Here is a 57671-nt window from a genome sequence, read left to right as displayed (position 1 = left end):
TATGGAAAACTCGATGGATTCGACCAGTACCGATCAGACACTATTAAAAAACATTCAATATACGACGATAGTTGTAGCATTGATACCAGTTATGATTGTTTATCCATTCCTACAAAAATATTTTGTAAAAGGTGTACTGATTGGCTCTGTAAAGGGTTAATACAAAAATAAAAATCAGAGGTGCAGCAAAAATGAAAAAAGTGACAACTACTCTCGCAATACTTTTAACCAGTACAATGGTATTAGGTGCCTGCGGTTCCAAAAGCCCGGCCGAGAAGCCTGAAGCAGAAGGGTCAGCTAAAGATGGAGATCTATCCTCCATCACGTACCTAAGTAAGGATTATTACAATAATCCCGATGTCGCACAAATGCTATCCGATCAGTTTAAGAGCAAAACAAACATTGATTTGGAAATTAAGCATATTCCGCAAAATAACTGGGAGGACAAGGTCACTGCCTCTTTCGTTTCAGGCGACATGCCGGATCTAGCTCGTTTACCTGCTAATCCATATCCTTTTGTGAAACAAGATTTTCTAGTTCCTCTGGATGATTATATTAATAGCAATGAGAAAGTAAAAAAAATTCTCGATGCTAACCCGAGTGTTGTGGAACCATTTAAGTTTTTCGGAAAAACTTACGGTATATCTGTTACGAACCAAAAGTATATGACGATGTGGTTGCGTACAGATTGGTTAGCCAAGCTTGGAGTAGAGCAGCCGAAAACGATCGATGAACTTGTCAATGTGCTGACATTATTTCGTGACAGCGATCTAGACAACAACGGAGAAAACGATACAATCCCATTGACTCTCTCTGCAGTGCTGAAGGATCAAGATTTGTTCGCTGCTTATTTCAACACTCGCAACCAGATTTATATGAAGGATAACAAAGCTGTTGTACCATTCCTGACGCCGGAATATAAAGAATATCTTGATTTTATGAAGAAGCTCTACAGCGAGAAATTAATTGATCTTGAAATGCCAACAAACACAAGCTATGGTGCAGTAAGAACGAAATTTATGAATGGTGAAGCTGGAGCGATCATTATGTGGGATGATGTTTATGACACGCTAAAGGCTGGCTTGGATGAAAACTTCAAGGATGCGGACCTGGCTTTTGTAAAGCCGTTTGAAGGTGAAAAAGGTGTATTCGGGCTATCATACTATGAAGCCGACTCCCCTATCGGCATTACAAGCGCAAGCAAACACCCTAAGGAAACGTTTGACGCCTTCTTCACTTGGCTGCTAACAGATCCCGAAGCAGTTATTGCAACTAGCCGCGGTATCGAAGGTTATCATTATGATTTAGTTGATGGCGCACTTGTTGCGAATGTGGATAATGGCGGAGTCGGCTTCCGCGGGCAGTCATTCCCGCCGCTTGATCGCGACTTTAAATATCCGTTCAACTTCGATCATGACACTCAAGGTGAATATGACAATATTATCGAAATTGCGAAGATTGGTGAAACCTATAAAGAGAAAGTAGTGACAGACCTGCCATCCAGCGAGTTTTCTCTCTATAGCAACGTTGAAGGCGATCTTAAAGCTAAAGTAACAGATCTATTCCATAATTATGTCATGGGCAAGCTTGATTACGACGGTTACGTAAACAACTTTACGAATTATGCCAAAGAAATCGACCTTCAAGCTGTCGTTGACGAAATCAATAAATAAAACGAAATGGGGAGAGTGGCCTTGTACAACCAAGCTATTCTTCCCATATTCTTTCTAATAATGGAGGTACCTCATGCTAAGAGAGCTAGTGTATGAAACAACCGCATCTGGACAAGTAAGAACAAGGCCTTTCCCAGTTCTTCCCTTAAAGCAGTTTACCCCCTTTCCAAGCTATGAGCAGCGAGATCTATGGGCTTCAATCGATGATCAGATCAGAAATTTAATTATTGAGCAAGCAGAGACATACAAAAACTTTGCCTATCCGATGCTTAAAGCGACTGACTTTATGGAATACTTCAAAAGCGGTGACCGAGCCATTTTTGAATCCCCTTATTTTGCTCGCAGACACGCCCTTTCCACATTGACGCTAGCGGAGTGCTTAACAGGCGACGGCTCCTATTTGGCGGACATCATTAATGGTATTTGGTGCGTCTGCGAGGAAAGCTCATGGGTCGTTTCGGCTCATAACTTTATTTATGAGCCGGATCCCATTAATGGCGAGAGAACTCTTCCCGATATCGATATTGCAGCACTTGATATATTTGCTGGCGAGACCGGAATGACGCTAGCGATCATCTACTATCTTCTTAAAGACAAGTTAGATGAGATCGAACCACTCGTTAGTCGTCGAATAAAACGAGAGCTCAAACGCAGAATTATAGACCCGTTTCTGACGAGATATGATTATTGGTGGATGGGATACGGCGATCGGCGAGATATGAATAACTGGAATCCATGGTGTGTAGTCAACTGCTTAACCAGTATTCTATTCTGTGAGGAAGATGATGATCTTCGGAGAAGAGGAATTGTCCGCGCGATGGATATGCTGGATTATTACTTGCAAGGAATAGACGAGGACGGCGGCATCGATGAAGGAGCGACCTATTGGGGAAGATCCTGCGGCATGCTGTTAGAAGGATTAGCTTTGGTCGATTATGCGACAAACGGTTCGATTCAAATTTATCAAGAACCAAAGCTTCGCCATTTTACCGACTATATTCGAAAGCTGTACATTGGCAAGGATTATGTCGTAAACTTTGCGGATGGCAGTGCAAAATGCAATCCTGCTGCAGAGATTATTTATTCCGCAGGTATTCAGATGAATGATTCGCGGCTAGTGGACTTTGGAGCATATTGCTTTAAGTACCAACTGGATAACAAAATATTCCCTACGCTCTCCCTCTCAAGAGCCATGTCCTCGATCGATCAGTCCCATAGCATGCTGCAGAAAGCACGGTCCGTTAAATTTGAAACCGAATCCTATATTGAAAGTCTAGGGATTATGGTAGCACGGGAGACCGAGGAGGCGGATAAAGGCCTATTCCTCTGTGTCAAAGGCGGAAGTAATGGGGACAGTCATAATCATAATGATGTTGGAAATTATGTCGTCTTTTATAATGCTCGTCCCATACTCATTGATATCGGGGTAGAGGTTTATCGCCGAGAGTTTTTCGGTCCAAACCGCTACGATATTTGGACAATGCAGTCCCAGTACCACAATTTGCCAACCATCAATGGAGTAATGCAGCACGAGGGGGCTGAATACAACGCAGAACAGGTTTACTATCGTGCGTCTGAGCAAATAGCCAGCCTGTCGATGGACATTAGCAAATCCTATGGGGCAGAAGCCATGATCAAACACTATACGCGTCAAGCTTCACTTGACCGGGTTGCACAACAGATCATCATCCATGATTGTTATGAGCTGGAACAGAATAAAAGCTTGTCGTATCACTTTATAACTCCTTGTGATGTCAAACTGACTGAAGATGGTATTGAATTCATATCCGATCGTGATGTGATACAAATGAAATTTGATTCAAACGGTTTTAACATTCAAATCGAAGAAATCCCGTTGACCGACAGCAAGCTTGTATCCAGCTGGGGCAATAAAATCTATCGAATTGTACTGGAACAGAAGGTAGTTCCACAAAGCGGAGATACCTTGTTTATTATATCGAAGACAAGAAGCTCGAATTGATAGATCATTATACTTGGTAATACGAAGTCCATTCTTCCACTCCCGGTACGTTCGTCTAATTGGGCTCCTCAAACAAAAAAACCACTTCAATTGAAGAGGTTTTTTTTGTTTGGTTGAACCTAGAGGCTTCCCCTGACCTCATCGCTGTTAGTGATAGCGATGGGTTAGGATCTAGTATGTTGATGTAAGAAGAATCCTTGTTAAATAAGTGTTTGTACCGACTTTCGTACGATCTAATCGGTTCGTTTATGATGCTTGGTGATGGTTTTCGTCCCCAATTCGTCCCCATAAATTCAAACCTCGAATTCATTCATTACAGGAATGGCTCCTTTATTAATCCAAAAATTTATAAGATGGCGGAAAAAATGTTTCTTTCGGTCTATTGTATTGATCGTACTCTTGATAAAGATTTAGGAACTTCTCAAAAACGACCTGTGCTTTTTTCATTAGTAAATCTTCATCAATACCTATTAGTTTTTTATTTTTCATAAGCATTTTTCCATTAATAATGGTATGTGTTACATTGCTTCCTGTACAGCTAACTATCATTGTACGAACAGGATCTTCATATGGTCCTACAGCAATATCATTGAGGTCTATTGCAATAATATCTGCTTTAGCGCCTAAAGCAAGCTTACCTATGTCCGTACGATCAAGTGCTTTTGCTCCGTTTACCGTTGCTGCGTCAAAAAAATCTGCTACAGTCATTCTTTTGTACTCAGGTTCATCTTCAAACCTATTAATTACACTGCCATCCTCTTGATAACGTCTGAATATCTGTCGGTTATGACACATTATGTCCAAATCCCGAGCAAGCCGCATATTTCTTATCATGTCAACAGGTTGAGCATCTGTTCCGATTGTTAGATTGATACCATAATGCTGATATTTAGCAAAAGAATACAGTGCTGTACCGCCTTGTATTTCGGCAAATGGGGTTGATATAACACTAATTCCATAACGCGCAAGCGTTTCCAACTCGCTGTTAGTCGCAGCAATACAATGAGGGATAAGCAGTTTTTTTGAAAGCAAACCGATACGCTCAAAATATTCAATAGATGTATTTCCGCCTAAGGCTCTTATATGTTCCCATTCTCCTAAACCTTCGCAGGCATGAAGACGCATGGGAGCATTTTTATCTTCTGCATAACGGATTGCGCGCACTAATATATCTTCTGTAGTCCAGCGTATCTGGCAAGGGTTTATAAATCCTCGGATAAGACCATTTCCTTTGCCGTCAAATTCCTCAAAGTGACGAAGTGCGTCTGAAAAGCTTTGTTCACTTCGTTTTTCGTCATAACCTTCACCAATGCCAACATAAGAACGGAAGGAAGGTCCTACATAGAGTCTCATACCCATTTCAAGGCCAACCTCTGACATAATTTCATGTTCACGGTAACTTTGGCTCCAGCCATGAAACGTTTCGCCTTCAATTGGCATTGCAGTAGTTATTCCATTGCGTATCAACTGTGCTATAGAATAAGTTTGTCTTATTTTAAAATCCTCATCTGTATAAGGATCAAGAGTACGGTATTTTTTTCCCATGACAAACCTATTTTCAGGTGAACTAGGGAAGGCTACATCAATAAGTGCATGGTCTGTGTCGATGTCTGCTTCCAAATCAATAAATCCGGGGCTGATTATGGATATGCCCGTATCAATGATCTCATCTACATGACCTTCAAAGTCCTTTCCAACAAAAATAATGGTGTCACCCTTATAAACAACTTCACCATCACGGTAAAAAACATGCTTGCTGCCATCATGTCCTATAACAAAGCGCCCTTTTATTTTTGTCGTTTTCATTAATAATGTCCTCCATCCTGCCTCTGCCATTCTATATCAAATATTTCTTCCGTTTCTGGTTTTCTGGCCATACCCCAATACTGATTATGCAGATAGGCAAAGCCGTGTAGTTTGGCTCTTTCAATTGTTTCTTCCGATTCCTTTTGTGCTTGTGTTAATACTGTTCTTTCATCCACTGTCAACACTTTATAATCACGGACCAAAAATTCCCCGTCAACTAAAACATTGTCAACATCACAGCCCTGAGCACTCATTACAAGGGAATGTAACGGATTGAAATTAGGAGTAAGACGAGGATTCATTAGGTTAACTGTGATAATATCTGCACGTTTACCGACTTCTAGCGAACCTATCATGTGGTCAAGGCCAACAACCTTAGCAGCATCAATCGTTACAAGTTCGAGCATCTTCTCATGCGGTAACAGATTTGAGTCTTGTGCTACTCCTCTATAAGCTTGCTGAAATTGCCTCATGCAAGCAAACATATCCAATCCTCCTCCGGATTTGGGACCGTCTGTCGTAGCAGCAATACTGACCCCCATATCGAGCATTCTGTGTATCGGTGCATGCGAGCCGGGGGCTGCTGTGGCATGCGTTCCTGTATCGGCAAGAACCTTAACTTCCTCATCTGAGAGGTAAGAGCAATGTTGTAAATGCACATGAGGGCCTAAAACTGCGTTGTCCAAGTCCTGCATAGCCAAATAAAGCATACCGCCAAAACAGTCGGAATGAATGCGGGTATTATATTCCTTGGCAATACGAAGCATCTCTCTTGCCTGAAGTTTATCGTGCTCTGTCAGATTTGTAAGTTGTTCCTTCGGCGTTGCTCCGGAAGGATTTATTGAAGTAATCATCCCAAACGGAGTTACATAGGCATAAGTTTTGCCGCCATTTGTATTATTCAAAGTTTTTATTACCTCTTCAAGGCTTGAGACCGCCTGTTCAAAGGATACTGAATACATGATACGCTTTCCGCCTGACCAACGGCTGAAATTATGAGGCCACGGCACATGGCTAGGGCCAGTACACACGATATCTCGAATACCGACTTCAGCATAGGCTTTAGCATTGTTTATTGCAAAGATCGGATCATCGCAGCGCGGCTGTGAGCCCATTACGCAGACACCGGTTGTCACACCAGCCTTCACGCGCTCAAGAGCGGAGACACGACCTTCTATATACCAGAAGTCGTCTGTAACATAATGTTTGTATGTATGTGTCATTGCCGGCATCCAATAACCAGTATCCTTGACAACAAACCGGAATGCAGTATGTCCCGCATGGCCGTGTGCATCAATGAACCCTGGCATTATGATATGGTTTGAGCAGTCGATTACTTCTTTAGCTGAATATTTTATCTTTATTTCCTCTGATTCACCGACGTCGATAATTTTACCTTTATCAATCGCTACAGTTCCTTTTTTTATCACATTACGTTTCTTGTCCATTGTAATTACAAACCCATCCAACAAAATACAATCGATCATTTTTTACACTCCTTTTGCAAATGAATTATTTAAAAAAGGACATGAAAGTTCTCACTCTCACCTCCTAAATTTTATCACATTTTTATTATTTTTCTTTTATTTATTTTCTCCAATAATTTAGCTGCTTTTCTTCTTGCCCGTCAGCTACGAAGCGACTTGGTTCTTACCTCAATCGAACTAGCGACACACAGCACTCCACATGTCTGGTGTACAGCAACAAAATCAATTCAATACAAAAAAACGGCATCTCTGCCGTTTTTGTTTAAGGTATTGGTGGAGAATAGAGGGCTCGAACCCCTAACTGAATTAATTCATCCTTTCGATAAAAAATAAGGGGAAGCTATTGCAACTTCCCCCCATTCGAAATTAACCCAGTATTAATTTGGCAATATCTGCCAGATCAACGATGTCTATTAAACCGTCACCGTTCATATCTGCTTTTTCATACATAGACCAGTCTGCATCTGCAGAAGTTTTTCCATAACCAGCTGCGATGAGAGCGAGATCACCGATGCTGATTTTACCGTCTCCATTTAGATCACCAGAAGCCGCTACATTCACGGAAGCTTTAAATACTTGCAACGCTGCTTCTAGTTGAACGATCGCTTGCTCCACTTGATCTTGAGTAGCCCCGCCTTGTTCCGCTACTGCCTTAGCGCGATCAATAGCCGCTTGCAATATCGCTTTCGAACCAGCAGGATATTGACCAATTCCAGCTCCTTCTACCGCTGCATCATGCGATGCTTGCGCACTTGTAATAAGTGCTTGCAATGCCGCTTTATCCACTGCGATAATTTGAATCGTGTACGGGGAACCATTGTCCACCGTCGTTTCGATTCCGCTTGCACCCGCAACAGCCACGTCAGTTAAGAAGATGGAGCTCGTTACGTTTTGGTCAGCCTCTTTGGCCTTGAAGTTCAGTTTCAATACTGGAGCCGTAGACTTTATTGCACTTCCGGACCCCGCACTTGCCATCAGAATGCGAACCTCACCTTCTCCTTCCTTCTGTCCAACAATCTTAAATCCACTTTGCAAGGCATCGACTGAAAGCAATTCTACTTGGACCCTGTCATAATGGATCGTTTGATCCAGTGCATAAACGCTATCTGCAACATTGCTCAAGACGTAGGTCACATCGAATGTCTCGCCCGCAATGACGCTAGCGTCTCCCGTAGCCGTTAGAGTGTAATCCTTTGTTATAGGCGCCGCTTCCACGATAACCTTTTGCAAAACATTACCCGGATAACCTTCAACGTTAGCAACCGCAATGATTGTACCTGCTTCCGCATACATCGCTGGATCGAATTTAGCAAACGTTAACGCTAAGTCCTTAGATTCATTTGTAAATTCGGCGCTAATCGTTTCCGCCAGTACAGGCGCTGTGCCTGCAACGGTGGTGACATCCTCAAGTTCGCCGATCGACTCAAGTCCCACGACATTTACCGTTGTGCTGACCTTACCGTTTAATCCGACTAACTTTCCTGTCGCAGTAAACGTGCCTGTAGTATTCTTATAAGCGGCTGGACTCACTCTATCCCAGCTAATCGCCGCCGTTTGATTCGTACCGTCTTCAAACGTAACATTGGTTGTCGTTGGCAAGACAGGAGCTGCTCCACGTACAGTAGATACTGGAGAAATCGCTGCAACCGACGAAATCGTGTACGTTTTATCAATATAAATGGTATAGTCTTTATTGCCCGCTGATGTAATTTCCGAAATTACCAACTTGTTTCTTCCATAATTTAGATTCGTAAGCTCGACTGCAGTTGTATAATCAGGGAAACTAGCTGTAATATCCACACCATTGAATGACACAACATGACTCACGCCCGGTAACACAGGTTTGGGTTTGATTAAAGTAACCGGCTGTGCATTATTGCTGACGGTTGCTCCATAAATAGTATAATTCGGATTATAAGTTCCCAATAACGAAACATTCCCTAGGTTGAAGTTAGAACCATAACTTACAAACGTCGGATTAGAAATTATCTTTATATCATCTAGTAAAACAGTAGCGTTGATTCCTCCAAATGCAACACCACCAGTGGAGTACGACCCGTCATTCACAGATATTATTTTGGTTCCATCTACTACAAATCCGACTTTGCCGCCATAAGTCTGAATTTGGAAATCATGCCACTCCGTTGCATCAAATCCTACTGGCACCGCAACCCTTCCTAGCGAGATGTCACTTGTTGGAGTGTGTTTATTAATTTCAAAATATGGTGTTCCAGCAGGAAAACCGGTTACTCCGCCTTTATTTCTGCGGTAGATTACCTGATAGGCTGGCGGGTTTGGTTCTTTTCCATTTGTGTTGATATAAATTGTGAAATTATCATATGCTTGATTTAATATGTTAGTTGAACCCCAGCCTGCGAATTTCCACTTCATATTGACAATATAGTTGTTCCAAGGGGCACTCGTTTGATAATAACTTTGCCCCTCTCCGATCACGGATTGCATAACTTTATTACTTGGATTTGCAGGATCCGCAATAACGCTCGAAACGGGAGCAATTGAGCCCTTAAGACTAAAACTCGGCACAACGCCGTCTTCAAAATTGAGGTCTAGTTGTATTTTGTTCTCGTTGGAGGTATCGTAATCCGGTACAGTCTGTATGGGAATTGAACCTAGCGCGGGCGCGGGCGTTCCTCCATAGACATAAACCTGATCAAACCAGCTTGCGCCTGTACCATTAGGAGAACCTAATTGCAAGTAGTCAAATGGGAGAGCAGTAGCGTCTTGATACACCTGCACGTCATCAATATACATCGTTACACCTGTTCCCGTGTAATCCCATTTCAATTCGTGCCAACCATTAGAACGCTTTACTGCTGTGGCTTGCTCTACTCCATCAATATTTAATACATAGTTATTAAAGTTTGCGCTGCCTGAATTTGCGTTTACTCCAATCCCTCTACTCTTTTCTCCGTCATCCGCACTTGCCATAGTATAAAAGTTTTTCATGTTAAAAGGTCTGCCCGAATCATAACCGGTCGGATGTATAGCAAATGGGTCAAACATTTTTACTGAAACTACTTTGTTTAAGGCTTGAGGAAACTCCCTATATAGTACAGGTTTTCCAGATCCAGAATCATCGATCATAAGCGAGCGACTATCCTGTAAAGGTGTGCCTGCCATATATAGCGTAGTAGTTTTTGGAAGCGTATTTTGATAGCTCCATTTTGCCATATCAATTTCTTTGTCCTCAAAGCTGTCTTCAAAGTAAATATCTGTAGGTTTATTGGCAGCAGCCACTGGCGTTTTATATTCCGCTGGATAATCAGCGGTTACACCGATTTTATCAAATTCCATCTTAGAAGGATCAAATGTAGGATCTTTATCGTATGCAGGTCCATAGTTTAAGTTTGTGTTGTCTGAAATAAGCGCTTTGTCACCATAAGAAGGTTGGAAATATGAACCTCCTTCAAAATTTAAGTTCTGTGAATTAGTAGACATAACATTTTTAAAGCTTAGTCCGTTTGCGCCCATGTCTGTATTGATGTTGTTAGGTGTAAAGTTTGTCATCGTAGGGTTCGAAGCGGTTTGATCTATAATAACTTGTTCAAAATAATTGCGTTTAAAATTAGGCTCAGGGTCTTTCCCCATATAAATCCAACCGACAAAGAGTGTGCCGTCATCTCCGCCGTCTTGTTGGCAATCATGTACATACACATATTCAAAACGATTGTCATGAATATATAAATCATTGTAACGGTTTAAAAATTTGTCGCCAAAACCACCCACATTGTTCGGATTTCTCGGATAACCCGCTTGCAGAAGCAATCCTCTGCGCGGGCTGTTGTAAATCTCGACATGTCTTACAGTGTTTCTGCCTGCATTGTTCATTGAAATGCCTGCTGAACAAAGCACCAATTCACCCACATCATGAATAATGGTATTTTCGATCAGATTATCTCTCGAGTAGCCTTCTCCATTGATGCCTCCATTAATAGGGTCGCCAGGATATCCACCCTCAATTTGAATCCCATCGTGACCGACATGCTCAATTAAACTATCACGAACAGTAATATTGTGGTTTGCTAAATATAATGAAATACCATTCATGCCTCCATTTTTTATGTGAGAGCGCTCAATATTGATATACGAGGCATAGTTCATTTTAATTATGCCAACCTGAAATTGCGGTCGGTCTATACCTTCGGCATACGATGGATTGGTTGAATTCATAGCTTCCGGCGGATATTTCCCCATACCCGCACCTGTATCGCCCCAGTTCCAATAAGGTGAATACCAATCAGGAAAGTTGGTATCCGCGAACTTAATTCCGTTTAACTGAATGTTGTGAACCGTATTATCCTTATCATTTCCTTTGAAAAGAACGATTGTCTCTACTTTAGGTATAATTACATCCAATTGTGTAATATCGCCTGTCGGATAATAATACAGATAGCCTGTTTTTTTGTTATAGTAAAATTCACCAGGCTGGTCAAGAAATCCTAAGTTGCCTTGAACAAAGAAAGAACTAAGGTCCCCAACCGAATAGCGGGGTCTGTTAAATTCAGGTTTTGCTGGGTCAGTTTTAAAAGTAAGCTTGCCTGTGGTATAACTGCTAAGCATAAGTGTATTGCTTTCCCAGTGTCGATCTCCGCCAACATCATCTGTAAAAACCTGCGCGTCAAAGTCACCGCGCGCCATTGCGTTTATCATTCCGTTTCTTGTGTTAGCATCCAGAATAGAGTCTTTAAAAGTCATGGATGTAACGTTTGAGCCAAGTTCCCCGCCACCAGTTGTTCTGTAATAGTCACTAAATGAGCTAGGAAATTTGGGACGTTTATTTAAGTTTGGCGAACGAGCCATAATCTGTCTTGTATCATTCACATAAAGCGTATTAAAGTCTTTGCTTGGATAATCTCCTGTGCCGACAAACGTTTTATACACCTTACCCGAAATACTGTCTGGTAAATCTCCATCCGGGTTTGTAGTTGGATCAGTTGTACCGTTAACTAAGGTCCATGAGTTAGGGTCAACCTTCTCTCCGCCGATAAAATTAACGGTATTGAGTCCATCCATTTCACGATAAATAATGTTATGACCATTTGTTCCAGAATCCGCAACACCAAATTCTACTGTATTCGTTATGTAGTAATCACCGGCTGCAAAAAAAACATAAATATCACCTGTCATATTACTGTTAATCTTTGCAACGGCCTTACGAGCGCCATCTAAAGTAGCAAGCGGCTGTTCATAGGTTCCTGGGTTTGCGTCATTACCTGTGGGTGATACAAAGATTTCTGCTTGAATATTGCCATGCTGTATTGTTTCGGCCTTCACTTTAACTGCCGCTGTTCCAAACATGGTTAAAATCATAGTCGCCGCAAGAACGATACTCAGTAATCTCTTGAGCATGAATACATCAATCCTCTCATTTTTATTGACCCATTATTTTTTTATTCCTTTTAAAATCCTTTTTTGCAAGGGCTTTCATTTCTTTGTAAAGGCTTTCATTTTTTTCGCAAGTCTTCTTCTCCTCTCCTCCTAGGATCTTCTTCATTGTAGTTTCGAAAATACGACAAAACTACCTCTTCCTTCAAAGAAACTTGTAATTTTGTTCACACTAAATATAATAAAATCAGGAGGCGCATCACCCCACATCCTCACGATGAAAGCAGGCGGCTTTATGGGCTACTATGAACATATTCCTTTTGATAAAGAACTTTTGTTGAAGAGAAGCTTTAGCAGATATGAAAATCATGACCTGCACGTGCACGAACTATTAGAAGTATGTATCATTTTAGATAATGAGGCCCGTTACTTGTTTAATGGCCGAGAATATGATGCCATTCCCGGCGATATTTTTATTTGCCGCCCTTTTGAGCCGCACTGGATCTTCTCCAAAGATAAAACGGTTGCCTGCGAATATATTCTCTTTTATTTCTCACCGACCTTTGTAAAAGGCGTTCCTTCCGGATATTCGCTGCTGGCACCATTTTACTTTTCCAGCTCTCTGCCTGCGAAAATTCCGGGTACATCCCCTCTCGCGAAAAAGGCGTTTCTTGCAGCCAACCTGGCACTTCTCGAAAGTGAAAAACAGGGCGTCGCTTGGGAAAGCAAACAGTTTATACATTTAATTCAAATGCTGATTCACATCTACGAATACACCAAAGAACATCAGCCGTTCAGCAACGAAGATGACATAGAAGAAGGCATGATCGGTGCCATCAGTGCGCTCATTGCCAATATCACAAACAAAATTGATATAAATGAAGTCATAGCATTATCCGGCTTAGGAAAAACGATGTTCTACCGGAAATTCAAGCAAATGACGCAGCTGTCTCCTAACCATTTTATCAATAAGTTTCGACTGCAACTGGCGACCCAGGCGCTTTCCAAGACTAACAAGCCGGTTATCGACATCGCTATGGAAAGTGGCTATGCTTCGCTGAGCGCCTTTAACAAACAATTCCAAGAGTATTTCGGCATGTCTCCTCGTAGCTATCGGAAGCTCTGATGAGAACATCATAGACGAAAAGAAACCTCTGATAGTGATAGGGGTCTTTTACAGAGCAAATACATAGGCAAGATTATGAAAAAAAGACGTGAGGAAAGAATCCCTCACGTCTCTTGTAATGTGTTTATCTGTTAAAAAATGTAGTCACTTATTACAACTGCTCGACCTTGACGGCACTGCCATCAATCTTGCGACACTCTTTTGTTCTTTGCCAAAGTTAAAATCATAAAGAGCACATACCGCAGCTCATTGTGGGCATGTGCTCTTTATTTCAATAATCAATCAGAGCATTGAGATGATAATCGGTAGTGCTTCCCTGCTTCCGTAGCAAAAGATATGACATCACCAGACAACTGCCAATCTATTTTCTTATGTTGTTCTCCGTCTGTCTCCATAATACAGACATCACCATTTGGCCACGGATTTAAGATGTTACATGTTCTTCCTTTTTCACTTTCAATGTGTATATACGTTATATTTCCATCTTTTAACTCACTCGAAACAAGAAAGGCTCCAACTGCTCTTAAGCTTGTAAATATAGCATTTCTATCACTAGGCCATACAGGGAACAACCTAATTACATGCTGATAACTTTGCATTAGCATCTCGTTAATCGCCGAAGGTACACCGCTGCAGCACTCGATGCCTCCTCCTCCGAAGTAGATAAACAGGTTAGGATAACTATGCTCAAGGCATTGGCGACGAAGCTCACGCAAAATGACTTCGGGATCATATCCAACTCGCGCCGCAGCAGTAAATATCGTTGGGAAGCCGTTATAATCCGTCCAGCGATTTATAACCGTAATCGTATCTTTTGCAATTTCCAGAAGATTTGGATCTGAATCCAGACCGATTGCTCCCGCTGGCCATATATGCTGAATTGCCAGTGTGTTATCATTCCACCAGTCCCGTCCTTGCTCCGTTAATCGAAATATTGTTTTTCCGTCACGTTCAAACGTTGGAAAGTCACTAATATGCTCTAGGATATGCTCCCACTGTTCATGCCTCTCCGCATCACGATGCAATTCCTTCGACATATCGAGCAATCCTTTGAATACTGCACGGACCACGCCTAAAGAGAGGAGGGGATTCATGTCCTCGAACTCCTGTATCCATTCATCATCCGGATGCGAAGCCATCCAAGTGGGAACTTCGTGAATAGCATCGCGATAAATGACGTATCGATTTTCTTCGAATACTAAATAATCCTCCCAGAAATTAGCCACTTCGATTAGAAACGGGTACGCAACCTCGCTGGCGTATTGCAAATCATAAGAATGATAATAACGCATTAGCATATTTACTGCGCTTAAGGCTGCATTACTTTTCTGCCCCAAAAACAAATGGCCGTTCTCATAAGTAACGCTTGCACTTGTCGTAGACAGTGCAGTAGGTAATCCTTTGGGACCTATACCGACATCGTAATAGATCCCATTCCGTCCTAAATATTGTTCGGCATATCTGCGTCCATTGGACATATATTTCAGAAGCGGCGTGTCGTACGGCTCACTCAATTCGATATGATTGGACGAATAGACTCCCCACCATGGGGCTTGATAATTATAATTCAAGTGATAATCTCCAGCCCAAGCGGGGGTGTCTGTCGTTATCCAGCTGCCAAACAAGCCCGGTGCAAATGCTTTATTGCGACTGCAGCAAGCCATGATATAGTGGGATCCATACCAAAATTTTTCAAGCAACTCATCTCCGATTTCTATCGATGACTTGGTCCAGAACCGGCTCCACCAGTTTTCATGTTCCAACCGGAGCGAGTCGACACGACTCTCGTCGAGAAGCTTTACTCTTCCAATCGACTCTTGTTCATAATCTTTCCGATCATGATTCGTCAACACATAGGCAACGATATAGGTCTTCTTGCCAGGCTGCAATTCGAATACATTACCCCCACTGTCTATGCTGCGCATGGCTATTACGCCTTCCGTCGGCCAGTCCAGTTCGACACCGGTAAATTTCCGCGTCACCCAAGAAACGTCGTCGTCAAGTCCAGATTCCGATTCCGATTCATGCCCCGACTGTACCCACAAGTCCACCTTAACCGGAATTGCGGTTAGCCCATCGCAAATTAGCTCTACAACCACCGCATTCTCTGTAGCCGAAACCCAAGAGGTCATTGTGACTTGTGTTGCGTCTCCACCAAAAGTCGACACCACATTTGCTTCATAAAGACATTGTTCAGCTGAATACGAAGCGTTAACCAACGCGGGAATATGAATGTCGATTCCCCCGAGGAGACATGGGCTTCCACTCTCATAGCCCCTCTTTGCTTTCCAAAAGTCAACCTTTGATATCCAGAGACGCTGTTGTTCCGGTAACCCGCTAAGAACAACACCGACATCGCCGTTTCCAATTAAAGGACCATCAACAACTTTTTTCGAAGGCACGTTAACTGGCGGTTTCGTAAAAACCCCATTATATTTCTCCATCTTCTCTTTTCCATGTTCAAATCTCATTCATTCAACCTCCTGGACACTAAGATCTCTACTCTATCGGACAAAACTCGCTATGTTCCCAATAAAGGAATATAACGAGTTTTGTTATTCCATTATTGATTCGCTGCACTTCTGTCTTGATATCTCTTGAGTGCATCATTGTAGATCTGAAGAACTTTATCAAGATCGCCAGTCTTTTTTAATTTATTTTGGAAGGCTGACCAGTTCTCGAAGCTTTCTTTACCATTGATAAACTTATTTTGCATTTCAGCTACGTACGTTTTAATTGGCGACATATTCGAAGTGATCAGTTCTTTTTCATCATCTGTAAATTCAAGGTAAGGTTCGTTGATCCAAGTCGGTGTGTACTCATTAGGGAACGGCATGTCGGAAAAAGCGGTTTCCCACGGTTTCTCAACTAGTTTCCCGTCCACAAAGCCAGTATCTTGTGGCGCAAAATCAACGAATGCCCATGTATCGATTGCCATTTGTAATCCTGGACGATAGGAACTGCTCGCCCTCATTCCATATTTATCGCCTTCCGTCCAAGGATTAGTCGCTTTCTTAATTGAATCGACAAAGGTCGGCTTGCCACTGGAATCGCGTGTAAATGTAGTGTCCTCAATTCCCCAAGTAACCAATTCAATAATCTCTGGCTTATACTGCAAATCTAAAAACTTCACCAATTCTTGCACATTCTTCGCCTTCGGATTAACGACCATTATCGCACTTGCGCTAATACCTACGGAGTTGAAGTCACTTATGCTTTGCCACGCTTTTCCGTATTTCGGGTTGTCCGGAAATAGAGAGATAACAAACTTCTCACCATTTGTTGTCGTGCGGTTCCATTCTCCAGCATTGTTAAACCAATTTTGCAACAAAATAAAGTTGGTTCCGTTCAATGCTTTCTTCTTTATTGCATCATCAGTATCCGAAAATACCTCAGGGTCTAATAGTTTTTCAGAGAATAGCTTATTTGCAAACTGCAACGACTCCTTATAGGACTCTTCTGTGGCACCATAAACATACTCTTTACCGTTCCAATAGATATTCGCCCCATTGTTGTGGTTAGCTAGGAAGAGGGAATCAAAAGAGTTCCACTGCGTATTAACCGGGAATGATTCAGGATACAGCTCTTTTAACTTTTTTGCGGCGTTGTATAGCTCATCCAATGTTGTCGGAATCTCTATACCATTCTTTTCCAATATATCATAGCGATAAGTTGCTGGAGTATACACACCCATTCCTTTATATTCAGCCTGTCTTGGCAGATCTACGTTCCATAATCCATAAAACTTCCCATCCGATCTGATCGCCTTAATATTACCATTCGTTGCCTGATTAACTAAGTTCATGTAATTTGGTAGATCTTCTTTATACGGACTTAAATCTAGAAATGAGTCTTCACCTTCATACTGATTGAAAATGTCTTTACTCATGATCATGAAAAAGTCTGTTGTGTCACCGCTGGCAAGCAATAGCTTGCTCTTATCTGGGTATTCACTAATTGGAATATAATTGTACTTGATATCAAGCTTTTTACCTGTAAGCGACTCCATTTCTTTAATCCATTGCTTATGTACGATGGAATCCTCTATTTTTGCGCCAAAAGAAGGTACCGTAACTGAAAAACTTAGCGTTCCACCTGATTGTGTCGAATCTTCGGTGTCTTTACCTTTTTCTGTTTCCGAGTCTGAACTGCATCCTGCGAGAATGTTTCCCATGATTAAAATGATAGCTAGAAAGAGTGTAGTTAATTTCAAACGCTTTTTCATTGTATCCCCTCCGGAAATTTATTCTACTTATACAATTCATCACATATGCCGAGTATCTTCTTGTCAGTCTAGAGTGATTAGAAAGGCATCTCCCCCTCTCCGTTTTCTACACTTAACCTTTAACAGCCCCTATCATGACACCCTTCACAAAATATTTTTGGAGAAATGGATATATTAACATGATGGGAAACATAGCAAGGACGACGATTGCCATTTGAATATTTTTGGGATCCATTTTCAATTGCGAAAGCATTGCTTGCATCGCCGCTGTTCCGGATCCAGATTCGAAAGATATTGTGAACAAATATTTTCTAAGAATTAACTGCAATGGGTATTTATTCTCATCATTAAGGTAGACAAGCGCCTCAAACCAACTGTTCCAGCTCCCGACGATACCAAATAGAGCGAATGTTGCTAGAAGCGGTTTTGAAAGCGGAATATATATTTTTGATAAAATTTGCACATCATTCGCACCATCAATTACAGCGGATTCTCGTAAGTCGGTTGGTATGGACTGGTAGAATGATCTGAACAATAGAACGTTAAACGCAGAAACACAACCTGGTATAATCATGATCCAGTAAGTATCAAGCAAGTGAAGACTGCGTGCCAGTAAATAGGAAGGAATCAATCCACCGCTAAAAAACATCGTAATGACTAGGAAAACCGAAAGAAATTTTTTGGCCATGAAATCCGTAACTGTAAGTGGATACGACATAAGAGACGTAAATGTCAGCATGAGAACAGTCGATCCAACCGCATAAATGATCGAATGAAGGTAACCCGAATACAGAAATGGGTCTTTTAATATAAAGCTGTAACCGCTTAAGCTAAATCCCTTCGGAAAGATCGTGATATTTCCCTTAAGAATATTTTCACTAGAGCTTAAAGAGACTGCGATTACATTTAAGAATGGATATAACATGGATACACATAGAAGCAACATGATCACAATATTTACAAGATCAAATATTCTCGAACCTAGGCTCTCTTTACCTACCAATTTCGACACCCCCTACCAGATACTTGTTTCCGATACTTTCCGACTTAACTTGTTGGCAATGACAAGAAGTATAAAGGCAACGACCGACTGAAAGAGCCCAATGGCCGTTGTATATTCAAATCGTGATCCCATAATCCCTTCTCGGTAAAGATATGTACCGATTACATCAGCAACCTCATATGTATCTGGATTATATAGAAGAAGGACCTTCTGAAAATCTGTACCTAAAATTCCGCTAATAGATAATATAAGTAAAATAATCGTCGTCGATTTGATTTGAGGCCAATTGATATTCAACACTTTTCTCCAACGGTTTGCTCCATCAATATTTGCAACGTCATAAAGAGTAGGATCAACACCGCTTAATGCTGCTAGATATAGTATGGTTCCGAACCCAATTCCCTGCCATATATTCGTACTAATGAATATTGTCCTGAACCAGTCAGGTTCAGAGAGAAACACAATGGGATCAACCCCAAACAAAGCAGCAATTTTGTTAAATAGACCCTCCCTCTCTGTAAATGTTCTAATTATACCTACAATGATTACGGTAGATATAAAGTGTGGTAAATAGGAAATGGTCTGTACTGCTTTTTTGAAGACAGAATGTTTTATTTCATTGAACAGTAAGGCAAGGATGATCGGGGCTGGAAATCCCCAAAGCAAGGAATAAATGCCGAGCAATAAGGTGTTTTTGAGAACCCTAAGTGCAGTAGGATCTTTAAAAAATAATACAAAATATTTAAACCCAACCCAATCGCTAGCCCAAATCCCTTGTGCTGCACTATATTTTTTGAATGCAATTTGAATACCGTACATTGGAAAATAACTAAACACTAATACAACTAAAAAACCGGGTAATACCATTAAGAATAAATAACGCTGACTCCAAAACTTCCCTGAAAATTTACGTAAACTTAACATATCGCATCACCTTCCCCCCAGAAAACATATGATACTTCTTTAGACTGGCACAAAAATGTTTACGCTTACATTACTAATTCAGGCACCCTCGTTGTATAAACAAATATTACACACGCTGATTATCTGTGTCAATACATCGCCACTAAATAAATTAAAATTTGATCAATTATAGATACAATTAATGATACAGATGTCCTATATTGAACCAAAAAAAAAGAACCCGTGTCGTTGTAAGTGTTGTTACACACTGACGAAACGACCCAGCTTCCTTCTTAAATCGAGCTAACTGAATCACCTATATAAATTCTCGATTTGCATACATGTCCGATATTCGATTGATCTTCTTTACCATCAATCAAGCTTAGCAATATATTGGCAGCACACTGCCCCATTTCATAAAAGGGTTGTGAAACTCCTGTTACATTAAAATTAATCTTTCGATTTAGGTTTTCAGCATCATACGTTACCAGCGATACATCCTCCGGTATATTATACTTTAATTTTTTGAATGAACGGATTGCCGCTTCCCCGATCTGATCATTTGCTGTAAATACAGCAGTAAAACTCATTTCCTTCATTTTTTGCTCAAAAACTTCACAATACGCATCAAATTCCTCGGAGAAATTTTCTAACCTGGTTGGAATAATCACATCAAATTCCTCAGAATATTCTAGATTGGAATCTATAAAAGCCTGTTTAAATCCCAACAGTCGCTCATTCATCGTACTCAGATTTGAGTTTCTTATAAATAAAATACGGCGATGCCCCTGATCAATTAACAACTTCGTCAGATTGTAAGCACTAGCCATATTGTCGCTGGTTACATAAGGAATATCGGTATTATAGACAACTCGATCTAAGAATACGATTTTGATACCATTATTTCTTAGCAAGGTGAAGAGCCGTTTGTTATTATCCTCATATCCTTGTCTCATAATCGGACATAAGATAACCCCTTCTACTTTTCTTTCCACCGCCCCTTTAACTAGCCATTCCAACTTATCGAAATTTTGTTCATCGCTTGAAGTTAAAAGATGATAGCCTTGTATATACAAGACATCCTCAATCCCTCTCAACGCAGCCGACCACAAAGGATTTTCAATGCCTATAACAAAAGCAGCAATCAGACGGGTACGGTCTTCAAGAGTAACCTTCCTATTATTCATGAAAGTCCCTCTTCGGCTATCTCTGATCAGCCACCCTTCCTCAGCTAATTCTTTAACAGCCTTCTCGACCGTATTTACACTGGAATCATAATATTGGGAAAATTCCCTGCTGGATGGAAGTCTATGGCCCTCAGTCCACTCTCCATTCATCAGTCTTCTTTTAATATCTTCTTTAATAACAATGTATTTAGCAGCCAATTCACATTCTCCTCAGCCATTGTAATTAAATTCACTTTAACTTCTCACACTATCTGTGTCAAGTTTTTTGATACACGATGATGAGTTTTGAGTGACTAGAGGAACTTTCCTCTAATCTTGTCGAATGGTGTAATTTCACAAACTACAATGACATGAGGGATGAGTACACTTTGTTTTAGCCCAGAACGATAACATAGTCAGCGAGCTTGATCAAATCCCCTTAAATGATAGAATCAACTCAATTTCTTAATCAATTTCTCCACTCGCTTTCGTTTTGTGTCTTTTTCAATATCGTCGAGTCGTGAGTAGAGCGTCTTTATAAAAAGGGCTTTGTTTTTATCGTTTACAACGGATATTGCATTCTCCGCATACATTGGAAGTTGATTTGTCGGACATCTCTTAAGCTGTTCGATGAGTAATGTGAATGCATTATCAGCATATTGTTCGACAGAACAAAGCTTAATCAGGATATTTACTCCGTGATCTTTGGTGATCACCGATCCTTTGTCAGTAATATCAACAATTTTTACAAGTACTAAATAAATGGCTTCCGGATTTTCAAGAGTTATCGCATCTAGTGCTGTCATAGCCCCCCAAACAAGTCGATTGTTCCCATGATCAAGCAATGTTACGAACTCTTTGCTGTATTCAGCAATTAAAGACGGCTTGAGACCTCCAATTTCATAGAGAACTTTAATGCAATCGCTTTGAATATTCTTATCACCGTTATACAAGCTATCAACAAGTTCTTTCACAGCTCCTCTATCATCTCGTTCGGCAATATATTTCGCCAGTTCCTGATTAGGACCTTCGTCTTTGCGGTTGAGTGAAGTTGCTAATTTGTCGATTATGGTCATCTGTTTTCTCCTTCATCGTTTAGGTATCTCACTTTATTAGATAACCTTATATGATTTAAGGTAAATGTGCTACTTCAAATCGTTCAAATCAATTCAATACAAAAAAACGGCATCTCTGCCGTTTTTGTTTAAGGTATTGGTGGAGAATAGGGGGCTCGAACTGATAAAAAAATAAGGGGAAGCTATTGCAACTTCCCCCATTCGTAATTAGCCCAGTATCAATCTAGCAATCTCTGCAAGATCAACGATATCGATTTTATCATCACCGTTCATATCCGCTTTTTCATACATAGCCCAGTCTGCATCAGCAGAAGTCTTTCCATAACTAGCTGCGATGAGACCAAGATCACCAATGCTGATTTTACCGTCTCCATTTAGATCACCAGAAGCCGCAACATTCACGGAAGCTTTAAATGCTTGCAACGCTGCTTCTAGTTGAACGATCGCTTGCTCCACTTGATCTTGAGTAGCCCCGCCTTGACCAGCTACTGCCTTGGCACGATCAATTTCAGTTTGCAATACCGCTTTCGAACCAGCAGGATACTTACCAATTCCCGCTCCTTCTACCGCTGCATCATGCGATGCTTGCGCACTTGTAATAAGTGCTTGCAATACCGCTTTATCCACTGCAATAATTTGAATCGTGTACGGGGAACCATTGTTCACCGTCGTTTCAATTCCGCTTGCACCCGCAACAACTACGTCGGTTAAGAAGATGGAGCTCGTTACGTTTTGATCAGCCTCTTTGGCCTTGAAGTTCACTTTCAATACAGGAGCCGTATGCTTTATTGCACTTCCTGGCCCTGCACTTGCCATCAGAATGCGAATCTCACCTTCTCCTTCTTTCTGTCCGACGATCGAAAATCCACTTTGCAAAGCTTCGACGGACAGGAGTTCTACTTGAGCCGGGTCAAAATGGATCGTTTGATCCAGCGCATATACGCTTTCCTTGACATTGTTCAAGACGTAAGTCACATCAAAGGATTCTCCCGCAATGACGCTGGTGTCTCCTGTTGCCGTTAGGATGTAACTGTCAACTTGGGCATGACGCTTAATTGAGGCATCATTCAATACAATGCTGTAGAAGCGTACATCATCCATTTCACCTTTAAACAAATGATCTGGGCCGCTGCCAGCATAGTTCAAGTCAGCTCCAATATACATATTGTTCGAATTGGTCAACTGATTGATCAAGGAACTCGATATCTTCTCAGCAATTTTATCGCCATTCAGATATAGGCTGAAAGTGTTCCCGTCACGTACTAAAGCTACATGACTCCACTCCTGATCGAGAACGGTAGCTGTCGCATTATCACCAACCAAAATCCTGTTTTCCTTCGTATCATCACCTAATGTAAAGTACATTTTTCCATCTTGCAGATACAAACTCCAAAGTTTATTTGGAGCGAAATCTGGTTGCTGCTGAGCGATGATCGTTTGTCGAGTAGAATCATCATTCAACACTGGTTTTATCCACGCTTCGATAGTATATTGAGGCAACTTACTATCAATGACATGATCTATAACAACGCGATTACGGATATCGATAAACGTTGTTGCCCCGTCAAACTGTACTGCATTGCCAAGCTTTCCAGGAACCCGTGATACATTTCCGCGGATCTCCCCATTCATGTTATTGATCGAATCGAATGTTGTTGTACCATCCGCTTCGTCAAAGGTAAAATGTCTTAAGTTTCCGTAGTTAAATGTCACTTTACTGTTTGCTTCAATTACATTGCCTTTATGCGAGTGATCCTTGACACCTTTAACAGTAAGTCCATAATCCACTTCTGCCTGTAAAGAAGTTACGTTCAACCACACGGTTTGTGAGTCCGCTTGCAGTCCCGCAGATTGTACCGTAATGCCCTTATCAATAGTATAATTTATGATCTGCTCTGCACTCATTTGATCCAGTGGCTCATTAAATACGACTTCAACAAACGTATTAGATAACGCACTCACCGATACAATAGATGGCGGACTCGTATCTTCTAGCGTCGTCACCGTAATAATTGGACTCTTTTCACTTTCTAGCGACCCAGATCCGCTTACGGCTGAGACCTCATAAGAATAGGTAGTTTGCTCATTCAGCCCCCGATCTGTGTAATTGGAAGTAAAACCTTTTCCAATAAACTTTCCATCCCTGTAAACATTGTATCCGCCAACGGAGGTTGAAGGAGACGCTTTCCAGGAAATCGTAACTTCATGATCTTTGACATCTATAGCGTTTACTTCCTTCGGTGCTTCCAAATCGGAACCTGGAACCGGAGCATCCTCAGCTGCATAAACAGTATACCAAGTATAACTCATAGCTGGGATCGTCACTTCTAACAACACATTGCCATTCGAATCAATAGTGTATGTCTTATTGCCCATTCCTTCATGAGAGAGGATGGCCTGTTTAATTGTTGCCTGCGCTAATGGATATTCATAAGGAGCGGGAGCTTCAGGCAAATATGGATCGGAAACCTCCATACCATAATGTTCAATCTGTTTTGGGTGTGACCCCGGCACTGGTGGTGGCGGATTTTCCAAATCTGTCAAGCCAGTGTAATATAAAGGAACCGTAATAGTTTCCGTTCTTGGCATATCGGTCTGGTTGTAAAGCATCATCAGACCTTTTTCCTCGCTTTGTGGGTTGACGTGGATGATAGCGTCAATCCCAGTTGTCCTTTGCTTGTTCTTCGTAGTATCAAATTCGGGCGCTTTAATATGAACAATGTCCGAATTGAGAATTGCTCTGTATTTCTTATAGAAATCTACCCATTTTTTAACTACTGCTTTGGTCGTATCATTATCGTACAATCTACTTCCACGGTAGGCAGACATTACCCCACTCCCGAAGTTTTGTGCCAGCACAAAATCGTAGTCCTTTAAGTTATCGCTTAGTGGCTCAAACGCCGCTGCCGCACCGCCTCCATGATAATTTTGAAGAGGGGTGTGTATCCAGCCCATGGAAGGTGTCTTTTGATAAGTACCATTGTAAATGGCCTTTCTTCCGAAAATGAGTTGTTCATGCCTAGGTTGACTCCATGCGCCCTCATCATAACCGATTCCATTTTTATTATAGCCATTCGCATAAAGCCAATCTGCGGCAAGTGCATAAATTCCTTTATCTTGGAAATATTGACCCATCTGCACGGTGCCGTTTAACCATTGCTTGGATTGGGAATTTCCTGGACCATTGAATTCGGGTCGATCTGTGGCTGAATTAATACTCATGGGATATGCGCCATCGACCTCAATCGCATCCATCCCTGTTTGTTCAATGAAGCTTTTAATATTGTTCCAATAATTGTTGAAAGTAGGTGATGAAAGATCTCTCATTCTACCAAATATTCCATTGTACGATTCTCCCGCTGGCTGATCTCCTCTGGCCGTGAGCATCGTATATCCCCCAACTTCAATTCCCTTGCTATGGGCATAATCAAAATCCGCTTTGTGCCTGTCGATGTAAGCCTGACTCGTGCTCTCAATGTTATATCCCGAACCGAAGGACTGGATGATCATCTCGAATCCGACTTCTGCGACCTGGTCAACAGTTGCTCGATAGGTGTCAGAGTTATCCGATACGAGGTGGAAAATAATCGGATTGTCTAATATATAAGGGAATAATGTCCGATACATTTTCTTGATCTCCATTTGCTTCCACTCGAACTGATCCACACTATGGATCAATTCAAAGGTTTTGAAGCTCTCGAATGTCTCTCGACTTCCCAAAATCCAAGCAGGTCCAATTTCATATTTGCTGCTCATGACACTGTACTCGTCTTCAACTTCCCACTTTGTCGTTCTACCGATATCGTTATTTCTAAATATGTTTAAATTATGGCCTTTAAAATCAGATTCTGCATATAATATGTCCTTTAACGCTGTATCAACAGCTAATACCTCGGCGGTTAACGATGTAATTACCGTGTCCGTAGAACCATTATTCGCCACTTTCACCACCTTACTAATGACAGGGATGCCTTCGTAAATCTCATAAATCACTTCAATGTTGATGTTTTGATATTTTTCCGGAAAGTTCGAAGTGGCTTTATATTTGAATGTTACTGCTCTTCCTTTCGGAGGCCATGCCGCGTTTCCATCTAAAGGGTCAGAATAAAAGCTCGGTTCCCAATTGAATGGCTTGATCGGGTTTCCTACTTCAAAGCTGTCGAACATAAAGGTATGGCTATCGGGACCATTGCCCCCCACTTCAAAATTCTGATCATCAAGTTGTATTAATGCTTCCGGCTGAGTACTTTCGAGTAAACTGATTCCTGTGTACAAGTTTGTATAGGAAACCGTTGTAAGATTATCCGCCTTTGAAAATACTCTTTCTATAATCCCGTTCGACATTATAATCTCATTATCTTTTTCTATTACTGAAGCAGGTACCGTGATTGGCTTCACAACCCAATAATCTTTGCCCTCTGTATTTCCAGATGCTGATTGTTTGAGCCGAAAACTGACTGTAAATGCTTCTTCCAACCCATTCCCATTCATATATTTCACAGCACCTGCAGGAATGATAAAAGTGTATGGAACGCCAACTGCCAAGCTGACTAACGGTGTCACAATAACCGTGTCGCCACTAATTGCAACAGATACTTGGATATCCTTCATATCTTGTAGAAGTTTAATCTGTGCAAAGTTATCCCCTTGTTGAATCATCCCGTCAAATGTCGCAGTAATGGGTATGTCAACATTATGCAAACCATGATTCATGGGGGTGCTTGAAGCAACTGCAGGTGGAGCGCTGTTATAATGAGCAGCAATAGTCGAGGCACTCAATGACTCATTATAAATTCGTACCTCATCTATTTTCCCATTAAATACATGAGCTGGCCCTGTACCCGTACCATTCCAATCTGCACCAATTGTCATGTTATTAGGGTTATTAGGTTGATTTATAAATGCATTGGATGTTTTCTGATCCACTTGCTTGCCATTCACATACATGGTAAACGTATTCACTGTTCGTGTCAGAACTACATGAGACCATGTATTTTCCGGGATTTTCCCGCCTGTTACCACCCCCAGATTATTACCTTCTCCGCTTGCACCTGCCATTGTAAAATTCAACACGCCCTCTCTTAGATACCAATTAAATTGGTATGCCCCTATTCCCGTTTTTTGTTGTGCAACAATCCCCATAGAGTCACTCGGAGTTGTAGCAGGATTAATCCACGCTTCCATGCTAAATTCTTCTTGCTGGCCTAACCTACTTTTACCAATATCAACAAATGTGTTATCGCCGTTGAAGGTAAGGGACTTTCCTTTTTTTCCTGTTTCCCAGACTCCAGTTCCATGGATTTTACCCTCTTGCAATCCGACAGAGTCAATAGCAGTTGTGCCGTTGCCATCATCGAACTTGTAATGGCGTACAGGCTCAGATCCATCACTACCCGATGATGATTTAACCACAAAAGTGACGGAGATAGGTTCCTCCATAGCAGTCCCGAAAGCGCCCTCGACAGCCCTAGCAGGTACAGTTAATGTGTATTCTGCTCCGGATGTTAAGCTATCAGATGGAGTTACAGTGAGCGTATCGCCGCTAATTGCAACAGATACTTCTACATCCGTCGTACCTTGCAAGAGTTTAATCTGGTCAAAGTTCTCCCCTTGATGAATCGTACCATCAAATGTCACAGTCATAGGCATATCAGAATCATACAAACCCTGATTCACAGGAATGATTGAAACAACCACAGGCGGAACACTATTATAATGAGCCATTATGGTCGAGGCATCCAACGCCATATTATATATTTGTACATCATCTATTTTGCCGTTAAACACATGAGCTGGTGCAGTGCCATCTTTACTCCAATCTGCACCAATTGTCATGTTGTTAGGATTATTAGGCTGATTAATAAACGCAGTGGATGTCTTTTGATCCACTTGATTACCATTCACAAACATTGTGAACGTATTCCCTTTTCGTGTCAGGACAACATGAGACCATGTATTTTCTGGGACTTTCCCACCTTTCACCACTCCCAGATTGTAACCTTCACCGCTTGCATCTGCCATTGTAAAATTTAATACCCCACCTCTGAGGTACCAATTAAATTGGTATGACCCTACTCCCGTTTTTTGTTGTGCAACAATCCCCATAGAGTCACTCGGAGTTGTTGCAGGATTAATCCATGCTTCTATGCTAAATTCCTGTTGGAGGCCGATCGTACTTTTCCCAATATCAACAAATGTGTTGTTACCGTTTAGTTTTAAAGCCTTTCCTTTTTTTCCTGTTTCCCAAACAGCAGTTCCACGGAATGTACCGTCTTGCGATCCGAAAGAGTCAGTAGCAGTTGTACCACTACCCTCATCGAACTTATAATGGTACACTGGATCCGTTTCAGAGCCATCATTAGCACTTACGAAATTTTGCGGTACTATGTAACCGACTGCCAGTAATAACGATAAATAAACGATCAGTGCTTTCTTTACTAAATTCCCCTTAAAACTCATCCTCTTAAACCTCCATTTTTTCGTTTTTTTCAACCTTTTTCCGTCCTCTTTCATCCTCCCACCAACATACCCGATACATAGTTTATTTGATTCAATTCAAATATAAAGCGCTTTCAAACAGTTAACAATGGATAATATATGCCCTTCATACTGGACTATATTTACCCACTTCTATGGTTAAAATTAAACTGTCCGGAGATTCCCTTGATAGTGAATGGCGTAACTAGATTTGTGATAGACAGTGAAAAGGTAGGGACATTATCTGCGAACACAGCTGATTGATGCATCCGTACGACAAAAAATAAGGGGATGACTTAGCGCCCTCCCCCCAATTTGTAGTTAACCCAGTATCAATCTAGCAATCTCTGCAAGATCAACGATGTCGATTTTATCGTCACCGTTCATATCCGCTTTTTCATACATAGCCCAGTCTGCATCAGCAGAAGTCTTTCCATAACCAACTGCGATGAGACCGAGATCACCGATGCTGATTTTACCGTCTCCATTTAGATCACCAGAAGCCGCTACATTCTCGGAAGCTTTAAATGCTTGCAACGCTGCTTCTAGTTGAACGATCGCTTGCTCCACTTGATCTTGAGTAGCCCCGCCTTGACCCGCTACTGCCTTGGCAAGATCAATTGCCGCTTGCAATTTCGCTTTCGAACCAGCAGGATACTGACCAATTCCCGCTCCTTCTACCGCTGCATCATGCGATGCTTGCGCACTTGTAATAAGTGCTTGCAATGCCGCTTTATCCACTACGATAATTTGAATCGTGTACGCGGAACCATTGTCCACCGTCGTTTCAATACCGCTTGCACCCGCAACAGCTGCGTCGGTTAAGAAAATGGAGCTCGTTACGTTTTGTCCAACCGCTTTGGCCTTGAAGTTCACTTTCAATACAGGAGCCGTAGACTTTATTGCACTTCCGGACCCCGCACTTGCCATCAGAATGCGAATCTCACCTTCTCCTTCTTTCTGTCCGACGATCGAAAATCCACTTTGCAAAGCTTCGACGGACAGGAGTTCTACTTGAGTCGGGTCAAAATGGATCGTTTGATCCAGCGCATACACGTGTTCTGCAACATTGCTGAGCGTGTAGGTTACATCAAAGGACTCGCCTGCAATGACACTGTCGGCTCCCGTAGCCGTTAGGACAGGTGTCCCTCCACTTTTCGCCTGTGTTCTAACAGTCAGACTCGGCCCGTCTACGCTCCACTTGCCTGACGCAACACCGACCTCCACCTTGAATGTATAAGTGGTATCGGGAGACAAGCCGATAATATCAAAGTTGTGTACATCAGCAGCATTCGTAGAGTGGATAAGTTCGTTATCTTTATAAATGCGATAATTAGTCACGTCAGTTACATCTTCAACACCTGACCAAGTTAAGGTCAATGCTGTTTCCCCCACATTGGAAGCTGTCAAATCCTTGCTATCACCCCAAACCGGGGCAATGAAATAATGAGCCCATACAGTCGCAGCATCCAATGCGACATTGTAAATCTGCACATCATCTATCTTACCGTTGAACTGATGGACTGGTGCTGTGCCCCCTCTATTCCAATCCGCACCAATTGTCAGGTTATTAGGATTGTTAGGCTGATTAATAAATGCAGAGGATTTCTTCTGAGCAACTTGCTCACCATTCACATACATGGTGAACGTATTCTCGGATCGTGTTAGGACTACATATGACCATGCATTGACTGGGATTGTTCCACCTGTAAATCCATCTAGACCAAAACTTTCACCATTTTCATTTGACATTGCAAAACCCAAATAACCATTTCTTAAATACCAATTGAATTGGTAGGGTACTACAGTTGTTTGTTGTTGCCCAATAATCCCCATAGAGTCTCCGGTAGCTGCGGCAGGATTGATCCATGCTCCTATGCTAAATTCATGTTGCTGACCAATCGTGCTTTTCCCTGCATCAACAAATGTATTATTGCCGTTAAAAGTAAGCGCCTTTCCTATTTTCCCTGTATCCCAAGCAGCCGTTCCGCGAATTGTACCGTCTTGTGATCCGACAGCATCAATAGCCGCTGTTCCTGTTCCCTCTTCGAACTCGTAATGTTGAACTGGTTTGACAGTATCCTCCGATTGTTTAGTATCAAAGCTGATTGTAAAGGATGACTCCATCCCAATTCCGTACACACTCTCGACAGCCCCGGCAGGCACCGTCAAAGTGTATGCGGCACCAGCAACTAAATTACCAGTTGGTACCACAATGATCTTATCTCCGCTAATCGTAATCGACGCTTCTATATTCTTCGTTTCCTGCATCAGTTTAATCTGTTCAAAGTTTGCCCCTTGTTCAATAGATCGATCAAATGTGATCATCATGGGCACGTTAGAACCATGTAAACCTTGATCCACAGGGAGGCTCGAAACAACGATCGGTGGAATACTAGTATCCGGTTTGATCGTTTCCTTTAGAGCTTGTAATTGCGCTAATTGCGCGGGGTCCAACTCACCAAAACGGTTCACTTTTGTATCTAAAGTCACTACACCTTCAAGGTTAGTAAAGTCTTGAACCCACTTGATCAAACCTGCAGTCGGTTTGGAGGTTCCCTTGTTCCCCCAACCTGCCCAATAAGGATCATTGCCGCCTAGAAAAGTTAATGCGAATGCCTGCACACCGTTAGCTTTATCGATCCATCGCCCATTGGGGGGAAGGGGGCCGATGCTATTCGTCTCTCCACAGACGTAATCTTCGTACGGCGTGTTCATCCTCATACCTATCCCAGAACAAAGTGAAACGATGCTTTTTGGATTGCCGGACTTAATTGAGTTCACCAGGCTGCTCCAATTATAAGGTTTGCTCATATCATCATAGGCATAACTGTAGTAGGCACCGTCAAACCACCATCCAGCTAGTTTCTCGCCATAACGATCAGACCATTCTTTAATGACAGCCTGCCATTTCTCCTGGGTTTGCTGTGATGGGACACCATTCTGGCCTGGTGTATAATCAAATGCTTTCGTGATCGCATAATCGCCCTCGTTATAACTAGCACTATGTGGCGGATTACTTGGTAAATACAGCATCATCTTGATGCCATATTGTTCAAGCTCATCAGCAATTTCCATCGGCAAATCACGTGTAGATGTTCGCTCACCGGGTTGTAGATTTGCAATGCGATCATACGTTGCATTCGGTGAAATCAAATATCCACTGTTTTGACCCAAGGTTAATATGACGAATCCCGCACCTGTACTTGCAACTTGCTTGGCATACGCCTGCACATCGAAAGTTTGTAGAAATTCATCCCAGCTTTCGCCATCTTGCCATTTTTCCTCTTCATTCGCAGCAACTCGATTGATGTAATTAGATATAAAATGATGTGAAACACCATACTTTGCATCTTTAAACCAATCTATATTGGGATTACCCTCTACAGCTTGAATAGGTCCTACCGATGCGCTCATGGTCTTACCTACAGATAACCTGCTGTCCACCGGTGTTACTTCCACTTGTAAATACTTGCCGATGTAAGAAGCAGGCAGCACGATCGTTTTGGTTAAAATGCCTGGAAGCTCGATATAAGGGCCATCGGCGGAATCTGCCATTGACCATTTAAAAACCGTCTTCCCCTCCGGGTTATTTTCCGGATCCGTATAGGTATAGTTCGCCCGGAGCATACCCTTTGATTGCGCTTCCCCGTCAATTCGCAAGCCACTAATTTGTGGAGCTTGGTTTGTCAAATCGGCTTCCACCGTAAATGACTTTGTAACTGAAAACCCAAAGTACTGGACGTCCACATTCACAATTTGCTCAGTGGACTTCGGTTCAATTGGGTCAAAACTCATTGTTATTGTTTTATTTACATCATCATAATCGAAGCCTGTCACCGTTAATTTCCCCTGTATGCCACCAATGATTTGGATATTTGCTATAAAATCGGTCGACACAGGTGTACGATTCGGCGTTTTATCCAGTATAATCTTCAATTTCCCGTTATCGGGCTGTAAATCAAATACGGTGGCTCCCAACTTATAGTGACTATCGATCGTTGCAGCATCCAATTCTGTATGATAGATACTGAATTCATCGATAAGTCCTTTAAATAGATGAAGGTAAGAAGATCCGTTCGTATTGCCTCCAATTAGCATTGGATTCGGATTACTCGGTTGATCAAGAAAACTACTTGAAGATTTCTCACTCACCATGACACCATTCAAGTACAAGCGATACGTCTTATCGTTGCGTGTCAACGCAACATGTTGCCATGCATTAGCCTTAATTTTTCCGCCACTTAATATTCCTAACCCAAGGTCGCTGCCTTTGTCATTGTAAGTTTCGAACTTCATCGTATCTCCAGCTATAAACCACCAGAAGCCATTCGCTGCAACTCCGCTTCTATTTTGAGAGAAAATCGTTTTAGAGCCAGACAAGTCGCTTGTATTAATCCAGGTTTCGAGCGTGAATTGCGGCTCATGCCCGATATTACCTCCCCCAAGAGATATGTAATTATTTGTTCCGTTCAATTCAATCGCTCCATTGTCTACACCCGTTTGCCAAACGGCAGTTCCATGGATTGTACCGTCTTGCGATCCGACAGAGTCAGCAGCAGATGTACCACTTACTTCATCGAACTTGTAATGATGCACTCGATCCGTTTCAGAGCCATCATCAGCACTAACGAAACTTTGCGGTGCTATATAACCGACTGCCAGTAATAACGATAAATAAACGATTAATAATTTCTTTACTAAATTCCCCTTCAAAGTCATCGTCTAAAACCTCCATTTGTTCGTTTTTTTCAACCTTTTCCTTACTCTTTCATCCTCCCAGCAATATACCCAATAAATGGTTTATATGAATTCATTTTAATTATAGAGCGCTTTCATTGCATTAACGATGGATAATATATGCCCGTTCATACTGGACTATATTTACCCGCTTCTATGCTTTCGCACTCTTACCCTTTCACAGCCCCTGACAACATACCCGACACGATATACTTCTGTCCGAGGAAGTAAACTAGAATAATCGGCAAAGTTGTTAAGACGATCACTGCACTAACGAGGTTCCAACTGGAAATGAAAGTGCCATAGAAATTATAAACAGCTAGAGTCATAGGACTATATGCTGATTTGTTAAGCACATAGAGTGGGATGATAAAGTCGTTCCAAGCATTCATGAAACTGATTAATACGGCAGTTATCGTCACCGGCATAAGCAATGGAAGCAGGATTCGAAAAAACAACTGCCAGCCGTTGCATCCATCAATGACAGATGACTCATCCAATTCTCTCGGCACCGAGCTGATAAACCCATAATAGAGAAATACTGAGAATGGGATCATTATCGCCGTATATAGTAGAATAATCCCTTGATAGGTATTCATAACATGCAAATATTGCATCACTTTGATCGTAGGAATCATATTTAGGGGGGCAATCAATCCGATAATGAAGAAATAATAAACGCCTTTGCTGAATGTTGTCCTTCTCCTTGCCAACACGAATGTCCCCATGGCCGCAGAGAAATTAGTCAGTACAACAGATCCAACCGTGATGATCAAACTGTTTAAAAACGCCCTGTCCAGCTTTCCCTTTTCAATCACTGTCCAATAATTCTCAAACATCCATTCTTTGGGAAGTGATAAATTCATTAAATCTGATTCAGCTTGCGTCTTTAACGAATTGATCAGTACGAGAAATAATGGAATCAATATCAATAAAGCAAGCACCCAAACTAATAGTTCTTTGATAACTCTCATTCGCTATCCACTCCCTTTCTTGTTAATAAAGTAAGGGTGGATAAAGCGACGACTGTGGTCAAGATAAATACAACAACGCCGAGCGCAGTTGCCATTCCATAGCGTCCCGCTGTAAACTCCCGGAATACCGCTGTATTAAGCACCTCAGTCACATTACCCGGGCCACCATTGGTAAGTACGAAGACGATATCAAATACTTTCAAGCCATTGATCAAATTTAAAATCAGATTCACCGTCAGTGCCGGTAAAATTAATGGCAAGGTGATGTGCATAAATTTCTTCACCTTACCCGCCCCATCAATCGCTGCGGCTTCATAGTATGATTTGGAGATCGTCTGCAACCCAGCTAGATAGATAATCATATTAAATCCGACAAATTTCCACGTTTCGACGGAAATCACAGAAGGCATTGCATATTTCAAATCAATGAGCCATCCTCTTGTCCACGAATCTAATCCGACTGTCGTCAGAAAACTGTTCATGATTCCATGGTTAGCGTGAAATATCGAGGCAAATATCAAACCGATAATAAGCGGAGAAATTGTCATAGGAATATAGAAGATCGTTCGCAGTGCATTTTTCGTCTTTAGCCCTTCATTTAGCAATAGTGCTAGAGACAATCCAAGAACATTTTTCAGTATTGTCGTGAATAGGGCGAAAATAGCTGTATTCCCGAAAAACTTTAAGTAAGTTTTATGTTCCGCGATCATCTGTTTAAAATTATCAAAACCGATAAAACGAACAATGTCAGTATACATATTCCAATCAGTCATTGCATAATAGAAGCTGAATAAACTTGGCACAAAAAACAAAATAGTATAAATGGCTAACGGTAATATCAGAAAATAATAGGGATAAACTTTTCTAGAATTCATCTATCGTCTCACATCCACTCTTCTGGAAATACGTATTAAAAGTTATGAAGGGCGGGATTGGCCGATGAGTTCATGCCTTTGCCCGCCCTTCAATCCCACTTACTATTCTATAATCTTGAACGATTTGTCTCTAAATTCGTCAAACTGCTTCAACACATCTTCCGGCTTCTTTAGTCCCAGGTACATATCTTGCATCCCTTTAGCAATCGTAGTATGATCAAAAAATTTGATGAATGACTCGAAATCAGGTCCCATCTTACCATTTGCATTCTCAACTACACTTTTGAACGCTTCAGTAGCAGGTCTTACATCGATGCCGTTCATCGAAGGATCACCTAAGTCGCCTCTTTCTTTATAGAAGGACACCAAATTCTCTTCCTTGGTTAAAAATTCAAAATATTGTTTCACTTCGTCAATGTTCTTCGAATGTTTGTTCACGCCTCGGATAACCCCTCCCGAGGAATGTCCAAACATTGTATTATCCGCAAGCGGGACAGGGAACATCTTCCACTTCTCGGCACCGCTCTCTGGATATTTCTCTGCTATTTCTTGTTGATAGGTTGTATAGACGAGTATCATCGCATACTTTCCGGTTCCTATGGCTTCATAGCCACTGTCCCAATCGTTGGACAATACGTTTTTACCGAAGTATCCCTTTTTATTCATATCATCCAATTGATTCAAAGCCTTCACTAGTAAATCTACATCAGCAAATTTAGCCTCGTTTGCATTTAATTTATCCGTCAATCCTGGACTTTCCTCATTTGCCATAACACCTAGTTCTGACAGCCAAAGTGGTAGATGCCATTCATCCTTCGCGTTATCATAGATCGGTGTAATGCCATTCGCTAGCAACTTTTCGTTAATTTCTATGAATTCAGCGTAATTTTTCGGGGGAGTCAATGAGAGTTTCTCAAATAGTTCAGGGTTATAAAGTATCCCCCAACCATCAACAGACCAAGTGTTCAAACCATATAAGGTTCCTTTGTAGGTCGCACCATCTTTAGCCCACTGTTTCATACTGGAAGCCCATGGTTCGCCGGATAAGTCAAGTAAATTCTTCTCAGGCTGATATGTTTCCATAACAATGCCCGAACGTAAGTACATGACATCCGGAGCTTCTCCAGTGGCCAATTTTGTCTTTAACACATTCACATATTGATCGTCCGGATTGACTTGGAAATCCACCTTAATTCCTGTTTCTTGTGTGAATTTATCAGCGAGACTTCGGTCGATATCCTTGATCCAGTTTTGTGATGCGCCGACAGAAATCGTTACGTTACTTTTTGGTGTTTCTGTCGGTGCGACTTTCTCTTGTCCGCCATCCCCCGTGTTACCAGGTTGAGAAGTAGGTACCTCAGTATTGCCACCGCATCCCCCAACGATCATAACCAATGCAACCATACAGGCAATAAACATTAAATAGTGCTTTCTCATTTGTGATTCCCCTCTCGTCTAATAGGTTATATCTGGATTTGACTTTATTATAAAGTGCTTTCAAAACGTTAACGATGGACAATGTATGCCGTTTCATGCTGGACTATATTTACGATCTTGTAGATTTGAAATCAGTCAGACTTTTTCCCGTTTCTTTCTTAAAAATTCTGCTGAAATAATCAGGATCTGGATAACCGACTAGAGCTCCAATACTGCGAAAGCTCATATCCGGCTTGTTGATCATAAGTTGAATCGCCTCGTTGATGCGTAATGAAATTAAGTATTTGATGGGTGTTGTGTTTTTATGTCTTTTATAAATTCGAATGAGGTGTGACGCATTGAAATTAAATTGTGTGGATATTTCACTGATAGTGATTGGGCTTGCGAAGTTGGTGTTAAGATAATCCTCGATACGATTGGCTAGTTCTTCAGTCCCCTCATTTCCCTTGTCTTCGTTGGAGGTAGTAATTTTCTCCAACGTAGACCAAACATCCCGGAAAACATCCTCGAAGTTGCAAGATAACGACAATTCAGCCAACAGTTTATCTTCTAGGCGGGAGACTTCATGATCTGTCAGCAATATGCTATGCTGCCGGAATATTTGAATCAATTGTCGAATTCTCATCTCCACCCATCTCTGGGGGAATGATTTTCTCTCCCATTCCTGGAATAGAAGACTCAGTTCTTGATGCAATTTTTCTTTTTTTCCGCTTTGAATAAGTGTTCCCCACTGCTGCTGAATTCTAATATCGAAACTTGCTGGAGGCACATTTCGTTCCGGTTCAGCCGGATCGAGCACCTGCGATTTCCCAAGTACAAGATTTTTTTCAAGCATAGTACGCAGATCATTTACAGCTAGTGACATATTACGCAGCAACACCGTATCAGCAGCCGGACATATCGTAATTGGGTAAGTCGTAATGTATTCGCAAACTTTTTTCAACAGCGAAAGCGCAATATATACTGGGCTCACGGTACTCTGACTGTCCACTTGAACAGCCAATAGTACTCCGTAGAATGGGCTTTGCTCTACTAGGCACCAATTCAGTTTCCCCAATACTTCCGAAACCGCATTATTCATCTCCGTTCGCAACCACGATTCTGGATACAAACTTGTTTGTTTCAGCAAATTCGCGAGACTTGGAAGATGTCCGATTTGTATAATAAATAGTAAGTATGACTCATCAACAAGGGACACTTGACTTAAAGATGATCTTGGATCGTTTATGGCTGCTGTAACTCTTTCAAGGACAGTAGCCTGTTTTTCTAAATCTAACGATTCCCGGATGCGATTTAACGTTTCAGCCAACGCTACTTGTTTAAGCGGTTTCAATAAATAATCCTTTACTCCGAAACGAAGAGCCTGCCGAGCGTATTCAAATTCGTCATGGCCGCTAATTACAACAATGTAAATCTGAGGATGTGAATCTATGACACGTCGAATAAGCTCCAACCCATCCATACGGGGCATATGAATGTCCGTAAACAAAACAGACGGCTTAATTAAATCAATGATTTCCAACGCTTCAAGTCCATTTTTAGCACGCCCAATCACTTGAAAACAAGGATCGGTTCGTTCAATTTTGCTGATGATATTGTCTAGTATAATTAATTCGTCCTCTACAACGACAACTTTATAGGTTATGTTTGTCGAATGGATCATAAGATACTTCTCCCTCCGTTTCACTTGTAGTATCCTTATGTCTGCTCATAGGTCCGCCTATAATGACGCATGCTCCTCCATCAGGATGATTGGACGCTTGAAATATGACTTCCTCTCCGAAGAGTAGATACAGCCTGGCATATATATTCTCTAGTCCCAACCCTTTCCGTTTCCCTGCGATATCGTCCTGGGACTGCTTCATATACATTTTCGGCTCAAAGTTGCGTAAAGACTGCAGCACTTCCTCAGGAAAACCATCCCCATTGTCCTTAATTAGGATCGTCCAATGGTTCCCTGATCTTCTTCCAACAAGATCGACGTTCCAAGGAGACAAGCCATGTATCCCATATTTCAAACAATTTTCCACAATCGGTTGAATCACTAGCTTCGGCAAATAACAAGATGTGATATCAGGATCTAGATCGATCGAGTATTTCAAATCTTCATCGAAGCGAATTTTCATTAATGAGAAATAGTTTGACGTATAACTAATTTCGTCTGCAATTGTCACTTGCTCCGTACTCTGTGAGAGAATATACCTTAGCATTCCGGACAAATGGTCGCAGATTTGCGTGATTTTCACCTGACCGTTATCTTCGGCGATAATACTAATCGTAGTTAAGGTGTTGTAAAGAAAATGCGGATTCATCTGCGATTGCAATGCAACAAGACGAGCGTGCATTTCTTGCGAACGAGACAAGAGCGTTTCTTCAACAGAGTTTTGTAACCGTGTGAGCATTCTACTAAAAGATACTTCAAGCCCATCCAGTTCGTTTAATTCACTTTTCGTTTCTAATGGGTAAGAAGTAAGTTCAGCCAAACTCATCGAGCGAATCGATCTATGAATCCTTTTGATCGGTAAGGTCAATCCTCTAGATACAAAAAATGACACGGTGAGCGTAAGCAGTAAGATTCCGATTACGACTAGTAACATTAGATTACGTAATGATGTTACTGGCTGAAGCAGAGAGGATTCCGATTGTATGGCAACCACCGTCCATCCCGTGTATGCGGAACGTGTATAAGCCAAAAGTTCATTTTTTTGATGCGATACATTTTTGGTGTTGAAATAGCCAGAAGGCGCGGACAGTTCTTTCACAACATCCCAATAGAAGCTATTACTAATTAACGCTTGCCTTTGGTACGGGTAAATTAATTCGCCACGTTCATTATAAATATAGATCACTTTCTTATCGGTCTGCCCCACCATTAACTCACCGATGAACCGTTCGATCGATTGGTAGTTTTGCTGCACTTCCACGATTGCTTTCCGTTTTGAACCTGCATCCCATCCAAACACGCGAGATAATGAAATTACAGTTTTATCATAAGACCCCCAATTGTCGGTATGAGGTACAGATATGTACTTATTCCCATCAAGCTTATACGTTTCACTTACCCAATCCAATTCTGAAATTTTCTCCTGTGGAAAATTGGTGACATGCGAGTTATCACCTATTCCAATGAATCGACCACTCTGATCGAAAATATTAATTTGCCAGCCCAATTGCAGAGGTCCCATGACAGATAATATAACACTATTGATTTGCCGCTGTGTGGTAAACAGAACCGATGTATCAGTAACATCTTGATCCTGAAAAAAAAGATCCCTAATCGAATTTAAATAGATGATTTTAACGGAGATGTTGTTAAGGTCGGTAATCATCGAATCAAGTTTATTTGCAATATAAACCGACGATTGATACATCGACTCCGAGGCTTTCTTCGTCAATGTATCTGCTAGATAAAGATAGAAAACAAGCGAGAATACAACCACAATGGTAACAACCAAGATAGAATACGTGACAAAAAGCTTATTTTGAATCGTTTTGAATTTTGGTATTCGCACAGATTCCCCCTACTTTCATATTTGATCGATAACAGTAAAAAACAGCCCAGAACGCAATGTATCTAGGCACGTTTTGGGCTGTTTCTATTACTTTACCTGCTGTTATTCTAACTTTCAAGTACAAAAGGGAAAGGCATTGCACCTTCCCCCCATTCGTAGTTAGCCTAGTATCAACCTAGCAACTGCTGCAAGGTCAGCAATGTCGATTTTATCGTCACCGTTCATATCCGCTTTTTCATACATAGCCCATTCTGCATCAGCAGAAGTCTTTCCATAACCAACTGCGATGAGAGCGAGATCACCGATACTGATTTTACCGTCTCCATTTAGATCACCAGAAGCCGCTACATTCACGGAAGCTTTAAATGCTTGCAACGCTGCTTGTAACTGATTCATCGCTTGCTCCACTTGATCTTGAGTAGCCCCTCCTTGACCCTCTACTGCCTTAGCACGATCAATTGCCGCTTGCAATATCGCTTTCGAACCAGCAGGATACTGACCAATTCTAGCTCCTTCTAACGCTGCATCATGCGATGCTTGCGCACTCGTAATAAGTGCTCGCAATGCCGCTTTATCCACTGCGATAATTTGAATCGTATACGGGGAACCATTGTTCACCGTCGTTTCGATTCCGCTTGCACCCGCAACAGCTGCGTCGGTTAAGAAAATGGCGCTCGTTGCGTTTTGGCCAACCGCTTTGGCCTTGAAGTGCAGCCTCAACAAATTAGTCGTATCCGTTATCACACTTCCCGCCCCTGTGCTTGCCATAAGGAATCGGACTTGACCTGATCCCTCTTTTTGTCCGATGACCTTAAATCCGTTTTTCAGCGCATCCACAGAAAGGAATTCTAATTGAGTCGGGTCATAATGAATGGTTAGATCCATCGAATAGATCGCATCGGTCACATTATCTAAGCCAAGATAAGTACTGAAAGGAGCTCCAGACTGAACCGAAGACGGGCCCGTATACGTAGCAAGAGGAGGGCTTGTCGGTTCAGTCGACGACCTCACCGTGACCGAGCTGCCGTCACTGGTCGCTTCTATCGTTTGCGAATTCGTTCCTGCACTGTTCTTAACGTTAATTTGGAAGGTTATTACACCTAGTGGGTCCGTGCCATCCAATACATACATCGCCGTGTTCACCCATACATCGTTAGAATGTATCGACGTAAAAGTCGCTGGATCTTTGCCGTTAATTTTGAAATTGTCAAGCTTTGATACTTGCTCCGTCGTATTGAACGTCAGCGTAACCGTATCACCAGTTACCGCGGAGGAACTGTCCCCCGCATGATCCGAAGCGATTTGTACGTTGCTGATCGTTACAGGTGCCTGGACTTGATTCGTTATTGGGATAATAATAACTCCCTCAGAGCCATCTCCGGATTTAGACATAGCTCTTGCTACCACAACGCCATTATTTTGGGGAGTCAGAACTCCCTTATTACTAATGGTAGCTATATCACTTGGACTTCCATCAAGGTTTACTACACTCCATTCAATATTACTGTCTGATGAATTCAATTGTAATGTAACGCCATTTTCCGTGATTGAAGAACTACCGTCAGCTGTGGTAACAGCGATCAGATGGGATGGCGAAGTGTACATTTTATAGTAATTATTTGAAGTGTTTGAAAGATTCATCACTACAGTATTTGTGTAGTTTTTAGGGATACTTATATGCTTAAATTTATTAAACCAACCTTCGCTTGGATATCCCCATTGATTATTGATATTAAGGGTAACCGTTTGGTCTTCGTTTACACTGGCACGAACAGATCCATTCCCATTTCCTTGTACAGAAAGCACTGCATCCGTAGTGTCGAAGCCCATTTCCGCATAATATACACCAGTCTTTGATGATCTAAAATCGTTGGTTCCTCGTCCACCAGGATCAGGTGTTCCTTTATAATATGAATAGTAGAACTCTTTATCATCATCCTTCCATTCCATTGTAGGTTTGACCCCATACTCACGTTTCCATTCGATTTCTTTTGCTGCTGTACCTACAAGTCTACCAATCTGATGGTCAGGATAATTGCTAAAATAACCTTGACGCTCCCAAGAAATGGAACTTGCATCTGAGACCAACGTATAGGATACCCCTTCTTCATAATATGAATTTATTGTTGAGGCGTTGCCTAATGTGTACTTCGTTTCAATTCTGCCGTTAGAGAATATTGTTAAAGTAAATGTAATACTACCAATACTGCTATAGTTACCGTTTATTGTAACGATAACGGCATTTCCTGTAGTCTGTTGATCTATACTAGTCAATGTCCACGTTCCCACAGCTGTTTCTCCGAGATTTAGGTCGGGACCTCCAACCAACACCGATTCCCCGTTAAAGGTTCCACTCGTTATTTTACCTGTTGATTTACTAAACGTGAGATCAAAACTATTACCAGAAACAGTGATTTCGTTTGTATTATCTGTAACTGTAGGCGCATCACCATATCCATTTACAAAAAGGTAATTTGGATTTCCGATTGTGACCACATTTGTCACGACATTTCTTTTCTTACCGTTTGTTGTCTTATAAAAATCCAATGTAATCTTGTCGCCAATTTGCCAACCTATTACGGGTGCAGGTACTGAAATAGAACCTGACTGTTTTGGTGCAATATCGCTTTGGACGATTCCATCTTCTACGGTACTGCCGTCTTCTGCAAGAATGGTATATTGGATTTCAAAATCACTGTCACTAAAGTTTACGGTTTCATACCTGTTCTCATATTGCAACTGCAATGGCATATTTGCTCCAGGATAATCAACCGCTTTGGTTCCTTTATACTGGACCGGAGAGTATACGTTTTTAGTTGCCCAGATTTCAGGCTTATCTCTCCCCCAAACATCCAGTTGCCCCCAAGTGGTATTGCCAACGACTTGATTTTTACCTTCATAAGCATTATCCATTACATCCCAAATTCCGCCGCCAATAATATTAGGATTAGCGTACATATTTTCCCATATTTTGATTACCTGGTAGTAATTTTCTCTGTAGCCAGGATCAAAAGGGATGTTAGCATCACTATAGCCATGGGCATATTCATCCCATAATTCTGGTCTGTTGCCTCTATTGCCATCATATTGATAGTGATTGCTATGAATGTCTATATTCGTAAAGTTAGTAGGTACATAGTTACCCCAAGATGCAATTGTCGGGATTGAAGGATCTACAGCCTTAACATAATTTGCTAAGTTTGCAACATTGGGGCCCCATTTTGATTCGTTGGAAAGTGACCATATGACGATACTCGGATGGCTGCGATCCTTTTCAACCATTTCACTTACCGTGTGCAACATAGAATTCTTGTATAAAGCACTGCTTTCCATTGCAGGATTTGAACCAGTAAGAAAACCCGATCCGCTAAAAGTAATGGAATTTTCCTGTTCTACAAAAATGCCCAGTTCATCGCAAAGATCTAATATACGATCAGAAAGTGGATAGTGGGATGCTCGAATGTAGTTAATATTATTTTGCTTTAGTTTTTCTAGCAGCATTTTATCTACTTCAAAGTCATAAGTTAGTGGCTCTCCGCCATAAACAGTCAAGTAATTTACACCACGTAATTTTGTAGGGACGCCGTTTATATTAAACACATCATTACCATTACTGTGCGTAATGTCTATTTGTCTAAACCCTATCTTTTTTACTACCGTTTCGACAATTTCTCCGTTCACCTCAAACTTAGCTGTAAGCGTGTATAGGTTAGGGTGATCAGCATCCCATTTGGCCGGGCTGGTAATCGTAGTCGAAACGTTGCTATCTGTAAAGGAAGCGCTTATCGGAACAGATGAAGCAGCACCAAGAGGTACATCATTCCCATCCTTATCCGAAAGTGTTAAATTGACAGAAGCCGTGTCTCCCGGTTGTATAAATGCATTTGTACTAATTTGAAGTATTGCATTATTGTAATCGGAGTCAAGTTTTGTATTTGCGTGCACTCTATTTAAGAAACTCTGAGGTTTGGCATACATCGTTACATCACCGAGTATACCTCTAAAGCTGCGCAACTCAATAAATTGTAAACTATCTCCTCCCGTGGCTGTTACTGAAACCGTAATCCAGTTATTTTCACCAGGAGTTACATAGTTTGTAATATCGCCATCCCAAGCATTAAAAGCCCCCATGTGTTCACGGACATATTGCCCATTAACCCATACTCTAGCGTAATTGAAAGCCTTATCTATGCGTAAAAATATTTTTTTGTCTGAAAAATCGGCAGGAACGAATATTTTCTTTTTGTAAGCCATTTCCAAATTGTCGTTTTTTATAAATTGAGCAGTTCCATAGTGTCCTTTCCAGTCAGGATCATAATTCGGAGCAAATACAGGAACTCCCTGTGAGTCTAAGTCACCGGGTACTTTTACTGTATTCCAAGAAGAAAGGTCGGTAGAATTTTTCCAAAAACCGTTTTGTGGGAACAATGTAAAATCCCACTCTCCGTTCAAAGAAACAATTGGGTTTGAAACACCAGCTACTTCTGCAGGCATAGGATTAACAACGACACGTTCGTATACCGTTGTTGCAGGGTCAGCATACATCGGAACTACCGGAACTAGAGCGCTTGGCTTGCCTATAACTTCTATTTCGCTTATTCCGAATTTTTTACCCGCATTTAAGCCGATTGTCTTTATTCTCATATATCTGCGATGCGTTTCAAGATTAGGAATGACATGATCCTTTGAAGACATATATCCAGATGAATTAGTAAAATAGGTATACCAAGAAACATTATCAGGCGATGTTTGAATCATATATTTATAGTTTGAACTATCATCAGTCCAATGAATATTAACGTTAGAAAAATCAATGTCAGCGCCAAAATCAATCTTCAACCACTCTCCGGCATTATTAGTATTTGGTTGCCAATACGTAGTTGGATTGTTATCAAATGCATAGTTTACATTGCTGCCCGTTTTCGTTGAAGATGCAGTATAGGTTTTACCATCAGCTAAATTTTCTGTAGTATAGATAAATCGGTAGGAATCTGAAAATGTACCGTTATCGCCTAAGCTATACGCTGTAATGATTGTATGTCCTGTTATTATAATCGGAGTCGAATAGAGTATTTTCGTAGCAGATGTCTTCGGATCACTTCCGTCAAGAGTATAATAAATACTCGTATTTTCCATATGGCTTATTAGAGATACGACAGTTCCGCTAGTTACAATTCCAGAAGGTATATTGGATTCCACTTTGCGGATAGAATAGTTGAATCCCACTATATTCGAATTTACCTGTCCGCTTTTCTCGGCGTAGGCTTTAATAGTCATATCTTTATCCACAATAATAGGACCAGTATATGTTAATTTAGATAGGTTTGTAGTTGGGTCACTACCATCAGTTGTATAGTATATTGTACTTCCTGAAATAGTTGTTAGCACAACTTGGTCACCCTTAATAAGTACCGTATCTGAAGCTAATGAACTTTGAACATCCGGTACCTTCCCTAAATAATAGAGTTCAAGATCTAGTATTGCAGGCCAAGATGCAGAGGCCTGATTGACCATTTCAAATTTGACATACGAAGCAGTAACAGGCGTAAACGAAACCATTATGTCGGCTCTTGATGCTTTTTCATTTGGAGTAACGACATGATCAACTGCTTCTGACCAACTCGAACCATCACTTGAATACAAGATTCGAAATTGTCCTATTTTCTCATCTTGAGGCCATGAGCTTGCGCCCCACCCCTTCAACATTACTGAATCAAAGGTTTGCTCTGATTTTAGCTTAAGCGAAAGGTTAAATGGTTCTCCTTTACTTTCTTGTGCATAGCTTTGTAGACTACCGTCTACAGCATGTGAAGCAGGATGACCGGAATATGGCGGTTTATCCATGCTTGCTGTGCTGCCTAAAGCGTAATTTACATAACTAGATAAATTTACAGATTGTTTATAAACGTATAATTCATCAATCGTCATCCAGGCAGCAGCCGATGGAAATCTAATCATGACATAACGTGCAGCTTGGGGGGTGTCCGGCAGAAAATAGATATCACCGGCTGTCGTTAGTAATGATGTGTCTAGCGTGCCTAACTGACTCCAGTTTACATTGTCATTTGAAATATGAATACTGAAGTCCGAGAAAGCTTGAGTCCCAAGTCTGCCTAAAACCACCATGTTAATTGATTGGGATGAGCCCAGATCGGTCGTTATTTTCCAATCCGTTATAGGCTTATCACCAACCTGTACAAAACTATCTCGTTGACCCGTGTTAATTCCAGTAATATTTCTTGCACCGTCAGTTAGATTAGTAAGATCATGAGCAAAATACGCTTCACCACTAGGCATACCAGTAGCTGTAGAACTTCTTCCCAAGGCAATGTTTTTCATGGAATCCATGTCTAAGCTACTTGGCTGAGTATTCGTGATGCTTGTATTGATTATGGTTGCCGCGTACGCAACGTTTGTACCACTATTGTGATACATCATTGAGAATAGAATTGTTACTATACACAAGACTACCGTACATCTACTTTTCCACATATTTAAATCTCCTTTCAAATTTGGAAATTCATTAATGAAAAACTTAGGTAGAATGATAGAAGCAAGAGATGCTACAAGTTAAGATTCCAGTAGCATTCCAATAATTGTAATGAAGTGAAGGCATTACATTTCTGACTTGGTTTATTCTGAGTTGATATAAAACGTTTTCATTTCATTTTCAATTATCTTCCTCTTTCATCCTTTCGATAATAAGATAAGGGAGAAGATAGTGCACCTTCCCCCCATTTGTATTTAGCCTATGATCAAACTTGCAATAGCAGCAACGTCAACGATGTCTATCTTACCATCACCGTTCATATCCGCTTTTTCATACAGAGCCCAGTCCGCATCTGCAGAAGTCTTTCCATAACTCGCTGCGATAAGACCAAGATCACCAATGCTGAATTTACCATCTTCATTGAGGTCACCAGAAGCCGCTACATTCACGGAAGCTTTAAATGCTTGCAACGCTGCTTGTAACTGATTCATCGCTTGCTCCACTTGATCTTGAGTAGCCCCGTCTTGACCCGCTACTGCCTTAGCACGATCAATTGCCGCTTGTAATATCACTTTCGAACCAGCAGGATATTGACCGATTCTCGCTCCTTCTACCGCTGCATCATGCGATGCTTGCGCACTTGTAATAAGTGCTTGCAATGCCGCTTTATCCACTGCGATAATTTGAATCGTGTACGGGGAACCATTGTTCACTGTCGTTTCAATTCCGTTTGCACCCGCAACCTCTACATCGCTTAAGAAGATGGAGCTCGTTACGTTTAGGCTAGCCTCTTTGGCCTTGAAGTTCAGTTTCAATACAGGAGACGTGTGCTTGATGGCACCTCCGGACCCAGCAGCTGCCATCACAATTTGCACCTTACCTTCTCCTTCTTTCTCCCCTGCAATCGAAAATCCACTTTGCACGGCTTCGGCTGATAGGAATTCTACTTGAGTCGGGTCATAATGGATCGTTTGACCTAGTGCATAAACTTGGTCTGATACATTACTCAACATATAGGTCACATCGAATGTGTCCCCTGCAATGACGCTCGTCGCTCCGGTGGCTGTTACAGTGTAGCGAGCTTCGATAAATGTCAGCGCAACCATTGCGTGACTTAATGCATCTGTTGCTGCGTCCACTTGATCTTGCGTAGCTTCTACGTCCGCTTCCATTACTTTTGCGGCTGCAAGAGCTACTTCAAATGCTAACCATGTGTCCACTGTGTAATTATTCTCGGACAATAACTCCGCAGCAGCAATAAGATCTCTTAATGCATCTTTCTCGATCAAGACTTTGATTACTCTGTAGACAGCTTTTACTCTAAGTTCAGTTCCTTGCACCGTACCATTAACAGTGAAAGTACCTTCCTCTGCAACCATCTCCCGTGTAATTTCATCCCATTCAACATCTACAAATGCTGTTGTCCCATCGTTATATACAGCTTCAACTTGTGCAGGGAGTGTTGGGATTTCATCTACACTCGTTTCCACAGCGACCAATTTGTAGTCTACAATTGTTTTCACAAATGGTTGCTGTGCTTCGAACACCTCAAATTCCATCAGACCCGGGTTATACGCTATCTTAACAATATTTAACTTAAGCCAAGCGGTTTTTATTGGCGTATCAAACTTTATTATATTATCGCCCGCAGCTTTTAAGCCGGATAACTCCATTGACCCGCCGTCCCATTCAAGTGTTGCGTTAGTAAACCAATCCGCGGGGGAGTTCTCTCTTTCTACCAGATTAATACCGCTTATATCAACCCCTTCTTTAAAGTCCAACATAATCCACGGATCACCCAAACTTCCATTGCTAGCCCAAGCTGTTGCCCGGTTTCCGTCAGTTGCATTTTTTGCTGCATATTGAGATTCATTGAACGATGAGCTTGCCGTAACCTTTGCCATACCTGCAATATTATTTCCCATCACTTCGGAATATTGCACCGCATAATTGTTTCTTGTATCCGAAAGCTTGATGACAACGTTATTGCTGTAATTCGCGGGCACCCCGACTGCTCGACTCGGCGCGTTGGAAAGCGATTGGGTAATTGGATAGCCCCAGGCATTGTTGATGTTGAGGCGAACCGTCTTATCGGGATTCATCACAGCGCGGATAGAACCCTTGCCATCGCCGTAGGTGGAAAGAACCGCACCCGAACCTTGGTAGCCTACCTCGGCATAATAAAGTCCATGCTTGGAGGAACGGAAGTCGGTGGTGCCACGTCCTCCCTGATCACCCCTGCCAAAGCTGTAGAAATCCTTGTCATCATCCTTCCAGCCTTTGCCAACCGGCTCCACGCCAAATTCGCGTTTCCACTCCGTTTCTTTATATGCCGTGCCAATCGGACGGCTTGCCTGATCCTCCTGATAGCCGACAGCATAGCCTTTGCTGATCCATGAGAGCGTCTCGGCAGTTGCAGGCAAATCATAGGCAACACCTATTTCCAATGTAGTGAATGCCCCGTTTTGCAGTGTATAAGCTGTATCAATTTTTCCTCCGGCATCGATGCTCAGAGTAAAGGTACAATCCAGTGTGCCGTACACACCTTTAATGATGATCACGGCTTTATCGTTTTGCTCTTTGGCGGAGATGCTTTTCTGCGTCCAGGCTCCTTGATTGCCCAGGTTATTGCTCAGGTGAGGTCCGCCGGTGAGAACGGTTTGTTCCTTATAGGTTCCTTCTGTAATTTTTCCCGTAGCCTTGCTAAAGGTAATCTTAAAATCCTTGCCGGTTACCACAATGGAGGAGTCGTCCTCGGTAATCCCGGGAGCCGGTCCTTCGACGTCATCCACCGTGTAAACGGAGTCTCCAAGGGTAACCTCATTCGCTACCACAATACGGCGGATGCCTGCGGTGGTCTTGTAAAACTCAATACGCACCTTGTCACCAAGTTTCCAGCCGGCGGCGGGAGCGGGAACAGAAATTTGGCCTTCCTCCTTGGGAGCGATATCGCTGTTCAGTGTTCCCATCTGTTCCCCGTTGATGGAATAGAGAATTTCAAAATCATCGTCGTCAAACGCCACGGTTTCATAACGGTTTTCATAAGGCAGCTTCAAGGCACTTTTGGATTCGGGAACGGGAATTGATCCTTTGCCCTTGTATTGCGGCGGAGCGTAAACTGTTTTTGTCGCCCAGTATTCTGGTTTTTCACGACCCCAGACGTCCACCATTCCCCAGTTTCCGTTGCCCAGCACATGCGTTTTTCCTTCGGTAACATTATCCGTATAGTTCCAGATAGCGCCCCCAATGCGTTGGGGATGGCTGTACATTTTCTCCCAATTATGGCGGATAATTTCATAGTAGCTGTATCTAAGACCCGGGTCTACTTGGATCTGCCCTTCGTTGCCCATATAATTATGGGCATATTCATCCCAAAGAATGGGCTTATCGAAATAGTTGTATTCGCTTTCTGCATCCAGATAATGGCTGCTAAATAAATCCGTGGATGTATGATCGTCAAAGATATAATCATACTCCGCGTTTACATTGAAATTAGTCATAAGCTTGGAGTATGAGAATATGGTCGGGATGGTGGGGTCAACTGCCCGGATGTATTCGGCGGCCAATTTATGGTTAGGGCCCCAGAAGCTCTCGTTACCTGTGGACCACATAACAATACTAGGATGGCTCATATCCTTTTCCACCATTTCGGCTGCAGTACCGATAATATAATCCTTAAAGATGGGATCTTTGTTAATCGTCATCCCAAAACCAAACATACCCGCGAAGGTGATGGAGTTTTCCTGCTCCACATAAATGCCAAGCTCGTCACAGATTTCAAGAGCTTCAGTGGACATGGGATAGTGGGAGATACGGATAAAATTAACATTCATGGCTTTGATTTTTTCCAGAAGCATTCTTTCCGTTTCAATGCTGTAAGATGGACCGTCATTGCCATAAACAGTATGGTAGTTAACACCCCTGAGCATAGTGGGAATTCCGTTGACGGTAAACTTCTTATATCCGTCATCGCCCATTTTCACGGCAACCTCGCGGAAGCCGATTCTCTTAGACAAGGTTTCGACGACCTGCCCGTCAATCTTCAGCTCGGCTGTCAAATCATATAGATAGGGATGCTCATCATCCCATTTCTCAGGACTTGCGACGGGAATATCAACTTTAAAGTCAGTAAAAGATTTATCAATAGAAAGGACATTGGGTGTCAGCGGCACGGCCTTGCCATCCCTATCTTTTAATGTCATCTCCACTTCTGCATCTACGCCGTCATTTAAAAAAGCATTGGCCATCACAGTGAGAGTCGCATTGTTATAATTCTCATCCAACGAAGTTTTCACATGCAGGCGGTTGAGATAATTTTTGGGTGCGGCGTACATGTTAACTTCTCCTAATATGCCACGGAATGAACGCAGGCCGATAAAGCCCCATTCATAACCATTGGCGCCGCCTTCGGCGGTAACAGAGATGGTCACCTGATTTTTCTGTCCGGGGACGACAAAATCAGTGATATCGGCATCCCAGGCATTATATTCGCCGCGGTGGTCCCGCACAAACTGTCCATTTACCCATAGGCGGGCATAGCTGAACGCTTTGTCAATGCGCAGGAAAACCTTCTGTCCGTTAAAATCGGCGGGAACATCAATTTCTTTTTTATATGCCATTTCCAGATTGTTGCCGGGATAGAAGGGAGCGTTTCCATAGTTGCCGTACCAGTTTGGGTTGTCAGGGAAATAGACAGGTATGCCCTGAGCATCCAGCTCACCCGGAATCTTGGCTTTGTACCAGCCGGTCACGTCGGTGGAATTTCTCCAGAACCCGTTCTGGGGCTTGAGTGAGAAGCTCCATTCACCGTTCAGGCTGACAACCGGGTTTTTCACGCCCTCAACCGCAGCCGGAATGGGGTTGACGACCGGGCGCTCCAAAATGTCGGTAGACGGATCCTTATATGTAGGCACATAAGCTGCCGGACTGCTTGTCTTACCGAGAATTTCAACGTCGCGGATACCAATTTCCTTGCTCTTCGCAGAACCTAAAACACGGATACGCATAAAGCGCTGATGAGTATCCACATAAGGGATGATATGCTCGTCGGAGCCGAGCTCACCGGCTCTTTGAATATAATAGTTGTGCCAGGCGATTCCATCGGTGGAAACCTCCACAATATACTGATAGTCCGCGTCCTTGTGCAGCCAGTTGATTTTCAGGTTGGCAAAATCATAGAATTCGCCGAAATCAAAGCTGATCCATTCGCCCGAATTTTGCGAGCCGGGTTTCCAGATGGTCTGAGGATCATTGTCCTTCACATTTTCAGGACCAAACCCGTCAGCGGAGGATTTCGCCGTAATAGTGGCGCTTTCAACCGAATTTTCCGTAGCGTAAGCAAAGGTATAGGCTTGCGTGGTTTTGCCGCTCTCTGCCTTCGAATAGGCGTTGATTTCAGTGTATTGGTTGATAGTTATCGGAGCAGTGTACTGCTTTTTGGTGGATGAAAGCGTCGGGTCGCTGCCGTCGTCGGTATAGAAAATATCCGCATTCGGCAAATGGCCGGTCAAAGTCACCTGCGTACCTTTTGCCACCATACCCGGAGCAGGGTTGGCGTCAATATACCTCATGAAATAGACATAATTGCTAACCACGCTGTCGCTCATACCGTCTTTGACAGCATAGGCGCGTATGGTAACGTCACCGGTAATTTCAATAGGGTTCTCATAAGTTTTTTTGCTTTGGGAGGTTCTCGGGTCGCTGCCGTCGACGGTGTAGTAAATAACCGCGTCCTCATAAGCACGGAGAGTCACTACATCGCCCTTTACAAGGGTGGTATTGGTATCAGCGCTGCTGACGACCGGCGGAGTTGTTGTGGTGTCGTAAATCTCCAATTCCAGAATAGCGGACCAGGCGTCTGCCTGAAGGGATTCAAATTTGAAATATTTGGTCGTCACAGGCTTGTCAAACGTATAGATGGAATCGGTCTTTTTTTCCGCTTCCGTAAGCGTGTGCTCGGCGATACGGTTCCATGTTTCTCCATCGTCTGAAATCGAGATGCCATATCTCAGTATTCTCTGATCCTGTTTGAAAAAGTCGTTATACCAGCTTTTTAAGACAACGGTATTAAACTGCCGCTTCTCCGGAAAGGCTAGGGTCAAGTCAAATGGCTGACCATTATTGGCCTGCACATAGGTGGACAAATCCCCGTCTGTCGCCAGACCGGCGGATGCGTGGTGCTGGTGGGCTGGCTGACTTATAGAAATACCGCTGCCCAGCGCTATGTTTGAGAAGCCAATAGTCGTTACTTCTGGCACAGTTGATTTAGAGGAGTAAACTTCCAGCTCGTCGACAGTGTTCCAATCTACTGTACCCGGCGCATAAATCCGGACATACCGGGTTCTTACATCCACTTCCGGGATAAAATAGACATCCGCCTTGCTGCCTTGCGGCTCAAGTTCGGCGGTGCCTAGTTGTTTCCAGGACTGTTTGTCGTCAGAAACCTGAATCTGATAATTTTTAATATTGTTTTTATAAGCCTCTGGATAGTTTTCAGCCGTCAGATCGACCTTGCCAAGCACCACGGCCTCTATCGAGCGGATGCTTTCCAAATCAACGGTAATAATCCAATCCCTGCTGCCTGTGGTTTGAGTAAAGCTGCTGGGCTGGGCAAAGCTGTTGCGAATACCGTTGGTGACCGCCGAAATCGGGCGATCCTTATGGATGGGCAAATTGGATTCAGCCTTTTTATTGAGCGCAACATTTGTTCCCTGCAAACTGGCGGGTTTTTCAAAGGAAATGGCAGTCGGAATAATTTCCATTTCAATTGCGGCAGCCATGGGTAGGTCCGAATTCGCAGAAACCGGAATCGCGGACAATAGGACCGAGATTGCTATGAACAGTGCGCCAATTGACTTTCTCATTTTTCTCATGATTAAAACGACCTCCTGATTTTCGTCTGCCCTAACTTTCCCGGACGGATCGATCAGTTTGCAAATCGATCCGTCCGTGTCAGTTGGTAGTGCTATCATCTGAATATCTATTGTTTATATTGGTCAGGGTACTTTCTCAATAACTAAAAATATCGATTCATATTCTAAAATACCAGACTTGCCGTGAACGTCTTGTCTAGTGAAGGGAGATCCGTTGTCGATACTCGGCAGGAGTTACGACAACCTCTTGTTTAAACACTTTGCCAAATTGGCTCGCGTTCTTATACCCGACCTCCTCCGCGATCTGGTTGATCCCCATCTCGGTTGTTTCCAGCCTGATCTTGGCTTGCTCCACTCTCACATGGGTTAAATAAGCTTGCTAAACACTCGAAAAATCGATAAAAATCGCGTAAGAACACAATGTCATTAACTTAACAGAATAAATACTTAGCAAGAAAATACTATTTAGTTGTTCATTTATCTCAAATGGATTGTGAACCTAAACTTCGAATCCTCCTCATACCACATTGGGAAGTTCGTCCCCCATACATTGTTATAAAGCAAGAAATGAAATCCTTCCTCCAACGGTGCGAACGTGTTATCGAATTGCAGCAAGCGTTTTCTGCCAGGTGCCACCAACGGCGAGTCTAACGTCTCAATCATCAGTTTTCCATCCGCGCCATCATAGCCTATTCCATTCTGAACGCCATGTAAATTTCGATTTCCATCCTTAACGACTTCAAGCGGCGATATCCATTCGCCCATCTTATCTAGCTTCCACAAATTCGAATTATCTACCTTCGGAGCGAAGGTAAACCAGATGGCCTCAGGGAGTCGATTGGCCTGCTTACCGAACCAGCTTAACGCTACTTCAACACTTTTGCGGTGCTTCGAGAACACATATTCCAGAAGCACATCGTCAGGAGCTCCGAACGATTTTAACGTTTGAGCAGGAAGTTTCAAGCGTACGAATACTTTGTCGGCTTCCTCTCCTTCGCACCTCACGAGCGATTCTACTCGCGGAGCATATAGCGCATGCCGCGGTACCGGAAGTACATTCTCTAAGCCCGGCTTACCAAGGTCCGCATCAGCCCAACTGTGCGTAACGCCAATGTTCACCACATATTGCTCGAACCATTGATGATAATTTTCCGGACCGAACGTCTCATAGGCTAATTGACCAAGACGGTGCTGATCATCTGCCCACGATTTCCCTTGCTGATCACTTAGCTGCAAGATCGATCCATCTTCTCCGAATTGTACGATGAACTGCCCCAATCGAACAGGCGTGAAGAGGGGTATCTCCATCGCATCTGCAGGTATGTCAAGCAGTTGCGGCTCCAATGCTGCGATCGCATTCAATGCCTCTTGTTTAAGCTCAGCAGATAATGCGCCGATCGCCTTCGTCAAGTAAGCTCTCTGCTCTGACCACGAGTTCTCAAACATGGAGTATGTGCGGATGAATTTCTCCGTATCCTTGTATAGCTCTTGAGATAGTTGGTCAAACTCATTCATAGCAAAAGCGCCTATATAAGCATACTTAGCTGTAATCGCGTCCTCTGATACGATATTAGCCTTTCTAGCTGCCTGAAAATCAGATAACGAATAGTTTTTGAAATCTAACAGAAATTTCTTCTCATCCAGCCCCCATGTATGTTCTGGAATGAGCAGTAGATTGTCAGAAAAATCGCAATGCTCTTGACTATTAACATCCATTTGTCCTTCTGCCAACCACTTCCGGCGCAGACGTAGCAGCTCCCGGAACTGAGTAATCTTTTTAGGGTCAGCCGCTATGCCGTGAATCCACGTATCTCCAATCTCCTCATGAACGACAGGCAACAGATACTTTAATGGTTGAAGCTTCTCTGCGAAAGCATCCATCGTAGAAGCTACGATCTCCGCACCAGGGAAACGCTTGGCTAGTCTAGCGAATTCCAACTTGATCTCTTCCGCGGAAGGAGGACCACAATTGTCTCCCGTGTGAGCAAATACCATCGCATCCTTTAACCCATCCAATTCCAGCACACTGCCGTAATTGTCCGCATAGTTGACTATGAGGTCGGACCCGTCTGCTCCTTTCCATACGAATAACGGCGGAACTGCTGGCACCGTACAAGCAGGATTAACTCCTAAATGAATGTATTGAATGCCTGCCTTAGCCATATGAGAAATCATTGAACGGGAATGACCAGGCACATCCGTCATTTTCGCTGAAATAGTCTTCATTCCGAAGCGACGGTCAAGCTTCTCTGAGAGAGTAAGGCTATAGCTGAACAAGCTTTCATCCAGCAGCTCCGTATGTGCGGTGAAAGGAAGCCCATGCCAGCGAATATATCCTTTCTTGATCGCCTCTTCCATCTCTCTTGCAAATGACTCACCGCTTTTCATATATTCATGGATCAGCCATGAACCTGTCGTCCAGACAAATTTTGCTTGACCGCCATCAGCCTCTAGCTGCTTCGCTAATTGAATCGCTTTAGGAATATAGGATTGTATATATTGCTCCAGCACTTGATCAGCCATTTCAGTAAAGCCAATATCCAGATGCGTTTTAAAGATCACATGAACTTTCTCAATCATCGTCATAATCGTCACTCCCACTCACTATCGTACAATAATATCTTCCTAACCTTTCAACCCGGCACTAGCTACACTTTCGATAAATTGTTTTTGGAATATTAAGAAAACGATAATTACAGGTGCCGCCGTAATAAAACTCGCCGCCAGTAATGAAGGAATGTTTTGCGAATTATCAGACGATAACGACATTTGTGATAGTACAAGCGGCAAAGTTCTCATCTCATCGCCAGTAATTACGATTCGTGCCCAAGCAAATTCATTCCACATGAAGGAAAAAGCTAATATAGCTAATGCCGACATCGAAGATTTCAACATCGGTACGGCAATCCGAAAGAAGATCATCGATTCACTGCAGCCATCTAGACGGGCAGATTCCATCATTTCATTCGGCATATAGCGGGAAAATTGCATCATCAGAAAAATCCCAAAACCGCTATAGAAGAATGGAAGAGCTAACCCAAGGTAGCTATCCAATAAGCCCAGTTTTTGAATAAACGGATAGATCGGAAGATACGTAATCTCTTGCGGTAGCATCATTGTCGCCATGATCAAAACAATGATACTTTTCTTGAAGCGGAAATTGTATTTCACAATAACATAACCCGTCATCGAGCATAATAGAACGTGAAAGATTAACATAATTACCGTTGCTACGGTACTATTAAACAAGGCGATATCAATATGCCCTGTTGTCCAGGCAGATACATAATTCCCAATTGTTGGATTAGTCGGAATCCATTGAAATGGCACTTTGAATATTTGTCCTTTCCCCTGCAGCGATGCCGAAACCAACCACAGAACGGGAGAAAGCATAAGAAATGCAAATATTAACATTAGGATGAAAGCAACAATCGACTTGAATCTTATCGTTTCTCTTTGCAACATGGTAAGGTCCCCTTATTCGTTAAAGAACTTCGTTACCTTCATTTGAACAAAGGTAATGAGTAGTGTAATTAGGAAGAGAACGAATCCAATTACGGATGCATAACCAACATTCCTAGATGTAAAGCCCTGATCAAATAAATACATCAGGATTGTTTCTGTCGAACCATACGGTCCTCCCGCAGTCAAAATCATCACCTGCGGATATATTTTTAATAGTCCCATAATTGCAATTATTGAAGAAAATATAATAACTGGGCTTAATTGTGGCAATGTAATGTGAATGAAAGTGTTCCAACGATTTGCACCATCGATCTTGGACGCTTCATATAGCTGTGAATCTACATTCGACAGCCCTGCCATAAAGATGACCATGAAATAGCCAATAAGTAACCAGACGCTAAGTATAATAATGCTAACCATCGCCCATGTAGGATCGGTTAGCCAAGGTATTTTTCCGATACCGAACATAGACAGCACACCATTAATAAAGCCAATTTCCACCCCAAACCAAACTTTGAAGACAACGGCCGCAACAATAATCGAAATAATATAAGTCGTAAAGATTGCACTGCGAATAAATGCTTTACCCATTTTCAAATAAAATACGCCCATAGCTACGAATAGCGAAATGATTAACGTAATTGGCGTGCTAATTGCTGTAATAAGCAATGTGTTTTTCAACGCCTGATGTGCCCGTGTATCGTGGAAAAATTTCGTGATGTTTTTTATTCCAACGAATTTTCCTTCATTCAGAAAATTGTAATCGGTGAACATCCAATAAATGTTTTTGAAAAATGGAAAGTAGAAAAAAACTCCAAAAAAAATTATTGCTGGGATAAGTACTGCATAGACGAATCCCCTATTTTTCATCCTCTGTTTAATTGTGAGGGTCGCCATATTCTCTCTCCTTAATAAGAAAATCAATCTAGCCGGCCATACGACCGGCTAGATTGATTTCTTATTTAATTATTCGGCCTGAAGCGCCTCTTCGATCCCTTTATTAATCTGAGCTGCCGCATCCTTCATCACTTTCTCTG

At 42.2% G+C, this 57671-nt stretch carries 26 protein-coding genes and 2 pseudogenes (2 of these 28 only partly in view); 4 read left to right on the top strand and 24 right to left on the bottom strand.

Features of this window, described 5'->3' with window-relative positions; all coding sequences use genetic code 11:
• From AC0YN6_RS14875 to AC0YN6_RS14865, 3 genes are all read left to right on the top strand, one after another.
• Window positions 1-160: the 3' end of a carbohydrate ABC transporter permease gene (locus AC0YN6_RS14875; RefSeq protein ID WP_475747740.1), read on the top strand. Its footprint begins 692 nt before the window's first position; the window shows 160 of its 852 coding nt (coding positions 693-852); its start codon lies off the left edge, out of view; its stop codon occupies window positions 158-160.
• A 31-nt stretch (window positions 161-191) separates the two neighbouring features.
• Window positions 192-1673 carry an extracellular solute-binding protein gene (locus tag AC0YN6_RS14870; protein ID WP_475747739.1) on the top strand — a complete coding sequence of 494 codons (1482 nt, stop codon included), beginning with the start codon at window positions 192-194 and terminating at the stop codon, window positions 1671-1673.
• A gap of 73 nt (window positions 1674-1746) precedes the next feature.
• Window positions 1747-3654, top strand: coding sequence for a heparinase II/III domain-containing protein (locus AC0YN6_RS14865; RefSeq protein ID WP_475747738.1), 1908 nt, complete (start codon window positions 1747-1749; stop codon window positions 3652-3654).
• A gap of 333 nt (window positions 3655-3987) precedes the next feature.
• Here AC0YN6_RS14865 and AC0YN6_RS14860 read toward each other — a convergent pair whose 3' ends face one another.
• The 4 genes and pseudogenes from AC0YN6_RS14860 to AC0YN6_RS14845 form a co-directional block, all read right to left on the bottom strand.
• Window positions 3988-5460, bottom strand: a complete 1473-nt coding sequence (locus AC0YN6_RS14860; protein WP_475747736.1) for a chlorohydrolase family protein — start codon at window positions 5458-5460, stop codon at window positions 3988-3990.
• Complete coding sequence (locus tag AC0YN6_RS14855) at window positions 5460-6947, bottom strand: amidohydrolase family protein (RefSeq protein ID WP_475747735.1); 1488 nt, start codon at window positions 6945-6947, stop codon at window positions 5460-5462. Before AC0YN6_RS14855 ends, AC0YN6_RS14860 begins: the two co-directional genes overlap by 1 nt.
• A gap of 271 nt (window positions 6948-7218) precedes the next feature.
• Window positions 7219-7303, bottom strand: a pseudogene (locus AC0YN6_RS14850).
• A gap of 10 nt (window positions 7304-7313) precedes the next feature.
• Entirely contained in the window at window positions 7314-12317 is a 5004-nt protein-coding gene (locus AC0YN6_RS14845) for a cohesin domain-containing protein (protein ID WP_475747734.1), read from the bottom strand.
• A 271-nt stretch (window positions 12318-12588) separates the two neighbouring features.
• Here AC0YN6_RS14845 and AC0YN6_RS14840 point away from each other — a divergent pair, with 271 nt between their 5' ends.
• Window positions 12589-13419 (top strand): AraC family transcriptional regulator, encoded by an 831-nt coding sequence (locus AC0YN6_RS14840; protein ID WP_475747733.1) that lies wholly within the window; start codon window positions 12589-12591, stop codon window positions 13417-13419.
• A gap of 278 nt (window positions 13420-13697) precedes the next feature.
• Here AC0YN6_RS14840 and AC0YN6_RS14835 read toward each other — a convergent pair whose 3' ends face one another.
• The 20 genes and pseudogenes from AC0YN6_RS14835 to AC0YN6_RS14740 form a co-directional block, all read right to left on the bottom strand.
• Complete coding sequence (locus AC0YN6_RS14835; RefSeq protein ID WP_475747731.1) at window positions 13698-15890, bottom strand: glycosyl hydrolase family 95 catalytic domain-containing protein; 2193 nt, start codon at window positions 15888-15890, stop codon at window positions 13698-13700.
• 92 nt (window positions 15891-15982) lie between these two features.
• Window positions 15983-17644 (bottom strand): type 2 periplasmic-binding domain-containing protein, encoded by a 1662-nt coding sequence (locus AC0YN6_RS14830; RefSeq protein ID WP_475747730.1) that lies wholly within the window; start codon window positions 17642-17644, stop codon window positions 15983-15985.
• A 112-nt stretch (window positions 17645-17756) separates the two neighbouring features.
• Window positions 17757-18656, bottom strand: coding sequence for a carbohydrate ABC transporter permease (locus tag AC0YN6_RS14825; RefSeq protein ID WP_475747728.1), 900 nt, complete (start codon window positions 18654-18656; stop codon window positions 17757-17759).
• Between the two features lie 3 nt (window positions 18657-18659).
• On the bottom strand, window positions 18660-19571 hold the full coding sequence (locus AC0YN6_RS14820; protein ID WP_475747727.1) for an ABC transporter permease: 912 nt from the start codon (window positions 19569-19571) through the stop codon (window positions 18660-18662).
• A 272-nt stretch (window positions 19572-19843) separates the two neighbouring features.
• Complete coding sequence (locus AC0YN6_RS14815; protein WP_475747726.1) at window positions 19844-20935, bottom strand: GntR family transcriptional regulator; 1092 nt, start codon at window positions 20933-20935, stop codon at window positions 19844-19846.
• Window positions 20936-21168: 233 nt separating this feature from the next.
• Window positions 21169-21792 carry a hypothetical protein gene (locus AC0YN6_RS14810; protein ID WP_475747725.1) on the bottom strand — a complete coding sequence of 208 codons (624 nt, stop codon included), beginning with the start codon at window positions 21790-21792 and terminating at the stop codon, window positions 21169-21171.
• Between the two features lie 207 nt (window positions 21793-21999).
• Entirely contained in the window at window positions 22000-28251 is a 6252-nt protein-coding gene (locus tag AC0YN6_RS14805) for a LamG-like jellyroll fold domain-containing protein (protein WP_475747723.1), read from the bottom strand.
• A gap of 339 nt (window positions 28252-28590) precedes the next feature.
• Complete coding sequence (locus AC0YN6_RS14800) at window positions 28591-32991, bottom strand: LamG-like jellyroll fold domain-containing protein (protein ID WP_475747722.1); 4401 nt, start codon at window positions 32989-32991, stop codon at window positions 28591-28593.
• Window positions 32992-33179: 188 nt separating this feature from the next.
• Complete coding sequence (locus AC0YN6_RS14795; RefSeq protein ID WP_475747721.1) at window positions 33180-33983, bottom strand: carbohydrate ABC transporter permease; 804 nt, start codon at window positions 33981-33983, stop codon at window positions 33180-33182.
• Window positions 33980-34858: a carbohydrate ABC transporter permease gene (locus tag AC0YN6_RS14790; RefSeq protein WP_475747719.1), complete on the bottom strand. Its 879-nt coding sequence runs from the start codon at window positions 34856-34858 to the stop codon at window positions 33980-33982. Before AC0YN6_RS14790 ends, AC0YN6_RS14795 begins: the two co-directional genes overlap by 4 nt.
• A 102-nt stretch (window positions 34859-34960) precedes the next feature.
• A complete protein-coding gene (locus tag AC0YN6_RS14785) occupies window positions 34961-36295 on the bottom strand; it encodes an ABC transporter substrate-binding protein (protein ID WP_475747718.1) in 1335 nt (444 codons plus the stop codon).
• A gap of 109 nt (window positions 36296-36404) precedes the next feature.
• Entirely contained in the window at window positions 36405-37958 is a 1554-nt protein-coding gene (locus AC0YN6_RS14780) for a response regulator transcription factor (protein ID WP_475747717.1), read from the bottom strand.
• The gene (locus tag AC0YN6_RS14775) at window positions 37930-39807 is read right to left on the bottom strand and encodes a sensor histidine kinase (RefSeq protein ID WP_475747715.1); all 1878 of its coding nucleotides are present in this window, start codon (window positions 39805-39807) and stop codon (window positions 37930-37932) included. Before AC0YN6_RS14775 ends, AC0YN6_RS14780 begins: the two co-directional genes overlap by 29 nt.
• Window positions 39808-39966: 159 nt before the next feature.
• Window positions 39967-46299, bottom strand: a complete 6333-nt coding sequence (locus AC0YN6_RS14770; RefSeq protein WP_475747714.1) for a discoidin domain-containing protein — start codon at window positions 46297-46299, stop codon at window positions 39967-39969.
• 252 nt (window positions 46300-46551) lie between these two features.
• Complete coding sequence (locus tag AC0YN6_RS14765) at window positions 46552-53169, bottom strand: discoidin domain-containing protein (RefSeq protein ID WP_475747712.1); 6618 nt, start codon at window positions 53167-53169, stop codon at window positions 46552-46554.
• A gap of 196 nt (window positions 53170-53365) precedes the next feature.
• Window positions 53366-53536 (bottom strand): annotated as a pseudogene (locus AC0YN6_RS14760) (helix-turn-helix domain-containing protein); the annotation flags it as partial.
• 110 nt (window positions 53537-53646) lie between these two features.
• Window positions 53647-55755, bottom strand: coding sequence for a DUF5054 domain-containing protein (locus AC0YN6_RS14755; RefSeq protein ID WP_475747711.1), 2109 nt, complete (start codon window positions 55753-55755; stop codon window positions 53647-53649).
• 39 nt (window positions 55756-55794) lie between these two features.
• Window positions 55795-56634: a carbohydrate ABC transporter permease gene (locus tag AC0YN6_RS14750; RefSeq protein WP_475747710.1), complete on the bottom strand. Its 840-nt coding sequence runs from the start codon at window positions 56632-56634 to the stop codon at window positions 55795-55797.
• A 12-nt stretch (window positions 56635-56646) separates the two neighbouring features.
• On the bottom strand, window positions 56647-57531 hold the full coding sequence (locus AC0YN6_RS14745) for a carbohydrate ABC transporter permease (RefSeq protein WP_475747709.1): 885 nt from the start codon (window positions 57529-57531) through the stop codon (window positions 56647-56649).
• Between the two features lie 69 nt (window positions 57532-57600).
• Window positions 57601-57671, bottom strand: the end of a protein-coding gene (locus AC0YN6_RS14740; RefSeq protein ID WP_475747708.1) for an ABC transporter substrate-binding protein. It continues 1243 nt past the right edge of the window; only the last 71 of its 1314 coding nucleotides appear in the window; the start codon falls outside the window, past its right edge — the gene reads right to left on this strand; it ends in the stop codon at window positions 57601-57603.

It is taken from the genome of Paenibacillus sp. J22P15 (assembly GCF_056269345.1).
The sequence above is the reverse complement of the archived record's forward strand: the minus strand, read 5'-3'. Positions and strand labels throughout refer to the sequence as shown.

What these genes read in the sequence shown, in the direction of transcription:
- AC0YN6_RS14790 (WP_475747719.1), bottom strand. Translation starts at nt 34,858, where the DNA reads ATGAATTCTAGAAAAGTTTATCCCTATTATTTTCTGATATTACCGTTA.
- AC0YN6_RS14745 (WP_475747709.1), bottom strand. Translation starts at nt 57,531, where the DNA reads ATGGCGACCCTCACAATTAAACAGAGGATGAAAAATAGGGGATTCGTC.
- AC0YN6_RS14855 (WP_475747735.1), bottom strand. Translation starts at nt 6,947, where the DNA reads ATGATCGATTGTATTTTGTTGGATGGGTTTGTAATTACAATGGACAAG.
- AC0YN6_RS14800 (WP_475747722.1), bottom strand. Translation starts at nt 32,991, where the DNA reads ATGACTTTGAAGGGGAATTTAGTAAAGAAATTATTAATCGTTTATTTA.
- AC0YN6_RS14870 (WP_475747739.1), top strand. Translation starts at nt 192, where the DNA reads ATGAAAAAAGTGACAACTACTCTCGCAATACTTTTAACCAGTACAATG.
- AC0YN6_RS14865 (WP_475747738.1), top strand. Translation starts at nt 1,747, where the DNA reads ATGCTAAGAGAGCTAGTGTATGAAACAACCGCATCTGGACAAGTAAGA.
- AC0YN6_RS14810 (WP_475747725.1), bottom strand. Translation starts at nt 21,792, where the DNA reads ATGACCATAATCGACAAATTAGCAACTTCACTCAACCGCAAAGACGAA.
- AC0YN6_RS14765 (WP_475747712.1), bottom strand. Translation starts at nt 53,169, where the DNA reads ATGAGAAAAATGAGAAAGTCAATTGGCGCACTGTTCATAGCAATCTCG.
- AC0YN6_RS14795 (WP_475747721.1), bottom strand. Translation starts at nt 33,983, where the DNA reads ATGAGAGTTATCAAAGAACTATTAGTTTGGGTGCTTGCTTTATTGATA.
- AC0YN6_RS14750 (WP_475747710.1), bottom strand. Translation starts at nt 56,634, where the DNA reads ATGTTGCAAAGAGAAACGATAAGATTCAAGTCGATTGTTGCTTTCATC.
- AC0YN6_RS14805 (WP_475747723.1), bottom strand. Translation starts at nt 28,251, where the DNA reads ATGAGTTTTAAGGGGAATTTAGTAAAGAAAGCACTGATCGTTTATTTA.
- AC0YN6_RS14780 (WP_475747717.1), bottom strand. Translation starts at nt 37,958, where the DNA reads ATGATCCATTCGACAAACATAACCTATAAAGTTGTCGTTGTAGAGGAC.
- AC0YN6_RS14845 (WP_475747734.1), bottom strand. Translation starts at nt 12,317, where the DNA reads ATGCTCAAGAGATTACTGAGTATCGTTCTTGCGGCGACTATGATTTTA.
- AC0YN6_RS14770 (WP_475747714.1), bottom strand. Translation starts at nt 46,299, where the DNA reads ATGTGGAAAAGTAGATGTACGGTAGTCTTGTGTATAGTAACAATTCTA.
- AC0YN6_RS14835 (WP_475747731.1), bottom strand. Translation starts at nt 15,890, where the DNA reads ATGAGATTTGAACATGGAAAAGAGAAGATGGAGAAATATAATGGGGTT.
- AC0YN6_RS14820 (WP_475747727.1), bottom strand. Translation starts at nt 19,571, where the DNA reads ATGTTAAGTTTACGTAAATTTTCAGGGAAGTTTTGGAGTCAGCGTTAT.
- AC0YN6_RS14755 (WP_475747711.1), bottom strand. Translation starts at nt 55,755, where the DNA reads ATGACGATGATTGAGAAAGTTCATGTGATCTTTAAAACGCATCTGGAT.
- AC0YN6_RS14860 (WP_475747736.1), bottom strand. Translation starts at nt 5,460, where the DNA reads ATGAAAACGACAAAAATAAAAGGGCGCTTTGTTATAGGACATGATGGC.
- AC0YN6_RS14785 (WP_475747718.1), bottom strand. Translation starts at nt 36,295, where the DNA reads ATGAGAAAGCACTATTTAATGTTTATTGCCTGTATGGTTGCATTGGTT.
- AC0YN6_RS14830 (WP_475747730.1), bottom strand. Translation starts at nt 17,644, where the DNA reads ATGAAAAAGCGTTTGAAATTAACTACACTCTTTCTAGCTATCATTTTA.
- AC0YN6_RS14840 (WP_475747733.1), top strand. Translation starts at nt 12,589, where the DNA reads ATGGGCTACTATGAACATATTCCTTTTGATAAAGAACTTTTGTTGAAG.